General features: G+C 65.5%; 37 protein-coding genes, 1 tRNA gene, 2 rRNA genes and 2 pseudogenes (1 of these 42 only partly in view). 24 read left to right on the plus strand and 18 right to left on the minus strand.

Annotated elements, in window-relative coordinates; genetic code table 11:
- Positions 1–454, minus strand: the 5' portion of a protein-coding gene (gene rph, locus BLT68_RS07910) for a ribonuclease PH (RefSeq protein WP_070778854.1). Its footprint begins 314 nt before the window's first position; the window shows 454 of its 768 coding nt (coding positions 1–454); the start codon lies at positions 452–454; its stop codon lies beyond the left edge, outside the window.
- 36 nt (positions 455–490) lie between these two features.
- Between rph and nudC the strand changes: the two genes are divergently transcribed.
- On the plus strand, positions 491–1,447 hold the full coding sequence (nudC, locus tag BLT68_RS07915; RefSeq protein WP_074633558.1) for an NAD(+) diphosphatase: 957 nt from the start codon (positions 491–493) through the stop codon (positions 1,445–1,447).
- A gap of 4 nt (positions 1,448–1,451) precedes the next feature.
- Positions 1,452–3,464 (plus strand): ATP-dependent DNA helicase UvrD2, encoded by a 2,013-nt coding sequence (locus BLT68_RS07920; RefSeq protein WP_074633559.1) that lies wholly within the window; start codon positions 1,452–1,454, stop codon positions 3,462–3,464.
- A 9-nt stretch (positions 3,465–3,473) separates the two neighbouring features.
- On the opposite strand, the gene BLT68_RS07925 is transcribed toward BLT68_RS07920, so the two are convergent.
- Positions 3,474–4,349, minus strand: coding sequence for a hypothetical protein (locus tag BLT68_RS07925; protein WP_074633561.1), 876 nt, complete (start codon positions 4,347–4,349; stop codon positions 3,474–3,476).
- A gap of 95 nt (positions 4,350–4,444) precedes the next feature.
- Positions 4,445–5,926 carry a zinc-dependent metalloprotease gene (locus tag BLT68_RS07930; protein WP_074633562.1) on the minus strand — a complete coding sequence of 494 codons (1,482 nt, stop codon included), beginning with the start codon at positions 5,924–5,926 and terminating at the stop codon, positions 4,445–4,447.
- Positions 5,927–6,057: 131 nt separating this feature from the next.
- Between BLT68_RS07930 and BLT68_RS07935 the strand changes: the two genes are divergently transcribed.
- On the plus strand, positions 6,058–7,242 hold the full coding sequence (locus BLT68_RS07935) for a YlbL family protein (RefSeq protein ID WP_074633607.1): 1,185 nt from the start codon (positions 6,058–6,060) through the stop codon (positions 7,240–7,242).
- A gap of 119 nt (positions 7,243–7,361) precedes the next feature.
- Here the strand turns inward: BLT68_RS07935 and BLT68_RS07940 are convergent, their stop codons facing one another.
- Positions 7,362–7,931, minus strand: a complete 570-nt coding sequence (locus BLT68_RS07940; protein WP_074633564.1) for a PPA1309 family protein — start codon at positions 7,929–7,931, stop codon at positions 7,362–7,364.
- A 175-nt stretch (positions 7,932–8,106) separates the two neighbouring features.
- Between BLT68_RS07940 and BLT68_RS07945 the strand changes: the two genes are divergently transcribed.
- The 3 genes from BLT68_RS07945 to BLT68_RS07955 all read left to right on the plus strand — a co-directional run bounded on the left by BLT68_RS07945 (position 8,107) and on the right by BLT68_RS07955 (position 13,582).
- Complete coding sequence (locus BLT68_RS07945) at positions 8,107–11,139, plus strand: UPF0182 family membrane protein (protein ID WP_074633566.1); 3,033 nt, start codon at positions 8,107–8,109, stop codon at positions 11,137–11,139.
- A 564-nt stretch (positions 11,140–11,703) separates the two neighbouring features.
- A tRNA-Met gene (locus BLT68_RS07950) sits at positions 11,704–11,780 on the plus strand.
- A gap of 152 nt (positions 11,781–11,932) precedes the next feature.
- On the plus strand, positions 11,933–13,582 hold the full coding sequence (locus BLT68_RS07955) for a variant leucine-rich repeat-containing protein (RefSeq protein ID WP_074633567.1): 1,650 nt from the start codon (positions 11,933–11,935) through the stop codon (positions 13,580–13,582).
- Between the two features lie 75 nt (positions 13,583–13,657).
- Here BLT68_RS07955 and BLT68_RS07960 read toward each other — a convergent pair whose 3' ends face one another.
- Positions 13,658–14,350 carry an MgtC/SapB family protein gene (locus BLT68_RS07960; RefSeq protein ID WP_074633568.1) on the minus strand — a complete coding sequence of 231 codons (693 nt, stop codon included), beginning with the start codon at positions 14,348–14,350 and terminating at the stop codon, positions 13,658–13,660.
- Between the two features lie 196 nt (positions 14,351–14,546).
- On the opposite strand from BLT68_RS07960, the gene BLT68_RS07965 reads away from it, so the two are divergent.
- The 4 genes from BLT68_RS07965 (at position 14,547) to BLT68_RS07980 (ending at position 19,493) form a co-directional block, all read left to right on the plus strand.
- Positions 14,547–16,049 carry an amino acid permease gene (locus tag BLT68_RS07965; RefSeq protein ID WP_050694513.1) on the plus strand — a complete coding sequence of 501 codons (1,503 nt, stop codon included), beginning with the start codon at positions 14,547–14,549 and terminating at the stop codon, positions 16,047–16,049.
- Positions 16,050–16,165: 116 nt separating this feature from the next.
- Complete coding sequence (locus BLT68_RS07970; RefSeq protein WP_050694514.1) at positions 16,166–16,780, plus strand: DUF4232 domain-containing protein; 615 nt, start codon at positions 16,166–16,168, stop codon at positions 16,778–16,780.
- Between the two features lie 141 nt (positions 16,781–16,921).
- Positions 16,922–19,132 carry a hydrogen peroxide-dependent heme synthase gene (gene hemQ, locus BLT68_RS07975; protein WP_074633569.1) on the plus strand — a complete coding sequence of 737 codons (2,211 nt, stop codon included), beginning with the start codon at positions 16,922–16,924 and terminating at the stop codon, positions 19,130–19,132.
- A 16-nt stretch (positions 19,133–19,148) separates the two neighbouring features.
- Positions 19,149–19,493 carry a hypothetical protein gene (locus BLT68_RS07980; RefSeq protein WP_232618697.1) on the plus strand — a complete coding sequence of 115 codons (345 nt, stop codon included), beginning with the start codon at positions 19,149–19,151 and terminating at the stop codon, positions 19,491–19,493.
- 85 nt (positions 19,494–19,578) lie between these two features.
- Here BLT68_RS07980 and BLT68_RS07985 read toward each other — a convergent pair whose 3' ends face one another.
- Both BLT68_RS07985 and BLT68_RS09175 read right to left on the minus strand, forming a co-directional pair.
- A complete protein-coding gene (locus tag BLT68_RS07985) occupies positions 19,579–20,040 on the minus strand; it encodes a hypothetical protein (RefSeq protein WP_050694517.1) in 462 nt (153 codons plus the stop codon).
- A gap of 3 nt (positions 20,041–20,043) precedes the next feature.
- Positions 20,044–20,841 carry a S8 family serine peptidase gene (locus BLT68_RS09175; RefSeq protein ID WP_131800100.1) on the minus strand — a complete coding sequence of 266 codons (798 nt, stop codon included), beginning with the start codon at positions 20,839–20,841 and terminating at the stop codon, positions 20,044–20,046.
- A gap of 304 nt (positions 20,842–21,145) precedes the next feature.
- Here BLT68_RS09175 and BLT68_RS09260 point away from each other — a divergent pair, with 304 nt between their 5' ends.
- The 5 genes and pseudogenes from BLT68_RS09260 to BLT68_RS08010 form a co-directional block, all read left to right on the plus strand.
- A complete protein-coding gene (locus tag BLT68_RS09260; RefSeq protein ID WP_165603250.1) occupies positions 21,146–21,598 on the plus strand; it encodes a hypothetical protein in 453 nt (150 codons plus the stop codon).
- Between the two features lie 441 nt (positions 21,599–22,039).
- The gene (locus tag BLT68_RS07995; protein WP_074633572.1) at positions 22,040–22,720 is read left to right on the plus strand and encodes a TetR/AcrR family transcriptional regulator; all 681 of its coding nucleotides are present in this window, start codon (positions 22,040–22,042) and stop codon (positions 22,718–22,720) included.
- The gene (locus BLT68_RS08000) at positions 22,702–25,011 is read left to right on the plus strand and encodes an ABC transporter permease (RefSeq protein ID WP_074633574.1); all 2,310 of its coding nucleotides are present in this window, start codon (positions 22,702–22,704) and stop codon (positions 25,009–25,011) included. The genes BLT68_RS07995 and BLT68_RS08000 overlap by 19 nt, the downstream gene beginning before the upstream one ends.
- Positions 25,012–25,020: 9 nt before the next feature.
- Positions 25,021–25,800: an ABC transporter ATP-binding protein gene (locus BLT68_RS08005; protein WP_074633576.1), complete on the plus strand. Its 780-nt coding sequence runs from the start codon at positions 25,021–25,023 to the stop codon at positions 25,798–25,800.
- Between the two features lie 90 nt (positions 25,801–25,890).
- Positions 25,891–26,184, plus strand: a pseudogene (locus BLT68_RS08010) (amino acid permease); the annotation flags it as partial.
- A 46-nt stretch (positions 26,185–26,230) separates the two neighbouring features.
- On the opposite strand, the gene BLT68_RS08015 reads toward BLT68_RS08010, so the two are convergent.
- On the minus strand, positions 26,231–26,770 hold the full coding sequence (locus BLT68_RS08015; RefSeq protein WP_074633579.1) for a hypothetical protein: 540 nt from the start codon (positions 26,768–26,770) through the stop codon (positions 26,231–26,233).
- Between the two features lie 275 nt (positions 26,771–27,045).
- On the opposite strand from BLT68_RS08015, the gene BLT68_RS08020 reads away from it, so the two are divergent.
- Positions 27,046–27,363, plus strand: coding sequence for a TfoX/Sxy family protein (locus BLT68_RS08020; RefSeq protein ID WP_074633581.1), 318 nt, complete (start codon positions 27,046–27,048; stop codon positions 27,361–27,363).
- A gap of 114 nt (positions 27,364–27,477) precedes the next feature.
- Here BLT68_RS08020 and BLT68_RS08025 read toward each other — a convergent pair whose 3' ends face one another.
- From BLT68_RS08025 to BLT68_RS08055, 7 genes are all read right to left on the minus strand, one after another.
- Positions 27,478–28,029 carry an NAD(P)H-dependent oxidoreductase gene (locus BLT68_RS08025; RefSeq protein ID WP_050694527.1) on the minus strand — a complete coding sequence of 184 codons (552 nt, stop codon included), beginning with the start codon at positions 28,027–28,029 and terminating at the stop codon, positions 27,478–27,480.
- 218 nt (positions 28,030–28,247) lie between these two features.
- Positions 28,248–29,657: a class II fumarate hydratase gene (fumC, locus tag BLT68_RS08030; protein ID WP_074633583.1), complete on the minus strand. Its 1,410-nt coding sequence runs from the start codon at positions 29,655–29,657 to the stop codon at positions 28,248–28,250.
- A gap of 77 nt (positions 29,658–29,734) precedes the next feature.
- A complete protein-coding gene (locus BLT68_RS08035) occupies positions 29,735–31,063 on the minus strand; it encodes an MFS transporter (protein WP_074633584.1) in 1,329 nt (442 codons plus the stop codon).
- 87 nt (positions 31,064–31,150) lie between these two features.
- Positions 31,151–31,684, minus strand: coding sequence for a dihydrofolate reductase (locus BLT68_RS08040; RefSeq protein WP_074633586.1), 534 nt, complete (start codon positions 31,682–31,684; stop codon positions 31,151–31,153).
- Positions 31,681–32,484, minus strand: coding sequence for a thymidylate synthase (locus BLT68_RS08045; RefSeq protein ID WP_074633587.1), 804 nt, complete (start codon positions 32,482–32,484; stop codon positions 31,681–31,683). The genes BLT68_RS08040 and BLT68_RS08045 overlap by 4 nt, the downstream gene beginning before the upstream one ends.
- Before the next feature lies 1 nt (position 32,485).
- Positions 32,486–32,911 (minus strand): OsmC family protein, encoded by a 426-nt coding sequence (locus BLT68_RS08050; RefSeq protein ID WP_074633588.1) that lies wholly within the window; start codon positions 32,909–32,911, stop codon positions 32,486–32,488.
- Between the two features lie 211 nt (positions 32,912–33,122).
- Complete coding sequence (locus BLT68_RS08055) at positions 33,123–33,605, minus strand: DUF2505 domain-containing protein (RefSeq protein WP_074633590.1); 483 nt, start codon at positions 33,603–33,605, stop codon at positions 33,123–33,125.
- A gap of 107 nt (positions 33,606–33,712) precedes the next feature.
- On the opposite strand from BLT68_RS08055, the gene BLT68_RS08060 reads away from it, so the two are divergent.
- A complete protein-coding gene (locus tag BLT68_RS08060) occupies positions 33,713–35,173 on the plus strand; it encodes a sensor histidine kinase (RefSeq protein ID WP_074633591.1) in 1,461 nt (486 codons plus the stop codon).
- Positions 35,174–35,293: 120 nt separating this feature from the next.
- On the opposite strand, the gene BLT68_RS08065 is transcribed toward BLT68_RS08060, so the two are convergent.
- Positions 35,294–35,545: a WhiB family transcriptional regulator gene (locus tag BLT68_RS08065; protein ID WP_050694535.1), complete on the minus strand. Its 252-nt coding sequence runs from the start codon at positions 35,543–35,545 to the stop codon at positions 35,294–35,296.
- Positions 35,546–35,694: 149 nt separating this feature from the next.
- Positions 35,695–38,742 carry an FHA domain-containing protein gene (locus BLT68_RS08070; RefSeq protein ID WP_074633593.1) on the minus strand — a complete coding sequence of 1,016 codons (3,048 nt, stop codon included), beginning with the start codon at positions 38,740–38,742 and terminating at the stop codon, positions 35,695–35,697.
- A gap of 180 nt (positions 38,743–38,922) precedes the next feature.
- Between BLT68_RS08070 and ligA the strand changes: the two genes are divergently transcribed.
- A complete protein-coding gene (ligA, locus tag BLT68_RS08075; protein WP_074633594.1) occupies positions 38,923–41,247 on the plus strand; it encodes an NAD-dependent DNA ligase LigA in 2,325 nt (774 codons plus the stop codon).
- 89 nt (positions 41,248–41,336) lie between these two features.
- Here the strand turns inward: ligA and BLT68_RS08080 are convergent.
- Positions 41,337–42,601, minus strand: a pseudogene (locus BLT68_RS08080) (phospholipase D-like domain-containing protein).
- 18 nt (positions 42,602–42,619) lie between these two features.
- Between BLT68_RS08080 and gatC the strand changes: the two are divergent.
- The 6 genes from gatC to BLT68_RS08110 all read left to right on the plus strand — a co-directional run.
- Positions 42,620–42,916, plus strand: coding sequence for an Asp-tRNA(Asn)/Glu-tRNA(Gln) amidotransferase subunit GatC (gene gatC / locus BLT68_RS08085; protein WP_050694538.1), 297 nt, complete (start codon positions 42,620–42,622; stop codon positions 42,914–42,916).
- Positions 42,916–44,421 carry an Asp-tRNA(Asn)/Glu-tRNA(Gln) amidotransferase subunit GatA gene (gene gatA / locus BLT68_RS08090; protein WP_074633596.1) on the plus strand — a complete coding sequence of 502 codons (1,506 nt, stop codon included), beginning with the start codon at positions 42,916–42,918 and terminating at the stop codon, positions 44,419–44,421. The genes gatC and gatA overlap by 1 nt, the downstream gene beginning before the upstream one ends.
- Positions 44,421–45,917, plus strand: coding sequence for an Asp-tRNA(Asn)/Glu-tRNA(Gln) amidotransferase subunit GatB (gatB, locus tag BLT68_RS08095; protein WP_074633598.1), 1,497 nt, complete (start codon positions 44,421–44,423; stop codon positions 45,915–45,917). The genes gatA and gatB overlap by 1 nt, the downstream gene beginning before the upstream one ends.
- A 231-nt stretch (positions 45,918–46,148) precedes the next feature.
- Positions 46,149–47,576, plus strand: a complete 1,428-nt coding sequence (locus BLT68_RS08100) for an NAD-dependent malic enzyme (protein WP_074633599.1) — start codon at positions 46,149–46,151, stop codon at positions 47,574–47,576.
- Positions 47,577–48,042: 466 nt separating this feature from the next.
- A 16S ribosomal RNA gene (locus BLT68_RS08105) occupies positions 48,043–49,584 on the plus strand.
- 398 nt (positions 49,585–49,982) lie between these two features.
- Positions 49,983–50,373 (plus strand): 23S ribosomal RNA (locus BLT68_RS08110); the annotation flags it as partial.

Consider the following 50,373-nt stretch of genomic DNA (forward strand, 5'->3'; position numbering starts at 1 on the left):
GTTCCTTCGCCCACGTAATCGCATCGGCGAGGGCCACGTAGGCGCCCGTGACGGACGCTGTGCGGGTGCCACCGTCGGCGCGCAGGACATCACAGTCCAAGACGATCGTGTTCTCACCCAGAGCGGCCACGTCGACGATGCCGCGCAGGGAGCGTCCGATCAGGCGAGAGATCTCCTGCGTGCGCCCGCCAACCTTGCCCTTGACGGACTCGCGCGAGGAACGCTGGGAAGTGGCGCGCGGGAGCATCGAGTACTCGGCGGTCACCCAGCCCTCGCCCGAATCCTTCTTCCACCGGGGCACGCCCTCGGTGAAAGAGGCGACACACAGGACACGGGTGTCGCCGAACTCGACGAGCACGCTGCCTTCGCCGGTTCCGGACCAGCCGCGGGTCAGGGAAACGGGACGAAGCTGGGAAGGGGTGCGCCCATCGGCGCGCAGATGTGAAGTGGTCATGGTGCCTAGGGTAACCCACGGCGTTAACGTGGAGACATGGCTATTGATCTTCCTCTCGTCCGCGGACGCGTTGATCCGGCTGTTGCACTGCGAGAATCAGCGACCCCCGCCGCCCTGGTCCGCTCGGGTCAGGCGGATGCCATCGTCGTGGACGGCTCGGGGTTTGTGCTCCTGGAAGAGGACGGGGCTGGTTTGGCGGGCATTCCCGCGCTGCGACGCCTGGATGCGCGGGCCGCGGCGCGCCTCCTCGTGGGATCCGAGGCCTCGTTCATCGGGGTGGTCGGCTCCCGCGCGGTCGTCGCGATCGAAACGACGAGCGAGGCCCAGCCGGGGCCGTGGGCCCATCTACGAGCGGTCGGGTGGCGCCTCGGGGACGACGACGCGGCCCTGGCGCTGAGCGCGGTCGCCCTGGCGGCGTGGCACCGCAGCTTCCGTTTTTGTCCTCGATGTGCCTCTCCCGTGCGGGTGGTGTCGGGTGGATGGGCCGCCCGATGCGGCGCGTGCGACAAACTCGAGTATCCCCGCCAAGACCCCGCGGTCATCGTTCTCGTGCAGGATCACAACGACCGCGTCCTCCTGGCCCACAACGCGGCGTGGAAGCCGGGCTTCGTCTCGCTGATCGCAGGATACGTCGAGGCGGGGGAGTCACCGGAGGCGACCGTGGCCCGTGAGGTCGCGGAGGAGGTGAGCGTCGACATCGAGGAACCGACGTACGTGGGCACGCAGCCGTGGCCCTTCGGCCGCTCGCAGATGATGGGATATCGTGCGCGCACGGCGCAGAAGGCTCCGACCCCCGTCGCGGACGGAGGCGAGATCGCGTGGGCCCGTTTCTATAGCCGCGATGAGCTGACGGAGGCGTGCGGATCCGGCGAGATCCGCACGCCGGGACGCTCGTCCATCGCCCACGTGTTGCTCACCCAGTGGTATGGATCCGACCTGCCTGAAGTGCCGGAAGACACGGGACGCAACTGGGGGCATCCGATGGGACAATAGGGGCATGAACCCCGAGGAACTGCTTGAGGCCCTGGATCCCGACCAGCGTACCGTCGCCACCCAGGTTGCCGGCCCCCTCGCAGTCCTGGCCGGCGCGGGTACCGGAAAGACCCGCGCGATCACGTACCGAATCGCCTACGGCGCGGCCGTTGGCGCAATCGATCCCGCGAACGTCTTGGCCGTGACCTTCACACAGCGCGCAGCTTTTGAAATGCGTCACCGCCTGGCCCAGCTGGGGGTGCCCAAGGCGCAGGCGCGAACCTTCCACTCCGCCGCGCTACGACAGCTGCGCCACTTCTGGCCGACCGTCGTCGGAGGCCCCCTGCCGGACGTCATCCCACACAAGGCCTCCCTGGTCGCGGCTTCCGCCGCCAGGCTCGGCATCACGATCGACCGCACGAACGTACGCGACATCGCCGCCGAGGTCGAATGGGCGAAAGTATCGATGGTTGATGCCGCGCACTACGCTACGCGCGCCGCACGCCTGCAGCGCGACGTGCCCGCCGGACTGGACGCGGCCGACATGGCGCGACTGCTCGACGTCTACGAGGATGCAAAGGCCGAGCGCGGCGTCATCGACTTTGAGGATATTCTCATCTACCTGTGCGGCATGCTCCAGGAGAGATCCGACGTCGCATCCATCGTGCGCAAACAGTATCGGTCCTTCGTGGTGGACGAGTTTCAGGACGTCAATCTGCTGCAGGCCAGGCTGCTCGATCTGTGGCTCGGGGGACGCCACGACGTCTGCGTCGTTGGCGACGTCGCGCAGACGATCTACTCTTTCACCGGCGCATCTGCGGACTACCTGACGGGATTTGGGCGCCAGCACCCGGGTGCCCGCATCGCCCGGCTCACGCGCGACTACCGATCGACTCCGCAGATAGTCACTCTGGCAAACGACGTCCTGGCTCGCGCCGAGCAGCGTGAGGGGACCGTGCGGCTGTCCAGTCAGCGTGGCGACGGCGCTCGGGTCGCCTACCGCACATACGACGACGACCGCAGCGAGGCCGAGGGGGTCGCCACGCAGATCGCCGACCTGGTTGCCGGCGGCATAGCTCCTCATTCGATCGCCATCCTCATGCGTACCAACGGTCAATCGCAAGCCTTTGAGGAGGCCCTGGGTGCGCGTGGGATTCCCGTCGCCGTGGCGGGCGGAAAGCCCTTTTTTGCGCGCGACGACGTGCGCACGGCCATCGCTCGGCTGCGCGCGGCTGCCGCCGCCGCACAGGAGGGGCCGGTCGAGACTGCCGTCCGAGACGTGCTCTCCGGGGTCGGGTGGGCCCCCGAGGCGCCCTCGGGCCAGGCCTCCTCCGAACGCTGGTCCAACATGAACGCCATCGTCGGATGGGCGGACGACAGCCAGGCGGCCACGCTCGCTGCTTTCGTCGCAGAGCTCGACGAGCGGGCCGCGTACCAGGTCGAACCGGATAAAGCGGGGGTCGAGCTGGCCACAATTCACGCCGCGAAAGGCCTCGAATGGGACGCCGTCTTCCTCGTCGGCGTGGCGGAGGGACTCCTGCCGATCTCCTACGCAAAGACCTCCGAGGCGCGCGAGGAGGAACGCCGCCTGCTCTACGTGGCCATCACCCGAGCCCGGGATCTGCTGACGCTCTCGTGGGCGCGATCTCGGGGGGCTGACGGGCGTGGGCGGCGCAAGCGGAGTCGGCTGCTTGACGGCATCTGGCCGGAAGCCGGGGGTGTGGGCGCGCCCAAGAAGAAGCAGCGTGCATCCAGTCGTGCCCTCAATCGGGCCTTCGAAGAAGAGGCGTCTGCCCAAGCGGTCGAGCTGTTCGGTCGCCTGAAGGCGTGGCGTCTGGAAGTCTCCCGTCAGGCGGGAGTCCCTCCCTTTGCTGTCTTCACGGATCAGACGCTGCGCGACATCGCCGTGGCCATGCCCAAGACGACCACGCAGCTGCGGGTAATTCGGGGCATCGGCGACGTCAAGGTACAGCGCTTCGCCGCGCCCGTCCTGGCCCTGGTGCGTGGCGAAGAGCCGATCATCGATGAGGGGGCGTGAGCCGGGAGCCTAGGATGTGATCCCGGCGATGCCGCACACGCACTCGGGCGCGGGAAAGACTCGTTCGACGCTGATGCTTCCATCCTCGTCGATCGTCGCGATCTCGCTGCATAGTTCCCTCGTTAACGCGCCGGAGACGAAGTCGCGTACAAGGCGCGCCACGCGCAGCGCCGCCGTGAAGTGGGCGAGGAGGGCCAGCGGACCGAGCGGCCAGTGGGCGAGTTCTCGCAGGTGTGTGAGGTGAAAAGCGTCCGCTTGTGCGCGCGCGTGTTCCCAGCACTGGTAGCACGGCGTGATGCCCGGTATGACGAAGGGGCCGACCTCGTAGGAGTGTTCGCCCCGCGCAACGATCAGGTGTGGCGTGTCGTGGACTGTCAGCTCAAAGGGGCTGACCGGGTCGACGACGCGGTCGTCGGAAACGATTGCGAGCTCCGCTGTCCCCTGGTAGTGGAGTCGGGATGGGGGAATGAGGGGCGACAGTTCGCGCCGCACCGCCCGAGAGCGCGCGGTGCCGGTGTAGGCTCCCCCAAAGACGCGGTCCCAGTCCTCGTTGACGAGGCGTGGCGCGTCAACGGACAGCGTGAGCGACAGGGTATCGACCAGGCTGCGCAGTGCGAGCACGGTAGCCGGAACTGCGCCGAGAACGCCGACCGACAGGAGGGGACGCGGAGCCGCCTCGGTCAGGGAAGCCTTAGTCAGCGCAGCCAGCAGCTCTGGCGAGGCCTGGGGTGGTTCGGGTGAGTGCCCGAAGCGGGACTGGTTGCTCAGCCAGAGTTGATCGCCGGCGTGCAGGTTGTCCAGCAGGACGTGGCGACACCGATCCCCGCCGACTTGCACGCTTCCCGGACCGCGCCACAAAACGGCAGTATTGCGTGTCAGGTTCATGATGATCTCCTTTCATTCGTGCCTGTTAGAGCCATCATGAGCCCGCGCGGGTGTGTGGCGTGAACTTTTAGAAAATCTGTGGATAACTCATCAGATCATTTCGGTTCGTCCGGGTCCGTGTTCTCTTTATCCTTCGGTATGTCGTTTTGTGACGCGGTGCCGTCCGGGTCGGCCGCGTCCTGGTCGTCGGGAGAAAGACCGTCCGCCCAGCCCAGCGTCCCATCCAACAGCGAGTTGAGGGCGGCGTCTATGTCCGCATCCTCCGCAGCCGCCGCCTGACGGAGCGCGAGGAAGGTGTCCGGTGTCGCCAGTTCCGTTTCGGAGGGCACCATGTCCGGGTGTGACCACAGGGCTTCGCGCGCGTCGCGCCCACCGTCAGCTTCGACCAACGCGAAGATCGATGCTGCTCCTCGCGCCTGGCGTGGACGCATCTGCAACCCCATGAGCGTGCCCAGGATATCCTCTGCTGGCCCCCCCGTGGCGCGGCGCCGACGCATCATCTCGCGCAGTGCGTCGGCGTGAGGCAGGTAGGGCAGCGTTGCTTGCGCAGTGACCACCTCAACCCACCCTTCAATGAGGGCAAGCATCGTCTCAAGGCGCGTCAGTGCGCGACGCTGATCGGGCGTCGTCGACAGCGCGAACACGCCGCCACTCAGGGCGGACTCAACCGAGGACGGATCCGACGGATCGACGGATCGAGCCACCTGTGAAATAGCTTCCGGGTCGATCGCGATCTGAGACGCGTAGCGCTCAACCACGCGCACCAGGTCGCCCTCGAGCCACGGAACCGACGCAAACAGGCGGCGGTGCGCCGCCTCGCGCACGGCGAGGAACTGGCGAACCTCGTCGAAGGGGATATCCAGCCCCTCGGCGAACTTCGCGACGTTATGCGGCACCAGGGCGGCGTGCGATGCGTCCGACAGTGGGATTCCCGTGTCGTAGGTGCCGAATGATTCCCCAGCCAATGCTGCCAGCGTTCGCGCGATCTGGGCCGAAAACATCATCGCCGACAGTCGCGGCATCATCTCTTGAGTTTTCCCCAGCATCGCCGCCATCCCCTCGGGGAGGGACGTGGAATCGCCCAGGCCGTCCTGGCTGAACTGCTCAGAGAGCGCGGCGGACAGCGCGCGCGACACGTTGAGAGCAACCGGCTCGCAGATGCGTTTCCACGTGGGGATCGTGCGGTCAACCCAGGTAACCCTGCTCCACACGTCGCGGCTGACGGGACCCGAGGCGAAGTCGGTGGCCGCGTCAAGCCACAGGTCTGCGACGGTCATCGCCTGGCGCGCAGCCTCGGCCTCGGTGGCGGTGGGGGCCGGGTCCCCGCTCGCGTAAGCCGCCTGCTTCGCACTGTCCTCGACGACACGCCAATTCACCGGCCCCGCGGTGGTGTCCATGAGGAACTGGAACTGGCCGAGGGCCGCACGCATGCGCGCCGGATCGGAGAACTCCGCAGGCAGATTTGCGGGATCAAAGCCCTGCGCCTCAAGGGCACGGACGGCCTCGGCGGCGGCCTCGTCACCCAAAATAGAGCGCAAGAAATCCTCAAAGGGCGTGTCGGACTCGTTCTCATTCATAGCATCAGACTAGCGGTTGCTCGTGCGCCCGGGCTGACAAATGCCTGCGAAAACACTGAAAAGTAGAGGGGAGATCGCACTTCGCGCGTGCGACGAAGGCACGCGTGGGACACAATGACACGGTGAATGACATGGAGACAACCTCGGCAGTTGACGATGTGCTTCCCGGGCAGGAGGCGCCCACTCGGAAAGTCCCGCTCATCAGCTGGCGCATCGTCGTGGGAATCATCGCCGCCCTCGCAATGGTCGCCGTACTCTTCTGGATCCCCGTGCCCTTCGTGGTCAACAGCCCCGGCCCCACGTTCAACGTGCTCGGCTCGGCAGACGGGCAGCCGATGATCAACATCGCGGGGACCGATCCGACCACCGGAGAGACGGTCCGACTCGACGACCCGCAATCCGCATCCTTCAAAGACAAAGCACAGCCCGGCCAGGGACAGCTGCGCATGGTGACCGTTTCCGAGACGGGAGGACCCGGCAACCGACTCAGCTTTGCTCAGCTCATCGGCGCATACTTCGATTCCCACAGCAAGATTCTCGACTATAGCTCCGTCTATCCCGCGGGTGCCACACGCGAGAAGGTCAGCGATGCTCAGGTCGCCATGATGCGCAACTCCCAGACCACCTCCCAGGTCGCCGCGCTCGAATACCTCGGTTGGGATGTCCCCGCGACCGTCACCATCGAGGGGGCCACCGAAGGGTCGAACGCGGAAGGACTGGTCGCCCAGGGGGATATTCTGCGCACCATCACCACTCCCGATGGAACCCGACACGACGTTACCAGCGCCGCCACGCCCTTCGCCCTCATGCGCACGATTCCCGCTGGAACGCAGATGACCCTGACCATCGAGCGCGACGGCGATACGCGAGACGTCTCCTTCAACTCCGTCGCCGTGTCCGCAAACACGAGCGGGTCGAGGCTCGGCGTCTACCTGTCCGTTGTCCCCACGCTACCCGTCGATATCTCCTTCAACCTCAGCGGCGTCGGAGGCCCCAGCGCGGGCATGATGTTCTCGCTGGGCATCATCGACCGCCTGACCCCGGGCGACATGACCGGCGGCAACGCGATCGCCGGAACCGGCACCATGTCCTACGACGGGCGAGTCGGCGCCATCGGGGGTATCCAGCAGAAAATGTGGGGCGCTCTTGACGACGGTGCCCGCTGGTTCCTGGCCCCGAGCGACAACTGCTCCGACGTGGTCGGACACGTTCCCGACGGGATGCGCGTCGTCGCGGTGTCCACCCTCGACGAGGCCGCCAACGCCGTTCGCTCCATCGCCGATGGAACGGGGGATGCCCTTCCAACCTGCCAGTAGCCCGCGGGTCTGCCCGAGCGGTCCGGGATCGTCGCGCGAGGAGGAAACTCATAAATCCGGCCTCGCGTGCATATCGACTGACGGCCCAGGGGCGTCGCCCCCGGGATGCCGCGTCGTGCCTAGTCCTTTTCCTCCGTGACAGGCTCGAGGGAGGCGCGCAGAGCATCGACCAGGGCGGGCACGAGGGCCGATCCTTGCCCAACCTTGTCGTCGGAATCGAAGGCCCGCGTGCGCAGCGCGCACCAGGATTCGCCCGTGCGCATGACCCCCACGGCCAGACGCACGTCCGTTCGAGATGGGTGGCTGGAGATGAAGGCAAGAGCCTCCTGCGGGTCCTCGGGCGCAGCGTCCTCGACCGTTGGCGGCACCACGATGCGTTCAACGGTGATCGCCGCACCCGGCACCGTCTCGGGCCACGCCAGGTGAGCGAGGACCTGCTCAACGTCGTCATCGGCGAGATCCTCCTGGATGATCGCGCTCAGGTGATCGGGGGAACCGTCCCATCCCGCGCGCAGCTGATCGGCGATGTCCGCGGGCAGATTCGGGTCGGCCAGCAGCGTCGCGGTGGGCACCAGCGCGTAGATGGACGGCGCGTGGTCCCATCCAACCCGGGCGGCGCCCTTCTCGATATCGACCACCACGTTGGCCAGCGCGATCTGTCGTGCACTCGGCATCATCTCAACACTCATGGCCCCATAATCTCACGGAGAGCTGACGGGGCGGTCACGAAGTTTATCGTGTCCGCAGCTACACTGATGAAGAGTTGCCGGTACAACAGAGAGGATCGCCGTGAGCTTCCCATTTTCTGCCTTTCCCACGAGGGGGCCGCGACCACCAAGAGACTCAGACACGCCTCACACAAAGGTGAGGCTCCGCAAGCCCGGCCCTGCTGCGATCACGCTCATCGTACTGATCGCCGCGGGTTCCCTCATCTATGCGGCGTCCATCGCGTGGACCGAAATCCTGTGGTTCCGCCAAATGAGCGCCACGCGCGTCATCCTGACTCAGTGGGGTGCGCACATTGGTCTCTTCGTGGTTGGTTTCGCTGTCGCGACCGCGCTCTTGTATTTCTCGATGGCGTTCGCGTTCCGGCACCGCGCCCTTTCGTCACGCGGCGAGGCCTCCGCTGCCCTTCGCGGGTATCAGGAAGCGCTCGAACCCGTGCGGCGCCTGGCATTTTGGGGGGTGGCGCTGTTCTTTGGATTCACGAACGGGGCACGCTTGTCCACCGAATGGCAAACCCTGCTGCAGTTCCTTAACAGTTCTTCGTTCGATCAGGTCGACCCCCAGTTCGGGCTGGACATCTCCTTCTTCGTCTTCGTGCTGCCCGCCCTGAAGGTGCTCGTATCCTTCCTGATGGCGGTGACCAGCATCGGGCTGATTGCCGCGATCATCGTCTCTTACCTGTACGGCACGATACGAATCACCCCGCGGCCCCACGCCTCGAAGCAGGCGCGCCTGCAGACCGGATTGATGGCCGCCTGCCTCTCGCTGTTCATCGGCGTGAACTACTGGCTGGGTCGCTACGAGCTGCTCACCCAGGATTCCGGTTCCATCCACGGAGCCATGTATTCGGACATAAATGCGACGCTGCCCGCACACTCGATCCTGGCGGTCATCTCCGCCCTGGTCGCCGCCCTCTTCGTGGTCGCTGCATTCCGGGGCACGTGGCGGCTGCCCGTTACCGGCGTGGCGGTCACCGTTATCGCGGCCCTTGTGCTCGGCGGAGCCTACCCCGCGCTCATTGAGCAGTTCCGCGTGCGCCCGAACCAGCGGACACTTGAATCTCCCTACATTCAGCGCAACATCGACGCCACCCTGGCGGCCTACGGCCTGCAGGACGTTGACTACCAGACCAACTACGACGCGGCCACCACGGCTTCGGCTGGGCAATTCGATAACGAGGCGCTCACTTCGCAGGCGCGTCTGCTCGACCCTAAGGTCATCACGAAGACTGTCCAGCAGCTGCAGCAGTCGCGCCTTTACTACGGTTTCAACTCCGGTATGAAGGTCGATCGCTACAACGTGGGAGGCGAGCGGCGAGACACCGTCATCTCGGTGCGCGAACTCAACCTCGCAGGCCTGTCGGCCGAGCAACAGACATGGGTGAATCAGCACACCGTGTACACGCACGGGTACGGCGTCGTCGCCGCCTACGGTAATCAGCTCACCAGCGACGGCCTGCCCTCCTACTGGGAACAGTCTGTGCCCTCGGTAGGTGAAATGGGCAACTACGAGGAACGCGTCTACTTTAGTCCGGGCGCGCCCGAATATTCGATCGTCGGTGCACCCGAAGGAGCTGACCCCCAGGAACTCGACTACCCGGATGACACCGCGGTTGGCGGTCAGGTCTCCACGACCTTTACCGGCAACGGCGGTCCCTCGGTGGGCAACGTCTGGAACAAGCTTCTTTACGCCATCAAGTTCAGATCCACCGACCTGTTTTTTTCGTCCCAAACCAACGAGGCCTCGCAGATCCTCTACGACCGCGACCCCCTCCGGCGCGTCTCAAAGGTCGCTCCCTATCTGACGCTCGAGCAGTCCGCCTACCCTGCGGTCGTTGACATGGACGGCGATGCCTCGACCCCCAAGCGCCTGGTGTGGGTGGTCGACGCGTACACGACGACGAACAACTACCCGTACGCGCAACACGAAGCCCTCTCGGATGCGACCGTCGATTCCCAGTCGACCCAGATCGGCCAGTACGTGCAAGCCAACAAGATCAACTACATGCGTAACTCCGTCAAGGCCGTCGTTGACGCTTACGACGGATCCGTGCGCCTGTTCCGTTGGGATGAGGCCGACCCGATCCTGCGCACCTGGGAGAAGATCTACCCGGGAAGCGTGGAGCCCATGTCCGCGATCTCGGGCGACCTCATGAGCCACCTGCGCTACCCGGAGGACATGTTCAAGGTGCAGCGTAACCTGCTGGCCACCTACCACGTGACCGATGCCGCGGGCTTCTATTCCGGTGGTGACCGCTGGCGCCTGGCCGAAGAAACATCGACATACGGGGGAGCCTCTTCCGGCCAGTCTGCCAACCGCGTGGATGCTGCGGGTAACCAGGTGTCTTCCCCGACCGCGCTCCAGCCCCCGTACTACCTGACCATGCAGATGCCCGGTCAAGACAGCGCGGAGTTCTCGCTGACGTCAGTCTTCGTGCCCGGCGGCGGGGGAGAGGGGCGCCGCGAGGCCATGGCGGGATTCCTCGCCGTTGATTCCGAAACGGGAAGCGCGGCGGGACAGGTACGCGAGGGGTACGGCAAGCTTCGGCTGCTCGCGTTGCCTTCGTCGACGACTGTCCCCGGCCCCGGCCAGGTGCAGAACAAGTACGATTCCGACGAGAAGATCGCCACCCAGCTCAACCTGCTGAATCAGGCGGATTCGACCGTGATCCGCGGTAATCTGCTGACCCTGCCTGTGGGCGGCGGCCTGCTGTACGTGCAGCCGGTCTACGTTCAGGGAACGGGTTCGGCGTCCTATCCCGTGCTCCGATCCGTCCTGACCGCTTTTGGCGACAAGGTCGGCTTCGCGCCGACGCTTGAGGAGTCCCTGCGTCAGCTGATCGCGGATGGCGGCGGCTCGTCGTCGACCCACCCGGGGACGTCGACGAACCCCCCGAGTGGGGAGGACGGCGACGCCTCTCAGTCGGGAGCGCATTCAGGGAGTGCAAGCGCGCAGCTCAGCCAGGCGGTCAGCGACGCCGCTCGGGCCATGCGCGATGCGGACTCGGCGTTGAGCAGGTCCGACTGGGCGGCGTACGGTGAGGCGCAAACTCGCCTGCGCGACGCGCTCGCCCGCGCCGAGGCCGCCCAGCGTGCGCTCGGCGGGACGGGCACAACCCCCGGGAGCAGCCCGACCTCATCGCCCTCGTCCGGCGCGCAGAGCGGTTCGTAGAGCAACGTTGAGCAGGGGAGCGCCCCGCTACGCTGATCCGATTCGGTGAGGCGAGCGGGGCGCTCCCGCCTCCGAGGAGCAGCGCGCCGACTCGGATCGGCCGGATGTCGGCCGTGCCGAGCTCGGGCTTGTGGGGTATCCGGGGAGTGAGTAGTCTCCCTCCCTCCAGTGTTGAGTCGATAGCATGTCAGGGAAGGCAGTGCGACACCCCGCGGTGCCGCGCCGTCAACCCTGTGGAAGGACCATCATGACCGATCCTCGCAGCGCCAATCCTGCCCTCTCGGGCATCCCCCAGCCGCCAGAATCCGGCTCCCGCGGGTGAGGACCGGCCCCGGCATCACCTTAGGGCGTGCAGTGGCAGGCTCCCAGGCCCCCGCGGGTGGGGGGCCGCCTGATGCAAGACGGTGACCGGCGGCCTCGACCCACGCCCCCAGCCGCCGCGCCGCGGGCAGTGGAGGGGCGCTGAGGGAACTCGGTCGGCCCGCCCCGAGCGGCTGCTAGGACCCACATCACCACATTCGGTTTGTGCCCATCCTGCCGGTGCGCTAGACTCTACAGAGCCGACGCGGGGTGGAGCAGTTCGGTAGCTCGCCGGGCTCATAACCCGGAGGTCGCAGGTTCAAATCCTGTCCCCGCTACCACGCCAGACCCGGTCCCGGAAGGGGCCGGGTTTTGCTGTCTCCCTTCAGCGTTCGTGTCATGGCGTGATCGCCTTGACTTATCCGTCATTCGACGCGATAGTATTGACTGTCGGCCACCAGGAACTGCGCCTTCGGGTGTGAGAGGAAAACAGATGAGCACTATCGACCCGTCGCAGCTCGGCGCTGCCGACATGAGCAATCCGGCACTGTCGGCCCAAGATCTCGCCGACATCACGGCCGCCCGTCCGGATTTGCGTCCGTACGTCGCGACCCACCCCTCCCTGTACCCCGCCCTCGGCCAATGGCTGGCTGATCAGGGCGTCGTACCCGCACAGCCTCCGACGGACGAGTCGGCCGCATCCGAGCGCACCGACGACGCGTCCTCGAGTGCCGAGACCGCGACCGGCGGCACCCCTGCCGATCCGTGGTCGGTGCAGTCCGAGACCGGCGCCTCGGCCGCCGAGAGAGGCGACGAGGCGGCTCAGGGAGCCGACTCCTCTGCTGATCCTCACGCGGGCGCCTATTCAGCGGTCGAAGACACCCACGACGCGAGCACGAGCGGTGCCCCCGCGTTCGGCAGCGTGGGTCCTGCGGATGATGAACTCGAACGTGCGATTACCGAAGGCACACGGGAGAAAACGGTGGCCGCGGAGAACCCCGCCGGCGCTCAGGCGGTCGCTTACGGCCAGTCGCCCCAGCAGTCGGGAGCTCCGCAGCAGGGATTTGGGCAGCCGCAGTACGGCGCACAGGGGGGCCAGCAGGGCCAATCGCAGTACGGCACACGGGGTGGCCCGCAGGGGTACGCCCCGGGCCAGCAGGGCCAGCCGCAGGGCGGCCCGCAGGGAGCTTCTGCGGGGCAGCAGTTTAACGCCGCCGCGGGTACCGCGTTTAACCAGTTCCAGGCGGCGGTCGCGACTGAGACCGGCAAGGTAAAGGGACGGTCCATTCGTGCGACGTACTCGCTGATCGGTTTGTTTGCTTCGGCAGCTCTGGTCTTCATTTCGATGCTGCTGCCATTCGCGTCGGTCTACGGTTTCTCGCTTTCGTTGCTCGGAGCCGGTGGCTACGGCGTATTCCATCTGTTTTTTCTGATGGCCGTCGTTGGCTTGGGCGTCGCCTACTGGTTTACCAATCAGAAGTGGGCGTTCATCGCAGCCGGTTCCGGAGGCGCCATCGTTTCCTTCCTCGGGCTCATTCAAATCATGCGGTTGTTCCTTAATGAACTCACCCCGGGCATTGGTGCGATCCTCTTCTTGATCTTCTCCTTGACTCTCGGCGCCTCGGGAGGCGTGCTCCTTCTGGAATTGAAGAACGGGAATGTCGCTCCAATTAGTAACCCGAACGCCTTTGGCGGTGCCTTCGCCTCCGCCCCGGTAAACCCGCAGGGTCAGCAGGGCCAGTTTGGTGGTCAGCCGCAGGGTGGTTTTCAGGCTCCGCAGGCTGGGCAGGGTCAGTTTGGCCAGCAGGGTCAGTTTGGTCAGCAGGGTCAGCCGCAGGGTGGTTTTCAGGCTCCGCAGGCTGGGCAGGGTCAGTTTGGCCAGCAGGGTCAGTTTGGCCAGCAGGGTCAGTTTGGTCAGCAGGGTCAGCCGCAGGGTGGTTTTCAGGCTCCGCAGGCTGGGCAGGGTCAGTTTGGCCAGCAGGGTCAGTTTGGTCAGCAGGGTCAGCCGCAGGGTGGTTTTCAGGCTCCGCAGGCTGGGCAGGGTCAGTTTGGTCAGCAGGGCCAGTTTGGTCAGCAGGGATATCCTCACGGGCAGGGGCAACAGTCCAATAAGCCCTACAACCCCTTCGGCCCTCAGGCATGATGCGCTGAGCGTCGGATAGAGCAAGGGAGGCCCGCGGAACCGCCGCGGGCCTCCTTACGTGCACAGAGTCCGTCCTTACTCGTCGTCCTCTTCGGTGGTGTCGACGCCGGCCACTCCGTCAAGGTCCGCGAGTGTCGTGACCAGGAGGGAGCGTGAGAGGTCCTGGCGCGTGGACGCGGTAAAGCGCGCCGTGGACGTCTGTTCGCTCGAAGCAGTGCGGGTGGACACTGCGGACACCGCCCAGCCCAGGGAAGAGACTTGGCCCAGCAGGGTGGATAGGACTCCATGCCCCGGCGTGTAGTGGATGGTCAGCGTGACTTTGTGTCCGTGAGTACGCATGATGATGAACTGGACGAGCGGGGTCAGCAGGGCGACCACGATGAAGTGCAGTGCGGTACCGGCGACGGCGAGCCACCACAGGCCCGCCCCGCACGCCATACCGATGGCCGCCGTCTCCCAGATGGTAGCCGCCGTGGTGAGCCCACGGATGGCGCCGTGTCTGGTCAGGATAATGCCAGCGCCGAGGAAGCCGATGCCTGAGACGATCTGCGAGGCGACGCGGGAGGGATCGTAGCGGGTGATGCCATCGATGAGGATGTCGGAGAAACCGTACTTGGAGATGAGCATCATGAGGCACGCGGTGAGGCCGACGATGGCTTGGGTGCGGATGCCCGCACTTTTGCCGCGAATCTGTCGTTCGAGACCAATGGCCGCTGAGAGGAAGAGGGCGAGGAGCATCCAACCGATGCTTACGAGGGATTGCGACATGGGTCCTCCTGCGTTGGCGTGGTTGCGTTTAGTGTATCCGTGTCGTGTCTGCGGGGCGTGGTTGTTGCAGCGAGGCCGTGGCTGGGTGGAACTCAGCCGCGACCTGATTAAAGGCGAAGGAAAGAAGGCATCAATGTCGACAAAAGCGCTCGGGGCCTAAGATGGGACTCACGATCGACAGACGAGGAACCCATTCATGGCAACCCCTACTCCCGATGACATCGCTAACGATGTCCGCCAACGCTCGAATACTCAGCTCAAGCGAGGCCTGGCATCGCGCCATATGCAGATGATTGCGATCGGCGGAGCGATCGGCACCGGCCTGTTTCTGGCGTCCGGTGCGACTGTAGCGAACGCCGGCCCGGGTGGCGCCTTGGTCGCATACGCCGCCATCGGCATCATGGTGCTACTGCTCATGCAATCGCTGGGCGAGATGAGCGCCCATCAGCCGGTCGCGGGGTCTTTCCAGACGTTCGCCACGAAATTCATCTCGCCATCCTTTGGCTTCGCGATGGGCTGGAACTACTGGTTCAACTGGGCGGTGACGGTTGCCGCTGACCTGGTGGCCTCCGGCTTGGTCATGGCGTACTGGTTCCCGACCGTCCCCTCGTGGGTGTGGGCGGTCGGCTTCCTGATCATCGTCGTCGGATTGAATGCGCTCTCCGCGCGCGTCTACGGGGAGGCGGAGTTTTGGCTGGCTGCGATCAAGGTCGTCATCGTCGTCGTTTTTGTCATCTCGGGCGTTTTCATGATCGCTGGAGTCATGGGGACGAACTCGCCCGGCTTATCGAATTGGACGAGTGGGGACGCACCCTTCCACAACGGGTTTACCGGCATTATCGCGGTCTTTATGATCGCTGGCTTCTCGTTCCAGGGGACCGAGCTGGTGGGCGTCGCGGCTGGCGAGTCCGAGAACCCTCACAGGGATGTCCCGCGCTCGATTCGCACGGTGTTCTGGCGCATTATGTTCTTTTACATCGGTGCGATCGCGGTCATTGGGACGTTGCTGCCGTACACGGATCCGAGCCTGCTGAGCGCCGCCGACGACACGGCGAACAACGTTGCACAGTCGCCCTTTACGCTCGTCTTTGCTCGCATGGGAATCGGCGCGGCGGCGGCCGTCATGAACGCCGTCATCCTCACGTCGATCCTGTCCGCCGGAAACTCCGGACTATACGCGGCCTCGCGCATGCTGCACTCAATGGCGCTCAAGGGGCAGGCGCCCGCCCTCTTCGCCCGCGTCACCAAAGGCGGCGTACCCGGCTATGCGATGGCGGTGACGACGGTGGTAGCTGCCTGCGGCTTCCTGACCCAGCTCGTTTTCGAGGACGCATACACCTGGTTGGTCAACATCGTCGGTATCTCAGGGATCATCATGTGGTTGGGGATAGCGGTCAGCCACATCCGTTTCCGGCGCGCGTACCTTCTTCAGGGGAACCTGCTGGAGGACCTGCCCTATCGTTCCCCCTTCTTCCCGGCGGGCCCAATCATCGCCTTCGTCATGTGCCTGGTGGTGATGGCTGGGCAGAACTATGAGGCGGTCCTGCACGGGCAGGTCTGGGAGGTGGCCTCCTCCTACATCGGTCTGCCGCTATTCGCGCTCGTGTGGTGGGGCTACCATATTGCCCGCCAGGATCGAGTGGTCTCCCTGGAGGAGATGGACGTGGCGGGCGTCGAGATAGAGCCGGTCTCCCGTTAGCCTCGCGCGAGGCCGGGCCGGTCTTGCCGCCAGCGGGTCGGTGCGCGTCTTGTCACCCCTGCGGGGTGCTCGGCGTGGCGGAGCGGCGTCGGCACGCCGCTCCATAGGATGGGCGCATGACCAAGACGCGACGCATCCTTGCACAGGCCGCACTGTCCGCCCTCGTCGTGGGGGTGGGCGCATGTTCCCCGAAGGACGCTCAGCCGGATGGGGCGGGCGCGGCTTCGTCGGCACCCCCGGGCGCCTCTGCTTCCTCGAGCGGGGCCGCGTCCCAGAGCGGGATGAAAGGCGAGGGCAACCAAGCACCCGATGTGAACGTCACCGACGACGAGCTCCGCTGCGACGCGGCGAACTTCCAGCCCGCAGTCGACAGCGTTCAGGAGGCGGGAGGCACCTCCTACGTTGATCTGGTGTTCACGAACAACGGGCCCGCGTGCTGGATCAGCGGATTCCCGCAGATTGTTTTCTCCGCCGGAGGGACCACCATGTCGTCTGCTGTGCACGACGGTGAGGATCCCGGGAACGTCTATACCGTCGCAGGGGGCGGACGCGTCGGCGTCACCTTGACGGCCGAAGCATTGGATGGGATCGAGGGCTGCACGCCAGGGGAAGCGGACCTGATCGACATCACGGCCGAGGGGGGCGGTGGCTCGGCCTCTCTGCAGCTCTCGCTGCGCGTGTGCCGGGAGATACCGTCGGTCGCGGTCAGTTCCTTCGAGCCGCGCCCTTGAGATAGCTCGGGTGCGGGAAGGGAAATACCGCCCGCGAACAAGCCTGGGACCGTTGCTTGGTGACGCGGTGTCACTGACGCCCATCGTGCAGTGTCCTAGAATGACAGCCGACGATAACTGAGGAGGTAGTGCGTGTCTGGAATGGAACCGTACGACGCGATCATGCTGCTGTCCTACGGCGGCCCAAACGGCATGGAGGACGTGCTGCCGTTTATGCGCAACGCGACGCGTGGGCGAGGCATTCCGGACGAACGCCTGTTGCAGGTGTCCAAACATTACGAGCGTTTCGGCGGCGTGTCGCCCATCAACGCCTGCAATCAGCGCCTCATCGCCGACCTGAAGGGGGAGCTTGCGCGGCGCGGGCACGATATCCCGGTCGGTTGGGGCAATCGCAACTGGCACCCCTTCGTTTCCGAGGGGCTGGAGGAGCTTGCCTCCGTCGGCGCTCGCCGCATCCTGGTCCTGCCCACATCGGCCTACGCGTCCTATTCGGGCTGCAGGCAGTACCGCGAAGACCTTGCCCGAGCTGCTGTTTCCCTGGGAGGACGCTTCGGTCCTATCGCCCTGGGGGCGGAGGATTCTGCCGATAATTCGGGGGAACGCATCATCGTGGACAAGGTTCGCCCCTACTACTCGACCCCCGGGATGGCGGCTGCGCAGGTGTCCTCGATCCTGCGGGCCGTGCGGGCACTTGAGGCCAGGGGAGTGGACGCTTCCGGCGTGCGCCTGGTGTTTGTGACTCACTCGATTCCGGTCGGCATGGAGGCGGAATCCTCGCCCTTCCCTTTCGCCCTCGACCAGGCCGACCCGGGCTCCGGCCTTGCCGAAGGGCTCCCGGATCCCTCGTCCGTTTCACAAGAGGGGACAGCCGGCACGGAAATCAGCTACGTTGCCCAGCACCGTGCCCTCGTCGAAGCGATCCTGCCCGACCTGCGCGTCGCCCTCGGTAATCCCAGCCTGACCTACGATCTCGCATTCTGTTCACGTTCGGGGCCGCCTGAAGCGCGTTGGCTTGAACCCGACATTAACGACCTCTTGGAAAACCTGGTTCCCGAGAACTCTGTCGCGCAATGCGATGGGTCCCCGGCCTCGTCTGTGGGGGAGCGGCCCAGTGGCGTTGTCGTCGTCCCGATCGGCTTTATCTGCGATCACATGGAAGTGGTCTACGATCTGGATACAGAAGCGAAGGAAACCGCGAGCCGTCTGTGCATCCCATACGAGCGTGCAGACACCGTCTCGACCGACCCCGACTTTGTGGCCTCCTTGGTGGATGTCCTCGAAGAGCGTGCCGCGCAGGCACGAGGGGAAACTCCCGTGCGTCGAACAGTCACCGGGATGGGACCCTTCCATACCGTGTGTCCGCCCGACTGCTGCCGAGCGCCCGCACCCCCGCACCTTTCTGGCTCACCCGCGCGGGCGGCCGAGAAAGCAATCCAGATTCAGGAGGAAGATATGACCACGCCGAACACACACCCGACGGGTACCCACCCGACCGTACCCCACCGCACGGCTGTGCCGGCAGACCAGAACCCTCAAAACCCGGGCTATCCGGCTGGCGTCCCGGACCGTCCCGGCGAACACGCTGCCCACGCCGTCGCGCACCACCGGGGAAGCGAAGCCCCCGCGCGCTTCCACGCTGCTGACCCACGCGATCAGACGGACATCGACTTCGATGAGGTCAACGATAAACAACACTACGCGCTTTACTCGGCGTTTAGCCTGGCCGATTCTCTGCCCGCTAACGACGACGAGCGCGGCCGCATGGTCGAAGAGTCGTTGGACTACGTGCGCGCATCCGGGGCAGAGATCCGCGGCTTCTACGACGTATCGGGCTTCCGCGCCGAGGCGGACCTGCTGGTCTGGTGGCTCGATGACGACCCTCGTGTCCTCCAGGACGCATACCACCGACTTCGCGCTTCCGCCCTGGGTAAAATCCTTGACCCGGTGTGGAGCTGCATGGGCCTCCACACGCCGGCGGAGTTTAACCGCCGCCACATTCCCGCCTGCTTCGGGGGTGTCGCTCCACGTGACTGGGTGATGGTTTACCCCTTTGTGCGCTCCTATGACTGGTACCTGAAGGACCCCGCCGAGCGTTCCCGCATCATGGCGGAGCATGGGCGTAACGGCTTCTCCCAGTACCCCGACGTCAAGGGATCCACCCTGTCCGCATTTGGTTTCTCGGATTACGAATGGGTTCTTGCATTCGAGGCTGATACGCTAGACCGGCTGGAAGGAGTCATACACGCGCAGCGCTATACAGAGGCGCGCCTGTACGTGCGTGAAGACACCCCTTTCTTCACCGGTCCTCGCGTGACTCTCGCGCAGTGGGCCGAGCATCAACCACGATCCTAAGGAGACACTCATGGGCATGCGTACGACAACGCAATCATTCCAGATTAACCAGCCGTACGAACAGTTGTTCCATGCGGCAGCGTCGGCCGTTCAGGCGATCGATAAGGCCACTTTGACCAACGCCGACATGAACGGCCGCGTCGTCACGTTTGAAACACCGATGGGCATGTTCTCGTGGGGTGAGCGCGTCGTCGTCGGCTTCATCCCCGTCGAGGAAGGCACTGTCCTCGAGATCACGTGCTCCACGAAGGGCCTGCCGAACCTCCTGCAGGATAGCCGCAACCGTTCGATGAATGCGCGCTTTATCACCGCGCTGTCGAACCTGGTCCAGGCCCCCGCCACCGAGGTGGCCAGGTCCTGACGCCTCTTTTCCGTGACGGATCCCCGGTCTCGCGTGCAAGGCCGGGGATCCGTCTGCGGTGGGCGTCCCCGCGCAGGGGAATGCTCTAGGCAAGGGGGCTGTTCGGGTCGCCCGGAGGGTACCTTTGAAGGTACTGGCGTTGCAGCTCTTCGAGGAGCTCGCGGTTCATGTCCTTGAAGGGGTTGCGCCAGCCCTCCTGGTGTAGCTCAAACCCGCACGAGAGGGAGATATCGATGGGGATGCGGTCTTCCGCCAGCGGGGGAAGCTCGTCAATGGGGGTGCCCGTCGTGAGCGCGCACAGGAAACGGAAGTCCTGCTCGTTGCGCTCCCGGTTGATGCGCCTGATCCTGGTGGCCTCCCGGATAGCGTCCGTTATCTCGTGGATGTCGTTGATGGCCTCCGCATCCTCGGGGTGGTCCGCGGCCATACTGCGCGGGTAGGCGGCCGCGCAGGCTTCCAGCGTGGCCAGTTCCTGGTCCGTCGGAATCGGGATACTCAGGGCGCAGGCGAGGTTGCCCAGTGCTGCGAGGAGATGTTCGGCGGACATGATTCACCAGTGGTATCGGGGGCTGGTTGCGGTGTGGGTGGGGTGGATGTTCGTGGCGGCTTTTAGCTGATTCTCGTCCAGGCCGCGGTACGCGTAGGAGGAGTCTCCTTCTATCTCGGAAGGGCTGGTGAGGCCGTCCGCGTACTGCTGGACCTCCTCCGCAGTTGGGGAGGTGGCGCGGCCCCTGGCCTTGTCCACCAGGGGGTTCTCGTCGGGGCACTGGGGCGGATCAATGTTGAGCATCGCGCCGATGCCCACGCCCCCCGACCACCTGTCGAGGGAGTTAGTTGAGAAGACATCATCACCATTGTTTCCCGCGCCGACAACGACGAGTACCCCTTTGCTCAGGGCGTGAGCCATAGCCCATTTGATATCGCTTGAACCAGTTTCAGAGATACTGATGAGCTGGGCGCCATCCTTGATTACACGGTTTATCGCTGCCGCGTGTCCCGCCATAGCGCTTCCGTGCTTATCCCGGCAGTCATCACCTCGTATGTCCCCAGTCTTCGTTATCGCTGTCCGGTATGTCAATACCGATGCCTGGGGTGCTACCCCGTATGCAGGTGAGGCGAGAACTGAGGCGACGGCGGTGCCGTGTCTCTTGCTCGTCAGGCTGGATGCGATGGCGCAGGGGATTTTGTCGGTGAAAGACGGGCTGGTGAGCTCGGGGGCGCCGGTGTCGCCCTGGCCGGGGTAGCCTTTGGCTCTGGTGTGAATGAGGTGGTAGGAGTCGTAGTAGGGCTGGTGGGCTGCCGTGATGGTGTTGGCGGTGCGCGTGTTTACCATTGGCGGGGGTCCCATCCGTCGTCTTTTCGTGCGGAACAGATCGTCGCTCACGCGCGCCTCCTGTGGATGTGGTCCCCGCGAAGACGAGCTCTGCGGGATGATGACGGATCAGGGCAAGCATATTCCGAAACGCAAAATTGGACAAAGCATGTCCATGGCGTTTACCGAACTATGTCCGATGAATCGGGGACGTGGGGCTTGGAGGGCCATCAGACAAATGCCTTGGTGTCACACGTGAAAGAATCGGCACGGCCTTTTGGGAGGCGCCGGTTGTGTTCCCATGGAAGCGGGCATCGTGGTCCCGAGGCGCGGGTTTGGGATGGTCACCCTCATCCGTGAACCGGATCCATCTGAACAGTGCTCTGAGGTGGAAGCCGTGATCCTTAACGACCAAGGGATCGATAAGTCCTACGTAGCAACGGAAAGTCCTGTCTACGAAGGAGACATCATCGAGTTTCCTGATCCGCGTGGTGGCACGATGCAGTTTTTCGCTGAAAAGGTCGTTATCAACGATCTGCCCAACGGTCCCTTTGCTGATATGGCTGACACAGAAGTTTACCTCAGCAAGGAGTTGTCGCCACGCAAGGCTCCAGTGAGGCGAATCAGCTTTGAGGGGTTGCATCCTGCGGTGGTAGAGGCAAGCGCAGGCATGTTCGCTGATGGCCATTTCAGTCAGGCTGTGGGCGAAGCCTTCAAGTCAGTCGAGGTTCGGGTTTGTCGAGTTCTTCCCGGTAGTGGCGATAGGCGGCTTGCCGGTTGTCGAGGTCGCTGATCTGGGTGCGGTGGCGATGGGGCACCTGGGTATTTTCGCCCTTTCGTTCGGTTGATACATCGGGTTGTTCTCCCTGCTGCTCATGGTGGTCGCGGCCGTTTTCCAGGCCCTGGGGCTGAAGAAGTCCCAGGGTGGAGCCGCAGGCTCCCAGCCGGGAAGGGCACTCCGGCGCAGTCCCCGCTCTCGCCAGCGTACTGCGCACCCGGGCGAACACCTTGCCGCCTCACGGGCTCCGCCCCGGGCGCTTCCGCAAGGTCACCTGCGTCCCGTCGGAACCAGGATGTCTGTGGTGCGGCGCAACAGGTTCGGGCGCGCCTCGTCGGGGCTGCGCGATGAGCATTGACACGAAGGGGGGAAGCGCAGTATAGTCACTATTACCGACTGACGGTCGGTCGGTTGATTCGTCCCAGCGGGCTCGCCGCACCCTCCTACGGAGCAGATATGACACCCAAACCCCGTTCCACCAAGGCGGCGTCATCGCGCCGCGCGGAGATCCTCGACACGGCGCAGCGTCTATTCGTCGCCAAGGGATTCCAGAACACATCCGTCGAAGACGTCATCGCCGAGATCGGGATCGCTAAAGGCACCCTCTACTACCACTTTTCCTCCAAGGATGAGATCCTGCGGGCCCTCATCGACCGGACGACCCAGCAGGTCGCCTCGGACGCCAGGGCCCTTGCCGAGGGGCCGGGCGGTGCGATCGGCAAGTTCGTCGCCGTGGCCGCCACCAGTCGTGTCGAACAGCCCGAGCGCGAACTTGCCGAGGAGCTCCACGCCAGTGGCAACGCGCAGTTCCACATCCTCACGATCGTCGAGATGGTCCGCGCCCTCGCGCCCATTCTCACCGACGTCGTGGAACAGGGGATCGCGGAAGGGGTGTTCTCCACCCCCCACCCCCGCGAAGCCGTCGAGATCCTTCTCACCAGTGCGGGCATGCTGCTGGATGAGGGCATCTTCACCGGCGACCACGAGGAGCTGGCGCGGCGGACCCGTGGGATCCTCCACGCTGCTGAGACACTGCTTGGCTGCGAACCCGGAGCCCTCGCCTCCGCGGCCGCGGGCGGCTCCCAGCCGCTTCCCCATACCAATGCGGAGGCACCCCAGTGCTGCTCAGACTCCTGAAAGCCGATCTCGCCCGCGGGCGGGCGGTGGCCGCAGTGCTGGTCGCCCTTGTCACGTTGGCGGCGACTCTCGCCTCCGCGAGCGCCTCCCTCATCATCGATACGGTCTCCGCAGCCGACCGCCTGTCGGAGCGCGCCAGGGTCCCCGACCTCGTCCAGATGCACACCGGCGAGGCGGACTCCCGCGCGATCGCGGAATGGGCGGACTCGCGCGCGGACGTCGAGGACTACATGGTCATGCGGACACTGCCAGTCCCCCGGGCGCAGCTCTCGATCGGGGGAGCCGTCCAGGCCGCCTCGTACCTGGAGCCCGCGTTCGTCACCGCGCCCGAGCGCATCGATCTGCTGCTCGACGAGAACGGTGAGCGCGTGCTGCCCGATCCGGGGCAGGTCTACTTGCCGATCCACTACAAGGCGGCGGGGATCGCCGAGGCCGGGGACACGGTCACGGTGGACACGGGGGAATGGCGGATCGACTTGCGCGTGGCCGGTTTCCTCCGTGACGCGCAGATGAACGCCGCGATGGTCCCCTCCAAGCGGCTGGTCGTCAATCCCGAGGATTTCTCCTCGTTGGACGAGCACATCGCTGAACCTGAGTACCTCATCGAATTCGACCTGGCCGACGGGGCCAGTGCCGCCGCCGTCAGCGAGCAGTACAAGGCCGCTGGGCTCCCCAGTACCGGGATCGCGGTGACCGCGTCGCAGATCCAACTGATGAACGCGTTGTCCACGATGCTCATCGCCGCGGTCGCACTGGTGGTGGCCGGCGTGCTCGCCGCCGTGGCGGTGCTGGCCCTGCGCTACACGGTCCTGGCCGCCCTCGAGACGGACCTGCCCCAGGTGGCGGTGCTCAAGGCGATCGGCGCCCCCCAGGCGGGCATCCGGCGCCTCTACCTGCTCAAGTACGCGGTCATCGCCGCAGTGGGCGGTGGCGTCGGCTACGCGCTGTCCCATCTGCTCGCCTCGTCCCTGCTTGCGCCGACCACCCTTTACCTCGGCACGCCGCCAGTGACGGTGGGCGGCGCCGTAGGGCCCGTCCTGGTGGCGGCGGGCTTGGTGGCGGTGGTCGTCGGTTCTGCGTGGTTGGTTCTGCGCCGACTAGGCAGGATCAGCGCAGTGGAGGCCCTTCGCAGCGGGACCAGCGGACGCTCGGGACGGCCTCGCCGCCGGTGGAGGCTCTCGCGCGCCCGCCTGCTCGGCCCGCACGCGTGGCTCGGGGTGCGCGAGGCCCTGCGCCCCGCGAACGCCCTCCTGCTCGGAGTCCTGGCCCTGTGCGCCTTCACCGCGGTGCTGCCCATGAACGTGTCGACGACCCTGGCCGACCCCCGGAGCGCGACGTACCTGGGGGTGGGCCAGGCGGATCTGCGGGTCGATGCGCGCGCCGGCGTCGCGGACATCGAGGAGATCGCCCAGGACTTTGCCGCCGACCCGCGGATCGCGAAACACGTCGTCATCATGCGCAGGGACTACACGATGCTCAACAAGGATGGCGCATGGGCGTCAGTGCTCATCGACATCGGGGACCACAGTGCCTTCCCGGTGAACTACATGTCGGGGCGCGAGCCCCTGAACGATCAGGAGATCGCCCTGTCCCACAGCCAGGCGGCCGAGGCGGGCGCCGCCATCGGCGCGACGGTGACAGTCAAGGGCTCCCAGGGAGAGAGGGACCTCGCAGTCGTCGGGGTGTACCAGGACATCACCAACAACGGGCTCACCGCGAAGGCGGTCTTTGACGACTCCACTCCCGCGCTGTGGCAGCTCATGTACGCGGACGTGGCGGGCGGAGAGGACGCGCGGGAGGTCGCACAAGACCTCGCGCGCGAGCACCCGGGGGCGCAGGTCGTGGAGATGGGCGAGTACGCCTCGCAGTTTTTCGGGGCCGCCCAGTCGCAAGTGAACGTCCTGGCGGCGATGGCCCTCGTGATATCCCTCGGGCTCGCGTTCCTCATCACAGCCCTCTACTCCGTCCTGGTCCTCGCCCGTGAGCGCGGGAGGATCGCCGTTCTGCGCGCCCTTGGCTCGACCGTGCGTTCCATCGCGGGCCAGTACTTCATGCGCTTCGGCGTGGTGGCAGCGATCGGGGTCGCCCTGGGGGTTGCGATGGCGGTGACCGCCGGCGAATGGGCCGTGGGGCTGGTCCTCGCGAACCGCGGGGCCCCCGATCTGCACCTGCTGGCCGATCCACTGCTGATAGGGGTGGTGGTGCCGACGGGGATCCTGTCCGCCACCGCCATGGCAGTGGGGCTCGCGCTCAGGCCCCTGCCCTCCATCACCCTGACCGACACCGACTGAGGAGTGCCAATGACCACCGAGACAAGCCGCGCCACGACTGGGGGCACGACGCCCGCGTTGAGTGCCCGCCGTCTGACCAAATCCTACGGGGCGCCCGTTCTGGAGGACTTCGACCTCGACATCGCCGACGGGGAGTTCGTCGCCATTATGGGCCCGTCGGGTTCGGGGAAATCGACCTTGATGCACTGCCTGAGCGGAATGGACCGGCCCGACTCCGGCAAGGTCGTGGCGCGGGGGCGTGAGATCACGGGACTGGGGGAGAAGGAGCTGGCATCGCTGAGGCTGACGGAGTTCGGCTTCGTCTTCCAGCAGGCGCACCTCATGGCGACCCTGAACCTGCTGGACAACACCGTCCTTCCAGGATTCCTGGCGGGGTTGCGCCCGCGCGACGAGGTCGTGGCGCGCGGACGCGCCCTCATGGAGCAGATGGGGATCAGCGAGTGCGCCTCGAGCGGCGTCACCGAGGTATCGGGCGGGCAGCTGCAGCGCGCGGGCATCTGCAGGGCCATGATCAACGACCCCGCGATCCTCTTCGCGGACGAGCCCACGGGGGCGCTCAACCACTCCGCGGCGACCTCCATCCTCGACCTGTTCGGACGGGTCCACGCCTCGGGCACCACGATAGTGGTTGTCACCCACGATGCGCGCGTCGCGGTCCGCGCCGACCGCGTGCTGGTCCTGGTCGATGGCAGGATCGTCGAGGATCTGCGCCTGGGGCTCTACGAGGAGACGGCGGCCCAGGCGCGCCTCAAAACGGTGGGCGCCGCCTTGCACCGCCACTCGGTGTGAGCGCCCCGTGGGGGACGGCGCAGGGAACCCGCGCCCGCTTCGTTGCGCAACACCTGGCCACCATGTGGGGAGGGGCGCTGGAACCCCTCCCAGACCTACGCCACGAAGTTCATCAGCCCCTCCTTCGGCTTCGCGATGGGGCGGAACTTCTGGTTCAACTGGGCGATCACCGTCGCCGCAGACCTGGTGCCCTCGGGCCTGGTCATGTACTACTGGTTCCCCGCCGTGCCCTCGTGGGTGTGGGCGGGAGGGATCCTGGGCGTCGCCGGCGTGTTCATGATCGCCGGCTTCTCGTTCCAGGGGACGGAGTTGGTCGGCATCGCCGCCAGCGAGTCGAACGTCGCCCAATCCCCCTTCACCCTCGTGTTCACGCACCTGGGTGTCGCGGTTCATGGGCCTGGGCGGGCGGTGACGCCAGCGCCCGACGGCCTCACCGGTCGTCGGTGTTGGGGTCCGTGTCCGTGAGGCCGCCTGTCGGGGCCTCCGCGCCTTCGGAACCGCTGGGGCTCGCGGAACCACCCTGATCGATGGAACCACCCGGATCGACGGGGCCACCCGGTTTCCTGGGCTCGGCGGTTCCTTTTGAGCCCGCCGCGTGGATGATCTCGCGAAGTCCCCAGGCGAAGACGGCGGCGATGAAGTGGAACGGCAACCATCTGGCCACGAGGACCCAGTCGGAACCGCCGAGCAGACCCCTCAGCAACCGCCCCAACCACCATAGGACCGCCACGTCGGAGGTAACGGCCCCCATGATCACCACGATTTTCCATGCCCCGCCATGGTCGAGGAACTTCCGGGAAATGGACGCCAGCACCTGGATGAACGTGAAGATTCCGATGAAGCCGAAGAAGTAGAACAGAGCGAGGTCGGCGCTCCTGGAAGCGAAGAGGCCAACCAGGAAGACCACGTCGAGCACCAGGTACCGGATGATGAAGGAAAGGATTCCCCGGGGGTCTTTCAAGCGCACCATGCCACCAGGTTAACGATTTCCAGCCACGAGGGTAAGCCCCCTAACAGCACACTGTTCCGCAGCGGCACCAGCCCGGCCCTACTCGCAGTCCTGGCCCTGTTGTTCTCGTTGCCCCCGCCTCGTCGATGAACGAACGCGGGCTATCGATTCCGACCACAGGCGACTACACTGTTTTTCACAGGCCACGAAAGAGGAAGGTCACTCGATGCGGCGCCGGGGCAGACGGCGCAGGATCGGGCGAGCGTGGCGTTGAATGAGGAAAGAGAAGGTGAACGATGTCGTCCAGTGAGGAGTATCTCGAGTACGTGCTTGATCTGCTATCCGGGTTGGATGAGGTATCGCATCGCAAAATGATGGGCGAATACATCCTCTACAGCCGAGGCAAGGTTGTGGGCGGCATCTACGATGATCGCTTCCTGCTCAAGGCGACCGGCGCGTCGGTCGCACGCCTGCCCGACGCGCCGCGCGCGATTCCCTACGAAGGGGCCAAGGAGATGCTGCTCGTCGAGGTGGAGGACCGCGACGAGCTGCGCGACGTAATCAACGCGATGTGGGAGGAGCTGCCTGCACTCAAGAAGCGAACCAAGAAGTAGACCCGCCCGCACACGTACTCGCCCGCGCGCGCCCGCTTCCCCGCGTTCGCTCCTGTGTACAGACGCGGCCCGGGCCGCGCTGCCGCGACAACCAGGCGGTCGGGCAGTGGCGGTTTAGAGGTTCGTCACCAGATCCGCGAGGCGTTTGGCGTGTTCGCGTGAGCGCGCCACCATGTCGGCAAGCAATGCCTCATCCGTGCGGTTCGCGTACGAGACGCCGAAGAGGCACAGGGACCCCACGCACTCCAAGCCCGTGAGCGTGCACGTGGCCGTCACAGGAGTAAGGAGCGCGTTGATGTCGACGGAGTCCGCAGAATAGTAAGCCTTTGGGGCACCGGCCGTCAGCGACACCACCAGCTTCTTCCCGCGCAGCGCAATGCCCGTCGAACCGTGGCTAAAGCCGCGGACGAACACGTCCTCCATCCACTTCGCCAACAGCGACGGGAAGCCGTACCACCACAGCGGGTACTGCAAGACGATCACGTCCGCCGCAGCGAGCTTCGCCTGCTCCGCATCAACGTCAATGACGTAATCGGGGTAGAGGACGCCGAGCCTGTCAATCTCGGCACCGGGAAGGAGCCTCTCCAGCTCCTCAAGGATGGTCTTGTTCGCCACCGAGTCATCGTTGATCCTCGGATGTCCGGCTACAATCAGGACATTTGCCATGATGGTCTCCTTATCTCTGATACGACGAGACTAATCCTTCGCGTGCGCGCCTAACGGGGGTGGTCCGTTCTTTTCATCCCTAGCGAATAATCGGGAGGGGAAGAGAATGCGGGGGAAATACAACGACAGCGGAGGCACGTCCGACACCGGCAAACGGCCCCGGCCTCGCGAGAAGCGAGACCAGGGCCGAAGGTCAGCCGCGGGCGCGGCTGAGCCGATCACTCGTCGGCGGCGCTGGGGTGCGTCATGTCAGCAGGCACCACCCACGCGTCGAACTCCTGCTCCGTCAGGAAGCCGAGCTCCAGGGCGGACTCGCGCAGCGACAGACCCTTGTGGTGCGCATTCTTCGCGATCTTCGAGGCCTTGTCGTAGCCGATGTGGCGGTTCAGAGCGGTCACCTGCATGAGGTTGATGTCCAGGTTGTGCCGGATCTTCTCGTGGTTCGGCTCGATCCCGTACGCGCAGTTCGTATCGAAGGACACGCATGCGTCGCCCAGCAGACGGATCGACTCCAGCACGTTCCACGCCATGACCGGCTTGAACACGTTCAGCTGGAAGTTACCCTGCGAGCCGGCGAAACCGACCGTCGCGTCGTTGCCGAACACCTGCGTGGCGACCATCGTCATCGCCTCGCACTGCGTCGGGTTCACCTTGCCCGGCATGATCGATGAACCCGGCTCGTTCTCCGGGATCAGCAGCTCGCCGATGCCGTTTCGCGGGCCCGAGGCATACCAGCGAACGTCGTTCGCGATCTTCATCAGTGCATCGGCCAGGACACGCAGGGCGCCCGATACCAGCACCAGCGCGTCGTGCGCACCCAGGGCGGCGAACAGGTTATCCGCCTGCTTGAAATCGATGCCCGTCTCCTCCGAAATCTTCTTGGCCGTCAGTTCACCGAACTTCGGGTGGGCGTTCAGGCCCGTGCCGACCGCCGTGCCGCCGATGGCCAGCTCGCGCGCACGAGTGTCCGCGTACTCGATGCCCTCCAGGGCGAAGTCGATCTGCGCCACCCAACCCGAGATGACCTGGCCCAGGCGGATCGGTGTCGCGTCCTGCAGGTGGGTGCGGCCCACCATGATGACGTCGTCGAACTCTTTCGCCTTCTTGTCCAGGGTGTCGCGCAGCTGGCGCACGCGCGGGTACATGTCGTGCAGCTCGGAGACGACCGCAATGTGCATGGCCGTCGGGAACGTGTCGTTCGAGGATTGGCCGCGGTTCACGTGATCGTTGGGGTGCACGGGGGCCTTCGTGCCCATCTGGCCTCCCGCGATCTCAATGGCGCGGTTCGAGATGACCTCGTTCGCGTTCATGTTCGACTGCGTGCCCGAACCCGTCTGGAAAACGACCAGCGGGAAGTTGTCATCCAGCTTGCCGGAGATGACCTCGTCACCGGCCTGGGCGATGAAGTCCGCGATGTCGGCGGGCAGCTCGCCCAGCTCCGCGTTCGCCAGGGCAGCGCACTTCTTTAAAATGCCGAGGGCGCGCACCATCGGGCGGCCCCACACGAACGTGTTACGTCCGATGTCAAAGTTGTGCAGCGAACGCTCAGTCTGAGCGCCCCAGTAGCGGTTCGCGGGGACCTCAACGGCACCCATCGAGTCGGTTTCAGTGCGGGTAACTTGTGCCACAAGTGGCTCCTTCGCGTAGGACTAACGTACCCCACCAGGATAGCGCCGGACGCGCCCGGTGGCGTGGGGCACTCGTCCTAATCGTTCGTGCGAGCGCGAAAGTCCGACCGCCCCAGCAGCCACCATGCGCACGAGCAAGAGAACACGACGAGCGCGAGAGCCGCGAGGAACGGAGACAGGGGGACCCACCCGTACAGGGCCGTGGCCGACACGGGGGCGACGATCCACGTGATCGCCCCCGTCGCGTTGATGATTCCGGCGATGCCGCCCTGCTCGCGGGTGGTGACGGACAGGGAGACGCCCGCCGCGTAGCCGGGGGAGGCCATGCCCGAGGCCACCCCCATCATGAAGGTTGACGCGGCCACGGCCCACAGGTTCGGCGCGAAAGACAGGCAGGCCAACGCCACCAGAGCCAGGCTCATGCCGGAGCGTAGAAGAGACCGCGGCCCCCAGCCCATGCGCGGCACCACGATCAGCTGCATGACCATGGCGCCCGCCGCGTTGGCCAGCAGCATCATTCCCGTCACCGACACCGCGTGGGTGGGATCCAACCCACCGTGATCCTGCACCACGAAGCCCATCGTGATCTGAACGACGCCGTTGGCGAAATAGATGCCGAACACGGATGCGATCCACGGTGCTATGCGGCGGTCCGTCCACCCCACGCGCGGAGGCAGGCTCGCGGAGGACTCCTCGCCCGGGGCGTCGGTCCTCGCCATCGACGAGGCCGGGGATGCCTCGGGGGCTTGTCCTTCCTCGGCCGCGCGCCCCCCGAGTCCCCTCCGGGCGGGGGAGCGGGACCCGTCGCGGGGCAGCCACGCGAGGGCGATACCGAGCGCGACGAGGACGAACAGCGGCGTCGCGTGGACGGGCGCGAAGATCCACCACGCTCCCAGCGCCGAGGAAATGAGGGAACCGATCATGACGGACAGGTTGATGGCGCCGGAAAACGCGGACGTTCCGCTCACGCGCGATTGCTCGTCGGGGGTGACCTGCGCAACCAGGGCCTGGCCGGTCGGTGGGATAGCGGCGACCGCCGCGCCGAAGAAGGGGCCGCGCGCCACCATGATGGCACCCGCCGCGACGAATGCGCCGATAGCTCCCGTGGCGCGCGCCCACACGGCCGCCGAAAAGAGCGTTCCGGCTGCCAGTGCCAGGCCCAGCGCCCACAGGATCACGCGCCTGCGCCCCCACGCGATCGATCGGCGCCCCCAGAACTGGCTGAGAGCGGTGACGGCCAGCGCGGCCAGCGACACGGCGGCCCCCACGATCCACTCGGGCAGGGTAAGGGCACGAGAGAGGGGAGCGATCGACACATTCAGCATGTTCTGCGCCGTATAGGTGAAAAGAGCGATGGCGACGAGGGCTCGCAGCGTCGGATTGGTCAGCAACGGAGAGGAAGGCACAGTGCATCCTACGACGAGGCCCCCGCGCGATGCGCGGGGGCCGGGCCTAACTGTTGTCGAATCGGGTCGGTGCGGTGCGATCTGCCCCTAGCGCTGGACCCAGGTGCTCACCTTCCAGCGCGCGTCCCCGGAGAGTTCGCGCCAGTTTGCGTCGCTGCGCGCCTCGTCCCGCCGCCACAGGGCGGGATCCAGGGGCGGGGCATAGACGAGGGAGGCGCCCTCCGGGGTCCAGGAGGCGACGTCCAGGTCGATGTCGGTGACCACCACCTCATCCAGGAGGGGCAGGGTCTGCGCGTACAGGTTCGCTCCGCCGGTGATCCAGACGTAGGGCGCGCCCGTGTCCTCAGCGACCGCGCGGGCGTGGGCCAGCGCCGACTCCACCGAATGGGCGACGTGAGCGCCCACTGCCTCGTAGCCGGGCGAGCGGGTGACCACAATGTTCGTGCGGCCGGGCAGGGCACGGCCAAGAGCCTCCCATGAACGCCGCCCCATGATGATCGGGCATCCCATCGTGGACTCCTTGAAGTGGCGGAAGTCCGCGGGCACGCGCCACGCCATGGCCGCGCCCGTCCCGAGGACGCCGCCGCGGTCCTGCGCCCAGATCGCCGCCAGCTTCGTCATACCGCGACCGGCGCCTTGATGGTGGGGTGGTGCTGGTATCCCGCAAACGAAATGTCATCGAAGGAATAGTCGAACATCGACGGAGCCTTCGTCAGCTCCAGGCGGGGGAAGGGGTAGGGATCGCGGCTCAGCTGCTCGCGCACCTGCTCCGTGTGGTTGGAGTAGATGTGGCAGTCGCCGCCCGTCCAAATGAAGTCGCCGACCTCAAGGCCCGCCTGCTGGGCGAACATGTGGGTGAGCAGCGAGTAGGACGCGATGTTGAAGGGGACACCCAAGAACATGTCCGCGCTGCGCTGATACAGCTGCAGCGACAGCCGCCCGTCAGCCACGTAGAGCTGGAAGAAAGCGTGGCACGGTTCGAGCGCCATCTCAGGCAGGTCGCCGACGTTCCACGCGGAGACGACCATGCGGCGCGAGTCGGGATTCGTTGTGAGCGTTTCCAGCACGGAAGCAATCTGGTCGATGCGGCGGCCATCGCCAGCGTTCCAGGAACGCCACTGCACGCCGTACACCGGGCCCAGGTCGCCGTGCTCGTCCGCCCACTCGTTCCAGATGCGGATGCCGTGCTCTCGCAGCCACGACACGTTCGACGAGCCCGACAGGAACCACAGGAGCTCACCCACGACGGACTTGACGTGCACGTGCTTCGTCGTGATCAGCGGGAAACCGCGCGAGAGGTCGTAGCGCAGCTGCGCTCCGAACACAGAACGCGTGCCCGTGCCCGTGCGATCCCCCTTCGGGGTGCCCTCGGACATGATGCGCGCCAGCAGGTCCTCGTACTGGCGGTCGACACCTGCCACGTCAGTCGACCTGTTCGTTCGTCCAGGTGTGCGAGGCCGGCAGGGCCTGGTCGACAACCGAGTGTTCGATCGTGCAGTTGCGCTTGACCGCGGACTCTGCGCGACGCAGCAGATCAGCAATCTCGTCCTCGCTCAGCACGGACATGTCCTGGACCAGCTCCACGTCCACGTGCGTGAAACGATCGTTGTCCTCATCATAGGAAGCGGACACGCCCACGAACTGCGAGAAATCATCGCCCAGGCGGGCCGCCAGGCGCGCGTCTGAACTCATCGCGTTGCAGCCCGCGATCGCGAGCTTGAGCAGGTCGCCGGGGGAAAACATGCCGGGGCCGTGCCCGACCCGGATCTCGGCGCCATCTTGGTTGCGGGCGACGTATTCGCGCACGCCCGTTCGCTGCAGGTACAGGGACTTCGGGGTATCACTCATGCCATTATTCTGAACCCCCTCGCCCTCGTTTGCCGTCTGGGGGCGCCCGTATCGCCCGTGGCGTATCCAGGAATAAAATAATGCACGCCCCTTGATATACGCTTACGTAACATCTATTGGCGGTTGTCAAAGGGGCTATCGGGGGGAGCATGCGAGTGGGATCGGCGCGTGCCTCCGAAGGGGCCACAATCATCGCGTAGCAAAGCGTTGATCAGCGGTGTTCTTCCAGCCAGGCGGCCGCCAGCTCCCGCTCGCGCTTTGCGACGCCCCCCAGGTGCGCCACGGCCTCTTTCTCGATGTGCCCCCCCAGCAGCGGCACGCGCACGGATATCGCGCCCGTCACCTCCCGAGTGCAGCCTCCCTCCGAGGCGGCCAGGGTGGAGGTGGCCTCGACCGACACGGGTGCGCCGTCGACGGTCACCGAGGAGCGCGAGCGCGCCGAGGCCTCGTCAGTGACCCATTCCTCCGTGAAGGTCACGCACAGGGGAGTGCTCACGAAGCGCGCCGCGGCCGCCGGGAGCAGCTCGGGGCGACACTGGCCTCCAAGCGTGATGCGCTGGTCCTCCACGCTGATGTGGGCGGTGCCTTCCACGAGGAATGGGGTGAAGCGCCGCTGCAGGTAGTCGGGGGTCAGATACATGGCGACGACCTCATCGACCGTGCCCGGATAGGAAATTGACTGCGCGAACTCCATGGTTCTCCTTCACCGAATAACCGTCGCCGAATCGTGGTCCGGCGCTGATTTGCAACATTTGCAGTTAAGGACCAACTGAGTTGCTCCTCTCCCTTTAGAGTAGGACCATGCGTAGCCTCATGCAGTTAGCTGAAGAAGCCTCTTCAACACCGCTGTCGGAGAAGGACATCGATTGGCTGCACCTACTCCTCGCGGACTGGCAGGTGCTGGCTGATCTGGCGGCCGCCGACCTGGTCCTGTGGCTGCCCGCAGACGACGGACGCTTCATTGCCGCCGCGCACTGTCGGCCCGCGACGTCAACGACGGTCCACGTTGACGACATCATCGGGCTGCACCTGCCCGCCGCTCGCGAGATCGAACTGCGACGAGCCATCCAGACCGGACAGGTCGTGCGTTCACCCTCCGCGCGCTGGGCGGGCACCTACTCGATGATGGAAACCTGTGTGCCCGTTTGCCACGACGGCCGCATCATCGCCGTCGTCACGCGCGAAGCGAACCTGTCCAGCCCGCGTCTGTCCCTCGGATTTGAGGGGTGGACCGTGGCAGCGGCCGACACCCTGTGCCAGATGATGGCGCGCGGCGAGTACCCCTACGATTCGACGCCGCAGGTCACCTCCCACGGCGTACCGCGGGTCCTCGACGGAGCCCTCCTGATCGACGCCGATGGGCGGGTTCAGCAGGCGACGCCCAACGCGGTGTCCTGCCTGCGGCGCCTGGGGATCCGCTCCCACGTGACCGGAAAGGTTCTCGCCCAGGAAATCACGCAGGTTATCGGGGATGAATCCCTCATCGAAGAATCGATGGCGGTCGTCGTCATGGGGCGGGCCTCCTGGCGCGTGGAGATCACCGCGCGCGCATCGACCATCACCATGCGTGCGCTTCCCCTCGTCAATGGCCGCAAGCGCCTGGGGGCCGTGATCCTCACGCGGGACGTGTCCGAAATGCACCGGCACGAGCAGGCTCTCATGACGAAAGACGCGACAATCCGTGAGATCCACCACCGCGTCAAGAACAATCTGCAGACCGTTTCTGCGCTGCTGCGCCTCCAGTCGCGTCGCTCCTCGGAGGAAGCTGTGAAGGTTGCTCTGGCCGAGGCGGAGCGGCGCATTCAGGCCATCGCGACCGTGCACGCGGCCCTGTCGCAAAACGTTGACGAGTCAGTCGACTTTGATGAGGTCGCGCGCACCGTCGTGCGCATGTCGGGAGCCATCGCGTCCACGGATCACGGGGTCGAGGTCGTCACGATGGGACGCTTCGGGACGATCTTAGCCGATCAGGCGCAGGCCCTGGCGACCGTCCTGAACGAGCTGGTCGCTAATTCCGTCGAGCACGGTTTGGCCGACCGCGATGGGCGCATCGAAGTGTGTGCGCGGCGCGAGGGGCTGGTCATGACCGTGACCGTCGCGGATGATGGCGCGGGCTTCGTGCCCGGCACGCCCATGAGCGGCCTGGGCACGCAGATCGTCCACCAAATGGTGCGCGGGGAACTGCGCGGTTCCATCGAGTGGGCCCCGAGGGAGGATGGCGGCACTCTCGTGACGCTGGTGATCAACCTGGATCCCGCGTGAGCGGACGAAACAGCAGCGGATGAACGAAGAGGTTGCCTCCGCCAGGTGTTAACGAGGCCGGGGATCCCCTGAGTGGATCCTCGGCCCTGTTCGTGGGTGCCGTTTGGCGTGCCCGGGTGGTCAACAGCCGACGCGGCGTGCGCGCGCCGCGCGGCGTTTAAGGGACCGGCGTTCTTCTTCGCTCATTCCGCCCCAGACTCCGGAGTCTTGGTTATTGTCGATGGCCCACCGGAGGCAGACGCCCTTCACGGAGCATTCGCGGCAGACGGCCTTTGCTTTGGCCATCTGGATGATGGCGGGACCCGTGCTGCCGATGGGGAAAAAGATTTCGGGATCGACTGTCAGGCATGCCGCCCTGCTGCGCCAGTCCATGTGAGTGCTCCTTGTGTCGCCGTTCGCCTGATGCTCCGCTGATTCCCTTGTCAGTCTCTGTTACGTCATCCTAGTCGTGCAAGGCGGCGGTAACAGCGAAACAGGGAAGTCACTATGCGTCTGGTCACGGCGGGTGAATTTGCTGGGACTTAGGTATTAACTGACCCGTCGGTCAATTGGATGGTGGTCAGTGTGCCGCTCTCGCAGATCAGTCCGCATGAGGGGCTCCAGCGGCGTGCTGCAATCGATGACGGATGGCGACGGCTGGAGTGAATAAGCGCGCGAATCACGTTGTCTGATGGGTTGAGCGCGAGCACGCGGTGATCGTCCCATCTGGTGATACGGGTCCATGCGGCTTCTGGAATGACGTCGGTGATTCTGGGAGCTGCCCATCCCAGCGCCTCATGGATCGCCCGAACAGTCCGGGTATCGCGTTCCTGGCCGATGACGATCCACGGCTTTATTTCCTGCCACGAGGGCGGGGCGTGCTCGGGACCGATCAGGACCGGAAAGGCGGCACTGCTGACCATGGTTGCAGCCTGCGTGAGGGAGGGGATCCTCCAGCAGGGTGTGTCGCTTTTAGCGCCTTCGTTTAGGAGAGCGCTCGCGGTGGGAAAGCACGCGAGAAGCGTGGGTTCCCCGGGACGTGCGAGGAGCGCCTGATGCTCGCCCAGCGCTCGCAGATCGGCCGGGGCGATGCCGGCGTGCAGAGCCTCGTCCGCGTCTCTGGCCCGCACGAGGCGCATGGCGAAGGCCCCCAATGCTGCGCTGGAGGGTGTGAAACGGCCCGCGTACGCCGCGACGATGACGACGTTGGCGCGCCTGGCGCGTCCCAGCAGGGAGGTCCACAGGGCCTGTGCCCCCGGCTCAGTCAGCGCGTGGGTGAGCGCGGAGCGCAGGGCGGGAACGTCCGTGATTGCGAGGATCAGCGGGCCGTGTTCGCACGCTTCTTCCAACACATCGATGACGGCGGGGTCCTCTTCTGGTAGGTGAGAGGCCGCACCGGGGATGCGCGCCTCTCCAATGACGTGCAGGGGGAGGTGGGTGATGCGCGCGATCCTGGAGGCGATCGATACCACCCAACACGAGGCGAGGGCAGCCTCGTGAGCGCTGGTCTGTATCTGGATGCTCCCGCCGTCCCACGAGACTAGCTGGTGCCCCTCGATCCCCTCAACGAGGCCGAGCCCCACGGGGGCGTGCTCACGGGCTGGCGAGTCGACCGATCCCGCCGCTGCCGGGAAAGCGGGGGTGGCCGGTGGAGGAGGCGCGGCATCAACGTCCTCCCACGTCAGGTTCTCAGGCAGTGGAGGGGCCCACAGGGGCGCAGCTGATGCCCCCGGCCACGCGCGCATGCAGCTGGAGACGACGGAAGCGGCGTCCGGCATGTACGTCAGCTGTATCGTCCCGACTCCCGCCAGCACGGCGCGTCCGGGGATGCGCGGTAGCGAGGCGGCGCGGGCGTCTTCGAGGATGTCCGTCGAGTCGGCGGCGCTCAGGCAGCGCAGGGCCAGGCGGATGTCCATATTCGCGCGCATCTGCGCGCTGACCGCACCGGAAGGGCGCTGGGTCGCGGCGATGAGGTGCAGGCCGAGGCTGCGTCCCTGCGCCGCCAAGCGCAGCAGGACTTCCATCGACGCTGGGTGGGTCTGGGAAAGAACCCGGAACTCGTCGATGGCGATGATCAGCCGAGCGGGGGGAGAGGGAACAGAGTGAGGATCCGCGTCGTATCTGAGCTCCCAGGTGGCGAGGTCGGGAAACCCCAGCTCGTGCAGGGACTCCTCCCGCTGCCGCAGGACATGGGCGATTCCGTCGAGAGCGCGGCTCGTCGCCCCCGCGTCAAGGTCTGTGAGGAGCACCTGCGTGTGCGGCAGCTCCTTCAGGCGGGCGAAGGTGGAGCCACCCTTGTAATCGATGAGGACGAATCTGACCCTCTCCGGTGAGTAGCAGTAGGCGATTGCGGCGAGCCAGACAATCAACGCCTCCGACTTGCCCGAGCCCGTGCATCCCGCGACGAGGGCATGCGGTCCATCGGATACCAGGTCCAGGTCAACCCTCCCACTTTCCGACTGTCCGATCGGCACACTGAGGGTTCCCGCTTGAGCGTGAACGGACGAAGGATCCCAATCGACGCGCGAGGGCAGTGCGTCCCGCCTGTCCATCCGCGTCACGGTCCACCACCAGTTGGCGGCGACGGGCTGGTCGTCGGTGACGCACACCTGAGCACACCACGATGGCAGGTCTGCGACGCGGGACGCGTATCCGATGTGGAGGACCGGGCCGTTTCCTTTTGCGGCACTCGAACAATGCGGGCACGTTTCGCGGTCGCTCACGTGGATGGTGACTCCCGCGTGTCCGAGCAAGACGGGCGCCGCGCAGTTCCACCAGACGCGAGCTCCCCCCGCCTGGGCTGCCACCTGTCCCGCGCACCACAGCGCGCACTGCGCCGCATGCGCCCCCACGACGCCGATCGACGACGCTCCTGCCGAGTAGCTGGCCTCAACGGGTGCCACCAGCGTGAGGCGCCGTCTCAGGGTCGATGCCCTCCCCGGCCACACGGGTGCTCGCAACGAACGGGGAGCATCTGCCGATGCGGGGAGCGACGCCAGGACGAGAGACAGAGCCGCTCCGTCCCAGCCGAGACGACGCCGATGTGCGCGGAACGCCAGGGCTATCGCCGCGCCGAGCAGCGCCGCGATGAAACACCCTGCAAGAGGCAGGAGCAACGCCGGTCGGGGAGACATGGCGCGCAGGCGCCAGGCCATCAGCGCGAGCATGAGGATCGCAGAGACCAGGGGAAGCACCCGCAGGAGGGAGAACCCCTTGAACACCCCGCGGCCTGGTCGATCGCTGCCCGGCCACGTCAGGCGACGAGGCCGTGGACGGACCTCGAAAGTGTCCTCACCCAGGCGAATCGTGGCGCCCGGTCCCAGCGCTCGTCCGTCGCGTGCGGGCAGCGGCACGCGCAGGCGGGACACGCGTCGGATCGAAGAAGAGCCGACAGAGCGCAGGACAGCCTTTCCGTTTGTCGTCGAAAAGATCGCGTGCTCGCGTGCGATGCTCGCGCTGGACAACGGAATGTCCCCCGCGCGTCCAACCACTCCGGGAGCGAGGGCCAGTCCGACGTCGGGACCCTCGACGCAGGCCAGGTGCAGGTCCGTGCGCAGGGCAGCGCGCGCGAGGCAACCGCGATCGTTCATGGAACAACGATCAAACCGCCCCCGGGCGCGAACAAACGCTGCGGCGAACCTTGTGGACGGTCGCGTGCGGAAAACGATCCCTGTGGACAACGGAACGCGCGGTGCCCGTGTGGATAAGGACACCTCGCCGGGTGTGGGCCTTCCGCCGCCTGCCCACTCGACCAATGCGACAATGACCCCATGGCTAACTCCACGTTCGAGACGACACGCGACCGCCACAACGACCTCGTCCGGCGCATCGAGGAGGCGCGCGCCGCCTACTACGACCGCGATTCGCCCACTCTCTCGGACGCAGATTACGACCGCCTCTACCGTGAATTGGGGGAGATCGAGGAGCGCTACCCGCAGCTGCGCGGCGCGGACTCTCCGACCGCAAGCGTGGGAGGAAGCGTCGATTCCTCGTTTACCGAGGTGCGCCATCTTGCCCAGATGATGTCACTCGATGACGTTTTTTCCCTGGAAGAGCTGGCCGGCTGGGAGGAACGCATGAGCCAGGTGACGGGCATCGCAGACCTGCCCATGACCACCGAGGTCAAGGTCGACGGGCTGGCCATCAACCTCCTGTACGAGGAGGGCCGCCTCGTGCGAGCCGCCACCCGAGGGGACGGCTACGTCGGCGAGGACATTACCGCCAACGCGCGCACGATCGCGTCCATCCCGAAGGCCCTCGCCGGAACGGTGCCCAGACGCGTCGAGGTGCGCGGCGAGGTGTATTTCCCGGTCACCGCCTTCGCGACCTTCAACGAGGCCCGCGTCGCCGCCGGCGAAAAGACCTTCGTGAACCCGCGCAATGCCGCAGCCGGCTCCCTGCGCCAGAAAGACCCGGCCCAGACCGCCAAACGCCCGTTGTCGATGGTCGTTCACGGGGTCGGCTTCGTCGAGGCCGGAGCAGACTTCACCGAGCCGACCACCCAGCACGGCTGGTACGAACAGATGCGAGCCTGGGGGCTACCCGTATCGCCCTATACGAAGCTCCTTGCGGGGAGGAAAGCCATCGAGGAACGCATCGCGCAGATCGGGCAGGCGCGCCACGACCTCGACCACGAGATCGACGGCGTGGTCGTCAAGATCGACGACCTCGCGCTTCAGCGTTCCCTCGGCGCCACCTCGCGCGCCCCCAGGTGGGCGGCCGCCTACAAGTTCCCGCCCGAGGAGGTCCACACGCGACTGCTGGACATCCGCGTCCAGGTCGGCCGCACGGGCCGCGTCACGCCCTACGGCGTCATGGACACCGTGCTGGTCTCCGGTTCCAACGTCTCGCGCGCCACCCTGCACAACGCCCAGGAGGTCGCCCGTAAGGGCGTCCTCATCGGCGACCTCGTGGTCCTGCGCAAGGCGGGCGACGTCATCCCCGAGATCGTCGCCCCCGTGGAGGATGCGCGCAACGGCTCCGAACGAGAGTTCGCCATGCCCACAGCATGCCCGTCGTGCGGCACGCTCCTGGTGGAGGAGAAGGAGGGAGACGTGGACCTGCGCTGCCCGAACAAGGCGGCCTGCCCCGCCCAGATCACCGAGCGCATCGCGCACATCGGTGCCCGCTCCGCCCTCGACATCGAGGGGTTGGGGGATGAGGCGGCCCTGGCCCTCACCCAGCCTGAGAACAACCGCGACCAGGTCGCCGCCGCCCTGGTGGCCGGGCACGCCGTCGTCCTGGAGGACGGAACGCGCCTGGAGCTCGCCGACGCCGGGGACCTGCCCCACGCGGAGCAGCTGGCCACCGCCGACGCGATGCTCCCCGAACCCCAAGCCCCCGTCCTGACCGCCGAGTCCGCGCTCTTTGACCTGAGGGCAGAGGACGTGCGCGACGTCATGGTGTGGCGGCCCACCACCGTCAAGGGGGAGCCCACTGGCGACTGGGCGCAGGTCCGCTACTTCTGGACGAAGGCCCACAAGGCCAAGAGGGTGAAGGGCGCGATCGTCTACGAGCAGGTGAGCTCCACGGCCTCGAAGATGCTCACCCAGATGCTAGACGAGATGGAGCGCGCCAAGTCCCAGCCCCTCGCGCGCGTCCTCGTCGCCCTGTCGATCCGCCACGTCGGCCCCACGGCCGCCCGCGCGCTCGCGGACGCGTTCCATTCCATGGACGCGCTGCGCGCCGCCTCCGTCGAGGAGCTGTCGGTCGTCGAGGGCGTCGGTGAGGTGATCGCGCGCTCCCTCCTCGACTGGTTCACGGTGGACTGGCACCTGGGCGTGCTGGAGGCGTGGGCGCGCGCGGGGGTGAGGATGGCCGATGAGCCGCAACAGGCGATCTCTGACGTGCTTGCAGGCTTGACGATCGTGGTCTCCGGTGCGATGCCCGGATACGACCGTGAGGGTGCCAAGGAAGCCATCACCTCGCGCGGAGGCAAGGCCTCGGGCTCGGTCTCGAAGAAGACCTCCCTGGTGGTCGCGGGACCCGGCGCGGGTTCCAAGGCCGCCAAGGCCGAGTCCCTGGGCGTCCCCGTCATCACTGAGCAGCAGTTCGGCGACCTCCTTGAGGGGGGCCTCGCCGCCGTTGGCCTGTGACGAGGCCCGGGCTGGCAGGCCATCGACTCCCGGCGCCGCCCGCCTGAGGCGCGACGCACCTCGGCCTCGCCACCGAGGGCACAGGGCACTCAGAGGAGCGGCTCGAAGGGGCCGAGCAGCGTCTCGCCGATGCGGGTGAGCAGGGAACGACGCTCCCATTCGTCGATCGTCAGGCGGCGGGAGGTCGTCAGGTCGTTGGCGAAGATCTCCTCCATGCGCTCGGCCAGCTCGCGCGAGTGGAACTGCAGGCACACCTCGTAGTTGCCGCGCATGGAAAGACGATCGATGTTCGCCGTGCCGATCGTGGACCAGCGCCCGTCGACCGTCATCGTCTTCGAATGAACCATCGCGTGGCGATACAGCCAGATCTGAACCCCCTCGCGCAGCAGCTCACCGTAATAGGGGCGCGCCACCCAGTCCGCCATGATGTGGTTCGAATACTCCGGGATCAGGACCTGCACGTGCACGCCCCTGCGGGCAGCCGCAATCAGGGCGGCCAGGACCTCGCGGTCCGGGATGAAATAGGCGGTCGTGATCAGCACCCGGTCGATCGCCCGTTCGATCGCGTCAATGTACATGCCGCGGATCGGGTAGAGCAGGCTGTGCGGGAGGTTAAACTGCGCGGTCACGTCCGCGCTCCACGCACGCGCCCCCTGGTCGGGCAGCAGGGGGGCGGTCGACGGGCGGAAATGATTCCAGAAGTCGACGAAACCGTTTTCCAGCTCCCACACGGCCTCGCCGCTCACGCGCACGTGCGTGTCCCGCCACTCGTGGGCAAAAGGATCGCCGATGTTGTAGCCGCCCACGAAGCCGACCTCGCCGTCCACCACCAGGATCTTGCGGTGGTCCTGGCCGGTGCGGCGGATGTTGAGCGTGAAGAAACCCGAACGCAGCGTCGGGAATCGACGCACGTGCAGGTGCTTCATCGATGGAAAGCGATAGAAACGCAGATCCTGGTTGAGCACGCCGAAGCCATCCCAGACGCAGAAAACCTCGACCCCGCGTGCCGCCGCATCGATCAGCGCGTTCTTGAAGCGCTGACCCCATCGGTCCGACCGCCAAATGAAGGTCTCGAAATAAATGTGGTGCTTCGCCCCCCTGATGGCCTCAAGCATGTCCTCGTACAGGGACATGCCCTCCGTGTACGTGCGCGCCACCGTCTTCCCGATCTCAGTGTCCGCGGGGGCAACGTCGGGAAACCGTGCACGCCGCCGGGGATGCGAGCCGTGCGCATCCGGTCGATCGCATGCACGGTGACGATCGCCGCCGCCTGGGCGGCCAGCACCGCAATCCCCGCCTTCTTGACGATCGACCACGTCTGCCTGGTGAGTTGGCGTCGCTGTGAAAAGACCATACGGGTAGGATGCCACACATGTCACGCATTAGTACTGACGAGGTCGCCCGCGTCGCGGGCCTGGCCCACATCGCATTGACCGACGAGGAAATCACACGCTTCGCGGGCGAACTCGACGCGATCGCCGACGCGGTTTCCAAGGTGTCGCAGGTCGCCACCCCCGACGTTCCCGCCACCTCCCACCCGATTCCGCTCACCAACGTGTGGCGCGTGGACGAAGTGGGGGCCACCGTGGACCGCGACGAGGTCCTCGCGCAGGCGCCTGCCGCGCAGGACGGCATGTTCCTGGTGCCGCAGATCCTGGGGGAGGAATGATGAACGACCTGCTGAAGAAGAACGCCCTGGAGCTGGCCGACATGTTGGCCGCCGGGCACATCACCTCCGTCGAGCTGACCCGGGCGTGCCTGGACCGCATCGACGCCATCGACGATCGCGTCCGCGCCTTCATCACCGTCGACCGTGAGGGCGCCCTGGCCACCGCCGCCGACGTGGACGCACGCCGCGCCGCGGGGGAGAGCCTGCACCGCCTGGCAGGCGTGCCCATTGCCATTAAGGACAACATGGTCACGCGCGGCCTGCGCACCACCTGCGCCTCCAGGATCCTCGGCGACTGGCAGCCCCCCTACGACGCCACGGTCGTCCTCAAGATCAAGAAAGCCGGCCTGCCCATCGTCGGCAAGACCAACATGGACGAGTTCGCCATGGGCTCCTCCACCGAACACTCCGCGTTCGGCGCCACGAAGAACCCGTGGGATTTAGAGCGCATCCCCGGCGGATCCGGCGGCGGATCCGCGGCCGCCGTCGCAGCCTACATGGTGCCCCTCGCGCTCGGTTCCGACACCGGCGGCTCCATCCGTCAACCCGGCTTCGTGACCGGCACGGTCGGCGCCAAGCCCACCTACGGCGCGGTGTCGCGGTACGGACTGATCGCCATGGCCTCGTCCCTGGACCAGATCGGCCCCGTCACCCGCACGGTCGCCGACGCCGCCGCCCTGACCGAACTCGTCGGCGGGTTCGACCCGTCCGACTCGACCTCGCTGAACGAGCCCGTCCCCGCGCTCACCGAGGCCGTCCGCTCCGTTGCCGAGCAGGGGAAGATCAACGGCCTCAGGGTCGGCGTCGTCAAGGAACTTGGTGGGGACGGCTACGAGAAGGACGTCATCGACGCTTTCAACGCCACGGTCGATCGGCTCCGCGAGGCCGGGGCCGAGGTCGTCGAAGTATCCTGCCCCAACCTCGAGTACGCGCTGGCCGCCTACTACCTGATCATGCCCGCCGAGGTGTCTTCCAACCTGGCCCGCTTTGACGGCATGCGCTACGGCATCCGCGTCGAGCCCGCCGAGAGCCCCGTCACCGCCGAACGCGTCATGGCGGCCACCCGCGGAGCCGGATTCGGCGACGAGGTCAAGCGCCGCATCATCCTGGGCACACACGTGCTCTCCGCCGGCTATTACGACGCCTACTACGGCAGCGCACAGAAGGTTCGCACGCTCATCCAGCGTGACTTCGACGCGGTCTTCGACAGGGTCGACGTGCTCGTCTCGCCGACGGCCCCCACCACGGCCTTCAAGTTCGGTGAAAAGACGTCCGACCCGCTGGCCATGTACCTCAACGACGTCGCCACAATCCCCGCGAACCTGGCGGGGATCCCCGGCATGAATGTGCCCAACGCCGTGTCCTCGCAGGGCCTACCGATCGGATTCCAGGTGCTCGCGCCCGCACGCGGCGACCTGGTCATGTACAAGGTGGCCTCCCTGGTGGAGGCCCTCAGCGACGACGTCGCGGGCTCCTGCCCCGCAGCTAACTGGGAGGAAAAGTGATGAGTGAGCTCATGGATTACGACGAGGCGGCCCGCCGCTTCGACCCGGTTCTCGGTATCGAGGTGCACGTCGAGCTGGGAACCAAGACGAAGATGTTCGACGCCGCCCCCAACGCCTTTGGCGGCGACCCGAACACCTACGTCACCCCCGTGTCGCTGGGGTTGCCCGGTTCCCTGCCGGTCGTCAACCGTAGGGCTGTGGAGTACGCCATCAAGATCGGCCTGGCCCTGAACTGCGAGATCGCGCAGTACTGCCGCTTTGCGCGCAAAAACTACTTCTACCCGGATCTGACCAAGGCATTCCAGACCTCCCAGTCCGATGAGCCGATCGCGGCAGACGGCTACGTTGACGTCGAGCTCGAGGACGGCACCATGTTCCGCGTCCAGATCGAGCGCGCCCACATGGAGGAGGACGCGGGCAAGAACACCCACATCGGCGGTGCCGACGGGCGCATCCAAGGCGCGGACTACTCGCTGGTGGACTACAACCGCGCGGGCGTGCCCCTGGTCGAGATCGTTACCCGGCCGATCGAGGGGGCGGGGGAGCGGGCACCCGAGGTGGCGGCCGCCTACGTGCAGGCCCTGCGCGACATCTTCCGCGCGCTGGACGTGTCCGAGGCCCGCATGGAGCGTGGTAACGTGCGCGCCGACATCAACGTTTCGCTGCGTCCTGGCCCGGACGTGCCGCTGGGGACCCGCACCGAGACGAAGAACGTGAACTCTTTCCGCGGTATCGCTTCCGCCGTGCGCTACGAGATGCAGCGGCAGGCCAAGATCCTGTCCGAGGGCGGAGTGATCCTGCAGGAAACCCGTCACTACCACGAGGAGGACGGCTCCACGTCGTCCGGCCGCGAGAAGTCTGACTCCGAGGACTATCGCTACTTTCCGGAGCCCGACCTGGTCCCGATCCGCCCGGATCGGGAGTGGGTGGAGGAGCTGCGCGCTTCTCTGCCGGAGCTGCCCGTCGCCAAGCGGCGCCGCCTGCGCGCCGAGTGGGGATACGCGGACATGGAGATGCGTGACGTCATCAACGCGGGGGCGCTTGAGCTGATCGAAGCCACCGTCGGCGCGGGCTGTGATCCGGCTTCCGCGCGCAAGTGGTGGATGGGCGAGATCTCGCGCCGCGCCAAGGAACGCGAGGTTCCCTTGGATGAGGCCGGGGTCAGCCCCGCTCAAGTCGCCGAGCTGCAGGGGCTGATTGACTCCGGTCGTATCAACGACAAACTGGCGCGCCAGGCCCTTGAGGGCGTGCTGGCGGGCGAAGGTGGCCCGGCGCAGGTCGTCGAGGCCCGTGGCCTCGAGGTCGTCTCCGACGACGGCGCGCTCACGGCGGCCGTCCAGGAGGCACTGGATGCCAACCCCGACATCGTCGAGAAGATCAGGGGCGGAAAGGTGCAGGCCGCAGGCGCCCTCGTCGGTGCCGTCATGAAGGCGACCCGCGGGCAGGCAGACGCCGCCCGCGTGCGCGAGCTGATCATGGAGATGGTTGGCGCTTAAGGCCGCTCGGATGCGTGTGGGAGGGATCGCTCCGATTCTCCCACACGCATCCGCCGTCTCGGTGTTGCTGCTGGTTTAACCAGTGAGCACGCGGGAGCCGCCGCCTCGAAAATGAGCATTCCGTTGTCCACGTTGTGGCCTTCCTCTATCGGGCGAGCGGGGAAATTACCTAGGATGAGCGCTTGAGGATAACCGTGCCGCATGGCCCGGGCGCCCGAAGAAAGGACTAACATGCGCACTTCGCCGTCGTACACCGCTTCGTACCGTATCGAGGTGGACGAGAGGACGACATCCATCGCGTCTATTGTTGACGCGGTTTCCGCGACCGGAGCACAGATTAAGGGCCTGGACGTGGCCGACTCCGACCGCGGACACATCATCATCGATCTCACGTGCGACATGCGCGATTCTGAGCACCGCCGCGAAGTTCGCGACGCCATTAACGCACTGCCGGGAGTCTCCGCCGGCTCGGTCGCTGACCAGACTTTCATGAGCCACATCGGAGGCAAGGTTGAGATCCACTCGAAGGTGCCCCTGCGCAACCGCGACGATCTGTCACGCGCGTACACCCCGGGCGTCGCTCGCGTATGCACCGCCATCCACGACATGCCCCAGAAAGCTCACCTGTTGACTATGAAGGCCAACACGGTTGCGGTCGTCTCAGACGGTACCGCCGTCCTCGGCCTGGGCGATATCGGCCCCGAGGCGGCGCTGCCCGTCATGGAGGGCAAAGCCGTCCTCTTCAAAGAGTTCGGTGGGGTGGACGCCTGGCCGGTCGTCCTGGACACGAAGGACACTGAAGAGATCATCTCGATCGTCAAGGCGATCGCGCCGGCGTACGGCGGCATCAACCTGGAGGACATTTCCGCGCCGCGCTGTTTCGAGATTGAGGAGCGTCTGCGCGCCGAGCTCGACATTCCGGTTTTCCACGACGACCAGCACGGCACGGCGATCGTCGTTCTGTCCGCGCTCGTTAACGCGCTGAAGATCGTGGGCAAGAACATTGAGGACGCGCGCATCGTCGTTTCGGGCGTCGGGGCCGCCGGCAACGCGATCATTCGCCTCCTGCTGGCACAGGGTGCGCGCGATATTATCGGCTGCGGACGAAATGGTGCGCTATCCGGTGACGACACGGAGGGCATGCACCCCTCGCGCAGGGCACTGGCCGAGGCGACAAACCCCCGCCACGTCCACGGCTCCCTCAAGGAGGTCCTGAAGGGCGCCGACGTGTTCATCGGAGTTTCCTCGGGCAATATCCTTCAGCCCACCGATATTGCCACCATGGCGGAAGGCGCGATCGTCTTTGCTCTGGCGAATCCGACTCCGGAAGTTGATCCGATCGGCGCCGCCCAACATGCCGCCGTCGTGGCCACGGGACGCAGTGATTACCCGAACCAGATCAACAACGTTCTGGCGTTCCCCGGTTTGTTCCGCGGCCTACTTGACGCCAAGGTCAAGGAGATTACCACCGAGGTACTGCGCGTCGCCGCCGTGGCCATCGCCTCCGTTATCTCCGAGGACGAGCTCTCGCCGTCCTACATCATTCCCGGCGCCTTCGACAAGCGGGTTGCGCCCGCCGTGTCCAAGGCCGTACGCCGCGCGGTGCGCGACCTGCCGACCGTCGACATCCCGGTCCAGCCTGACATGGGCGTGAACTAAGAGTCATTTCGGCCACAAGACGGGCCCGACCGCGCTGACGAGGCGCGGTCGGGCCCGCTCGTTTTCCCCGCGTTTCTAGTGGCGACCGCAACGCTGCCCGAGTGAATGGAGCGTGTTGTGGCTGTTCAGGGGCCAGTCGGTGAAGGAAACTTTGTTGTGTGTGGTGGGGGTGTGGTGGAGGTTACGGTGGTTTGGTTTGACTTTGGGTGTGTGGGGTGGGTATTGTTTTCTCCGTTGCGCCGAATGGTGGTGCTGGGCTGTGGGTCTGGTTTCTGGTGTTTGGTGTGGTCTTGCCTTTTGGGGATGCGTGCTTGTGGTGCGTGTTTTTGATTGTGTGGGTGTTGTTTGTGAACTCGATAGTGTGTTTGTTTGTTTTTATGCCTGTTTTTTGTTTTTGAGTGTTTTTGGTTGGGATTGCCTGCCCTTTTTGTGTGGTGGGTTTTTCTGGGCTTTGACGTTTTGTTTTTGTTCGGAGAGTTTGATCCTGGCTCAGGACGAACGCTGGCGGCGTGCTTAACACATGCAAGTCGAACGCTGAAGCCTAGCTTGCTGGGTGGATGAGTGGCGAACGGGTGAGTAACACGTGAGTAACCTGCCCTCTTCTTTGGGATAACGCCCGGAAATGGGTGCTAATACTGGATATTCACTGGTCTTCGCATGGGGGTTGGTGGAAAGGGTTTTTCTGGTGGGGGATGGGCTCGCGGCCTATCAGCTTGTTGGTGGGGTGATGGCCTACCAAGGCTTTGACGGGTAGCCGGCCTGAGAGGGTGACCGGTCACATTGGGACTGAGATACGGCCCAGACTCCTACGGGAGGCAGCAGTGGGGAATATTGCACAATGGGCGCAAGCCTGATGCAGCGACGCCGCGTGAGGGATGGAGGCCTTCGGGTTGTGAACCTCTTTCGCTCATGGTCAAGCCGCAACTGTGGGTTGTGGTGAGGGTAGTGGGTAAAGAAGCGCCGGCTAACTACGTGCCAGCAGCCGCGGTAATACGTAGGGCGCGAGCGTTGTCCGGAATTATTGGGCGTAAAGGGCTTGTAGGCGGTTGGTCGCGTCTGTCGTGAAATCCTCTGGCTTAACTGGGGGCGTGCGGTGGGTACGGGCTGGCTTGAGTGCGGTAGGGGAGACTGGAACTCCTGGTGTAGCGGTGGAATGCGCAGATATCAGGAAGAACACCGGTGGCGAAGGCGGGTCTCTGGGCCGTTACTGACGCTGAGGAGCGAAAGCGTGGGGAGCGAACAGGATTAGATACCCTGGTAGTCCACGCTGTAAACGTTGGGCACTAGGTGTGGGGGCCACCCGTGGTTTCTGCGCCGTAGCTAACGCTTTAAGTGCCCCGCCTGGGGAGTACGGCCGCAAGGCTAAAACTCAAAGGAATTGACGGGGGCCCGCACAAGCGGCGGAGCATGCGGATTAATTCGATGCAACGCGAAGAACCTTACCAAGGCTTGACATGCGCCCTGGGCGTGCGGAGACGTGCGTGCATTTGGTTGGGGGTGTGCAGGTGGTGCATGGTTGTCGTCAGCTCGTGTCGTGAGATGTTGGGTTAAGTCCCGCAACGAGCGCAACCCTTGCCCTATGTTGCCAGCACGTTGTGGTGGGGACTCGTGGGGGACTGCCGGGGTTAACTCGGAGGAAGGTGGGGATGACGTCAAATCATCATGCCCCTTATGTCTTGGGCTTCACGCATGCTACAATGGTTGGTACAGAGGGTTGCGATATCGTGAGGTGGAGCGAATCCCTTAAAGCCAGTCTCAGTTCGGATTGGGGTCTGCAACTCGACCCCATGAAGGTGGAGTCGCTAGTAATCGCAGATCAGCAACGCTGCGGTGAATACGTTCTCGGGCCTTGTACACACCGCCCGTCACGTCACGAAAGTTGGTAACACCCGAAGCCCATGGCCTAACCGGTTTTTGCTGGGGGGAGTGGTCGAAGGTGGGATTGGCGATTGGGACGAAGTCGTAACAAGGTAGCCGTACCGGAAGGTGCGGCTGGATCACCTCCTTTCTAGGGAGCCCTGATTTTTGTGGGAGGCAATTTTTTTCTTGTATTGCTGTCTGCTGCTGCTGTTGTGGTGGTGGGTGGTGGTGGAGGGGTTGTTTTCTTGTGTTCGCATGTGTTTGCTGCCCGTTGTGGGTGGTGGGTGTGGGCGCGTTTTTGGGGTTGGGTATAGTTGATGAGCAGACACGCTGTCGGGTTCACGTTCAACACCGTGTTGGCGTCCGCCGTTAGTGTGCGTGTGTGGGGGCATTGTTTGTGTGTTCTGCGTGCGTGCGTGTGTGGTGGGTTGGCCTGCGCGCCCGTGCTGGCTGGTTGTGTTGGTTGGTGTGGGTGTGTGTGGTGGGTTGTTTGTGATTTGTATAGTGGTTGCGAGCATGTTTTTGTTTGTACTGTTTTTTGTGTTTTGTTTAGTTTTGTTGGGCATTCGGTGGATGCCTTGGTATCAAGAGCTGATGAAGGACGTTGCGGCCTGCGATATGCCTCGGGGAGTTGGCGAGCGAGCGTTATTATCCGAGGGTGTCCGAATGGGGGAACCTAACCTGGGTTGTGCTGGGTTACCATCATCTGAACGTGTATAGGGTGGTGGGGGAACGCGGGGAAGTGAAACATCTTAGTACCCGTAGGAGAAGATATTCCGTGAGTAGTGGCGAGCGAAAGCGGAGGAGGCTAAACCAGATGCGTGTGATAGGCGGCGGCTGTTGCGTGTTTGGTGTTGTGGGGCCATGTTGGATCCTTCTGCCGGGGGTCGCGTTGCATTGTGTTGGGAGTTGAACAGTCTGGGATGGCTGACCGGAG

It is taken from the genome of Schaalia meyeri, assembly GCF_900105015.1.
Taxonomy (GTDB): Bacteria; Actinomycetota; Actinomycetes; order Actinomycetales; family Actinomycetaceae; genus Pauljensenia; species Pauljensenia meyeri.

Excerpts from the sequence above, each read along its gene's own strand:
- BLT68_RS07920 (WP_074633559.1), top strand. The coding sequence starts at position 1,452 with ATGAACCCCGAGGAACTGCTTGAGGCCCTGGATCCCGACCAGCGTACC.
- BLT68_RS07925 (WP_074633561.1), bottom strand. The coding sequence starts at position 4,349 with ATGAACCTGACACGCAATACTGCCGTTTTGTGGCGCGGTCCGGGAAGC.
- BLT68_RS07935 (WP_074633607.1), top strand. The coding sequence starts at position 6,058 with ATGGAGACAACCTCGGCAGTTGACGATGTGCTTCCCGGGCAGGAGGCG.
- BLT68_RS08040 (WP_074633586.1), bottom strand. The coding sequence starts at position 31,684 with ATGACGAAGCTGGCGGCGATCTGGGCGCAGGACCGCGGCGGCGTCCTC.
- BLT68_RS08050 (WP_074633588.1), bottom strand. The coding sequence starts at position 32,911 with ATGAGTGATACCCCGAAGTCCCTGTACCTGCAGCGAACGGGCGTGCGC.
- BLT68_RS07980 (WP_232618697.1), top strand. The coding sequence starts at position 19,149 with ATGCGTACGACAACGCAATCATTCCAGATTAACCAGCCGTACGAACAG.
- BLT68_RS08100 (WP_074633599.1), top strand. The coding sequence starts at position 46,149 with ATGCGCACTTCGCCGTCGTACACCGCTTCGTACCGTATCGAGGTGGAC.
- BLT68_RS08015 (WP_074633579.1), bottom strand. The coding sequence starts at position 26,770 with ATGGTGCGCTTGAAAGACCCCCGGGGAATCCTTTCCTTCATCATCCGG.
- gatA (WP_074633596.1), top strand. The coding sequence starts at position 42,916 with ATGAACGACCTGCTGAAGAAGAACGCCCTGGAGCTGGCCGACATGTTG.
- gatB (WP_074633598.1), top strand. The coding sequence starts at position 44,421 with ATGAGTGAGCTCATGGATTACGACGAGGCGGCCCGCCGCTTCGACCCG.
- BLT68_RS09260 (WP_165603250.1), top strand. The coding sequence starts at position 21,146 with ATGGTCACCCTCATCCGTGAACCGGATCCATCTGAACAGTGCTCTGAG.
- BLT68_RS08020 (WP_074633581.1), top strand. The coding sequence starts at position 27,046 with ATGTCGTCCAGTGAGGAGTATCTCGAGTACGTGCTTGATCTGCTATCC.
- BLT68_RS08060 (WP_074633591.1), top strand. The coding sequence starts at position 33,713 with ATGCGTAGCCTCATGCAGTTAGCTGAAGAAGCCTCTTCAACACCGCTG.
- BLT68_RS07955 (WP_074633567.1), top strand. The coding sequence starts at position 11,933 with ATGAGCACTATCGACCCGTCGCAGCTCGGCGCTGCCGACATGAGCAAT.
- gatC (WP_050694538.1), top strand. The coding sequence starts at position 42,620 with ATGTCACGCATTAGTACTGACGAGGTCGCCCGCGTCGCGGGCCTGGCC.
- BLT68_RS07930 (WP_074633562.1), bottom strand. The coding sequence starts at position 5,926 with ATGAATGAGAACGAGTCCGACACGCCCTTTGAGGATTTCTTGCGCTCT.
- BLT68_RS07965 (WP_050694513.1), top strand. The coding sequence starts at position 14,547 with ATGGCAACCCCTACTCCCGATGACATCGCTAACGATGTCCGCCAACGC.
- BLT68_RS08055 (WP_074633590.1), bottom strand. The coding sequence starts at position 33,605 with ATGGAGTTCGCGCAGTCAATTTCCTATCCGGGCACGGTCGATGAGGTC.
- BLT68_RS07995 (WP_074633572.1), top strand. The coding sequence starts at position 22,040 with ATGACACCCAAACCCCGTTCCACCAAGGCGGCGTCATCGCGCCGCGCG.
- BLT68_RS08025 (WP_050694527.1), bottom strand. The coding sequence starts at position 28,029 with ATGGCAAATGTCCTGATTGTAGCCGGACATCCGAGGATCAACGATGAC.
- BLT68_RS07960 (WP_074633568.1), bottom strand. The coding sequence starts at position 14,350 with ATGTCGCAATCCCTCGTAAGCATCGGTTGGATGCTCCTCGCCCTCTTC.
- BLT68_RS08065 (WP_050694535.1), bottom strand. The coding sequence starts at position 35,545 with ATGGACTGGCGCAGCAGGGCGGCATGCCTGACAGTCGATCCCGAAATC.
- BLT68_RS09175 (WP_131800100.1), bottom strand. The coding sequence starts at position 20,841 with ATGGGACCCCCGCCAATGGTAAACACGCGCACCGCCAACACCATCACG.
- BLT68_RS08070 (WP_074633593.1), bottom strand. The coding sequence starts at position 38,742 with ATGAACGATCGCGGTTGCCTCGCGCGCGCTGCCCTGCGCACGGACCTG.
- ligA (WP_074633594.1), top strand. The coding sequence starts at position 38,923 with ATGGCTAACTCCACGTTCGAGACGACACGCGACCGCCACAACGACCTC.
- nudC (WP_074633558.1), top strand. The coding sequence starts at position 491 with ATGGCTATTGATCTTCCTCTCGTCCGCGGACGCGTTGATCCGGCTGTT.
- hemQ (WP_074633569.1), top strand. The coding sequence starts at position 16,922 with ATGGAACCGTACGACGCGATCATGCTGCTGTCCTACGGCGGCCCAAAC.
- BLT68_RS07940 (WP_074633564.1), bottom strand. The coding sequence starts at position 7,931 with ATGAGTGTTGAGATGATGCCGAGTGCACGACAGATCGCGCTGGCCAAC.
- BLT68_RS07985 (WP_050694517.1), bottom strand. The coding sequence starts at position 20,040 with ATGTCCGCCGAACATCTCCTCGCAGCACTGGGCAACCTCGCCTGCGCC.
- BLT68_RS07970 (WP_050694514.1), top strand. The coding sequence starts at position 16,166 with ATGACCAAGACGCGACGCATCCTTGCACAGGCCGCACTGTCCGCCCTC.
- BLT68_RS08005 (WP_074633576.1), top strand. The coding sequence starts at position 25,021 with ATGACCACCGAGACAAGCCGCGCCACGACTGGGGGCACGACGCCCGCG.